Raw genomic sequence first — 57,671 nt, 5'->3', positions numbered from 1 at the left:
TCGCGCGAGATCCTGCAGGAATCGAAGGACATCGAGGCTATTCGGAAGGGGTGTACAGGAAAGGTTTTGGGTCTGCTGGCCGATCTGGCCGAGAACGACAAGGAGAAGTACATCAAGTTCTGGGGCGAGTTCGGCCATGTGCTGAAAGAAGGCGTCGGCGAAGACTTCGCCAACAAGGACAAGATTGCCGGACTGTTGCGTTTTGCCTCGACCCAGGCCGATACCACGGATGAGACGGTGTCGCTGAAGGACTACGTCAGTCGCATGAAGGACGGTCAGGAAAAGATCTATTACGTCACCGCCGACAGCTTCAATGCCGCCAAGAACAGCCCGCACCTCGAAGTGTTCCGCAAGAAGGGTATCGAAGTGCTGCTGCTGTCCGCCCGCGTGGACGAATGGGTGGTGAGCAACCTGCCCGAATTCGAAGGCAAGCAACTGGTATCCGTCGCCAAGGGAGGCCTCGACCTGGGCGCGCTGGAAGACGCAGCCGAGAAGCAGGAGCAGGAAAAACAGGCCGACGAGTTCAAGGGGCTGACCGACAAGATCAAGACCAGCCTCGCGGATAAAGTGAAGGAAGTGCGCGTCACTCACCGTCTGACCGACAGCCCCGCCTGTCTGGTGGCGGACGAGCACGACATGAGCGGCAACCTGGCGCGTTTGCTGAAGGCATCCGGCCAGAAAGCGCCGATCTCGCAGCCCATCCTTGAGATCAACCCTGCCCATCCGGTGGTATTGCGCCTGAAGGGAGAAGAGAAGCGTTTCGACGATTGGGCTGCTGTGCTGTTCGACCAGGCACTGCTCGCTGAAGGCGGCCAGCTCGACGATCCTGCCGGCTTCGTCAAGCGCGTGAACCAGCTGATGCTGGAGATGGGCGCCTGAAGGCCCATTTGCACTGCACAAGTAACGGGCGCGCAAAGGCGCCCGTTTTTTTCAGCTGCTGCATGGCAGCTGTGATGAAAGCCAACTAAAATGCATGTCCGATGTGCCTTATTACGAGATATTGATCCGATCGCACCATGAAACCCATCGCCATCTTCCGCCATTCCCCTACCGAAGGTGCAGGCTATTTCGCGCTGTTCCTCAACCGGCACGCCATCCCTTGGCAAATGATTCACATCGACCAGGGCGAAGCGGTGCCCGCAGATGCCGCGGTGTTCTCCGGCCTGGTATTCATGGGTGGGCCGATGAGTGTCAACGACGACCTGCCCTGGATGCCGAAGGTGGCGGCGTTGATCCGCGATGCCGTGGCTCGCGACATTCCGCTGCTTGGTCACTGCCTGGGTGGGCAGCTCATGTCCAAGGCGCTGGGCGGTGCGGTGACGAAGAATCCGGTGAAAGAGCTCGGCTGGGGCGAGGTGACCGTGGCCGATAACGTTGCTGCACATGAATGGTTCGGCGACATCAAACGTTTCGATTCATTCCACTGGCACGGCGAGACCTTTTCGCTGCCGCCGGGGGCGGTGCCTCTGCTGTCCAGCCCGTATTGCGCGAATCAGGCGTACGCCATCGGCAAGCACCTCGGCATGCAATGTCATGTCGAGATGACTGAACAGATGATCCACGACTGGTGCGAGAACGGGGCAGATGAGATCGCTGCCAATCTGCACAGTCCGGCAGTACAATCGGCAGAAATAATGCAAGCGCAGATGCACGACAAATTGCCCGGCCTGCATGATGTGGCGGAGCGGCTGTACCGGCATTGGCTGCAAGGTCTGGCGCACTAAGGGAGAAACCGATGGCTTACGTTGTTACCGAGAACTGCATCAAATGCAAGTACACCGACTGTGTGGATGTGTGCCCGGTGGATTGCTTTCACGAAGGCCCCAACTTTTTGGTGATTGACCCTGATGAGTGCATCGACTGTACGCTGTGCGTGGCAGAATGCCCGGCGAATGCGATCTATGCCGAAGATGATGTGCCGAAGGATCAACTCCAGTTCATCGCCCTCAACGCTGAATTGGCAAAACAATGGAAAGTCATCGTCGAGAAAAAAGACGCACCGGCCGATGCGGACGAATGGCTCAATGTGAAAGACAAACTCCAACTGCTGAAGCGGTGAGCAAAGCGCATGATGATCTGCCGCGCGATCTGTTTCCCCTGCAAGGGGCAGAGGCAGGTGGATGCGCGGTATCCGCAAAGCCCCCCCATTCCTGACGATCTTTCGAGGCTACCTTGAGCAGCGCTGAAAGATATTTCGACCTCGTTGCCCGGCGCATCCTGGCTGCGCATCCGGCACCCGACCTGCGCGGCATCACCATTCTGCTGCCCAACTATCATGCTGCGCAGCCGCTGTCACAGGCGCTGATGCGGATTGCGCAGCGGCCGGCCTTGTTGCTGCCGGAAATGGTCACGCTCAACGAATGGGCGCAAAGCGTTCCGCTCGACATGCCTGTCGCGGCAGACAGCCAGCGCAGCGCCTTGCTCTACCAGCAGCTGCGCAAATCGAAATGGTTCGAGCGTGCCGACCTGTGGAGCATGACGCAGGAGCTGCTCAAGTTGTTCGACGAACTGACGCATTCCCTGCATGAGCTGCCGGGCGATGCCGAATCGTTCGCCGCCGTTGTGCAGCAGGCCTATCAGGCAAGGCAGAATGCGACGTTGCAGCTGGAAGCCCGGCTGGTATTCGAACTGTGGCATGCGATGCAAAGTGGCGCCGATCTGGACAGGGCGCGCGCCTACCAGCAGCAACTGGCGAAACTGGCACAACAGGCCGACAGGCCGCTGTATGTGCTGCGCGCATCGCAATGGGAAGCGCTGGAGCAGCGCTTCCTGGACGAATATGAACAGCGTGCAGTAGTGAAGGTGTTTGATCTGCGCGAGATGGAGATTCAGAGCGGTGCGCCGCTGTTCTTCGCGGCCACCAGTCTGGAACAAGAAGCTAGAGCCGCCGCCATGCAAGTGCGCCTGTGGTTGCAGGCGGGCAAGCGCGATATTGCCATCGTGGCCCAGGACCGCGTGGTGGCTCGGCGCATGCGCGCCTTGCTGGAACGGGCCGAGGTCCTCGTGGCGGACGAAACGGGCTGGACCTTCGCGACGCTGTCGGTGAGCACGGCACTGGATCGCTGGCTGACGGCGTTACAAACCGATTTCTACCATCACGATCTGCTCGACCTGCTCAAGTCTCCCTATATCTTTGCCGACATGGCGGCCGGCGAACGCAAGTCGGCGGTATATCAACTCGAACAACTGCTGCGCAAACAGGGCGTCGTTGCCGGACTGGAAAAATTCAGCACACTGGTCGAGCACGAGGCGGCGTTGCATCAACCGATGGCGCGCTTGCGCCAGGCGGCCGCGCTGCTGGAACAGGGAAGGAAGAAACCCCTGGCGGAATGGATCGAGGCGTTGCGCGAGAGCCTGGAAGTGCTGGGTATCAGCAGCGGTCTGCAGCAGGACGATGCCGGTTTGCAGTTGCTCGGTGCGCTGGAGAACTGGCAGCAGGAGCTGGCGGCAGACGAAGGGCGTTACCGCTTCGCCGAATGGCGGCGCTGGCTGGCACAGCAACTGGATACCGAGACTTTCCGCGACAGCAGCATCGACAGCCCGGTGCGCTTCACCCACCTTGCGGCGGCGCGCTGGCGCGCCTTCGATGCGGTGCTGCTGCTCGGTTGCGATGCCGATCATTTGCCGGGTGCTTCGGACGGCGGGCGCTGGTTCAACGATGCGGTGCGCAGCAGTTTGAATTTGCACACGCGCGGCACCCATGCCGTGCGCCAGCACGACGACCTGCGGGCCCTGCTGGCGCTGAACGACAGCGTACTGGTCACCTGGCAGCGGGATCAAAATGGGGAAGCGCGGCTGCTGAGCCCGTTTTTTCAGATGTTGCGCGATGAACACGAGCGGGCGCACGGCAACGATCTTTCCGAGCGCGAGTTGCATGCCTACCTAGCGGCGGAAGAGATACACCACGCGACATTGCCCCGATCCGGGCAGCCCGCGCCAAGCGTGGCAACGGAAGCCGTTCCCGCGGGTGTGTCCATCAGCGGCTATAACTCGCTAGTTGCCTGTCCCTATCAATTCTATGCACGCCACATCCTGCGCCTGAACGAACTGGACGAGGTGCCGGAAGCCATCGAGAAGCGCGACTACGGCGAGCGCGTGCACGAGATATTGCAGCGCTTCCACGAACGCTATCCGCAAGTGAGTGGACACGACACGGCAGAAATGGATACAGCACTGCGAATGATCAGCCAGGAAGTATTTGCCGATCTGCTGGCACAGGATTTTGCCGCACGCGCCTGGCTGGCGCGCTGGTACAAGTCGTTGCCCGGGTACCTGGACTGGCAGGCAGAGAACGAAGCCAAAGGCTGGCGCTATGCCGAGGCGGAGAGCAAATTCGATTGGCAGCTGGAAGGCGTGCGTCTGCGCGGACGGATAGACAGGCTGGATGTCAGGGCGGATGAAAAGCTCGTACTGGATTACAAGACGCAAAGCGAACAGCTGTTGCGCAACAAACTGAAGGAGCCGGGCGAAGACGTGCAGCTCGCGTGTTATGCCTACGCCCATGAGGCGGCGGATGCAGCGTTCGTCAGTATCGAGAACGGGAAAGTGAGACTGGTGGAACCCAAGGATGACGTGCCGTTGCTGGCGCAGCTCAATGCCGAGCGCCTGGTGAATGTGATGGCGCGTGTACACGGTGGCGCCGGGTTGCCTGCGAACGGCATCGACCAAGCCTGCATGCACTGTGAGATCAGAGGCGTGTGCAGAAAAGGGGAATGGATTTCAGGATACGGGATTCAGGATGCGGGATTCAGCTCCCCTCTCACGCTTGAGGGAGAGGGCAGATGACTAACCACATTGCGCTCGACCCCAAACGCAGCGTCGTCGTCGAAGCCTGCGCCGGCAGCGGCAAGACCTGGCTGCTGGTGTCGCGCATCGTGCGCTTGCTGCTGGACGGCGCGCAGCCTTCACAGATTCTCGCCATCACCTTTACGCGCAAAGCGGCACAGGAGATGCAGGCACGTTTGCAGCTGTGGCTGCGCGACCTGGCGATGGGTGACGAGGATTCAGTGCGCAAATTCTTCGCCGAACGCGGCATCCCGGAATTAAGCGATGAGCAACTGCAACGCGCCCGCAGTCTGTTCAAAGAAGTGCTGCTGGCCCAGCCCGGTATCACCATCAGCACCTTCCATGGCTGGTTTATGCAAGTCATGCAGCGCGCACCGCTGAACTCCGATGTGATGCAGGGCATGAGCCTGCTGGAGCGCGCGGGGGCGGAGCAGGAAGAAGCCTGGGAAGAATTGCTGGAGAATATGCGCAAGCAGCCGGATGGGACAAATGCGCAGCACATGCAGTGGCTGTTTGAGAATTGTGGATTGTCCAATACCCGCACGCTTCTGTTCAACTTCCTCGGCAAGCGTGCCGAGTGGTGGGCTTATACACAGGGACAGGAAGATGCGCTGACGTTTGCGCTGGATAACCTGCACACTGATCTTGCCGTGGATATGGAATTCGACCCAGTCGCAGACTGGGGTATGTGCGGCAACAGCGAAGAGGTACTGTTCGCGTTTGTTCGACAACTTGCAAACAACGGCACCGATATCCAGAAGGCCAAGGCGAGCGAAATCGAGTGCGCTTGGACCGATATCGAAGAAGGCAAGCGATTCGGAGCGATGTGGCCACTGCTGTTTACTCACAAGAATGAACCCAGAACAGGAAGGCCGATTGCGCCCAATAAGAAACAGGATGAGATCGCTTTCCTGGAAACACTGAATACCCTGCAAGCCAGTCTGCAAGACGTGCGCGATACGCTCGCCGAGCAACAGGCCTATCGCCTGAACGAGGCCGTACTGCATTGCGGTGTTGCTTTCCTCGAACGCTATCAGGCGCTCAAGGCGCAAAAGCAGCAGATGGATTTCTCCGATCTGGAATGGCAGCTGTGCCGATTGCTGCAACAGAGCGAACACGCCGAGACCATGCAGTACAAACTCGACAGCCGCTACCGTCATGTGCTGCTGGATGAGTTTCAGGATACCAATCCGCTGCAATGGCAGATCCTGCGCGCATGGTTCGATGCCTCTGTGGCGGTGGATTCGCAACCCACCGTGTTCGTCGTCGGCGACCCGAAACAATCCATCTACCGCTTCCGCCGTGCCGATGCGCGCCTGTTCGGTGTGGCACGCGAATACCTGAAAGAACATTTCGCCGCGCACGAGCTGCACAACAACCATACCCGCCGCAACGCACCCGCCGTGCTGGCTGCGGTGAACGCCGTATTCGCCGACCACCCCGAGGGTTTTGTGGATTTCGAACCGCACACGGCCGAGCACACCGGCTTGCCCGGTTACGTGATGGCATTGCCGCTGGCAGTTGCCGAGCAGCAGGGCAGGGAAGAAACCGCAGACGATGCGCCGCTGGTTTTGCGCGATCCGCTGACGACTCCGCGAGGCGAAGCCGAAGAAGGCGGACGCCAGAAAGAAGCCGTGCAATTCGCAGACACGTTGAAAACCATCGCCAACGATTGGTCTGTCAACGACGAAGGCGATACGCGCCGCGCCACCTATGGCGACATCATGGTGCTGGTGCGTAGCCGTACCCACCTGCAAGTATATGAAGAAGCCCTGCGCGCAAAACATATCACATTCATCAGTTCCCGCCGCGGCGGCCTGCTCGACACGCTGGAAGCGGAAGATGTGCAGGCGTTGCTGATGTTCCTCATCACCCCCTTCGCCGATCTGGCGCTGGCACAGGTGCTGCGCACGCCTATCTTTGCGTGCAGCGATGCGGACCTGTTGCAGTTATCGGGATACGGGATACAGGATACAGGGAGGGCAGAGGGGTCCCCTGAATCCCGTATCCCGTATCCCGCATCCTCATCTTGGTGGCAACGCCTGCAGCACTTGGCCGAACCATCGCCCACCCTGCAACGTGCCTTTGAGTTATTGCAGCGCTGGCTCGCCCTCGCCGACAAACTCCCTGTACACGACTTGCTCGACCGTATCTATTTCGAAGGTGATGTGCTGGCCCGTTACTCTGCCGTGCTGCCTGTCGAGATGCGCGCCAAGGTCACCGCCAATCTGCATGCATTCATGAAAATGGCGCTCGATATCGATGCCGGACGCTACCCAAGTCTGCCCAGATTCCTGCAGGACCTGCGTGAATTGCGCGACAGCAGCGACGATGCGCCTGACGAAGGCAAGCTCGGCACGGCGGGCGATGCGGTGCGCATCTACACCGTGCACGAATCGAAAGGGCTGGAAGCACCCATTGTCTGGCTGCTGGATGCGAATTCGGAAAAGAAGAATAAAGATGGCAACGATGTGTTGCTGGATTGGCCCACACATGAAGAACGCCCTTTGCATTTTTCCCTCTATGCCGACCAGGCGTCGCGCGGCAAGAAACGCGCGCCGCTGTTCGAGCAAGACGCTGCCCAGCAGGCCCGCGAAGAAATGAACCTGCTCTACGTCGCCATGACCAGGGCGCAACAGGTGCTGATTGTGAGCGGCAACAGCAAGGGCGAAGACAAGGAAGAAAGGAAGCAAGCGCCATCGTGGTACGACCGCATCGCGGCAGTGGCGGGGAATCAGCAGAATCCGTTCGGGCTGAACCTGTCGGAGCCAACACAAAGCCAGCCGGGAGCGACTGATTACCCTTCGAGAGCAGGTACGCCGGTGGGTGCCCCGCCGCTACGCGGTGTCCCTGTCGCGGGCTCGGGGCGAACGGAAGTTGTATTGCCTTCAATTCTCCCCACCGGCAAACGCATCCCCCGCAACACCGCACAGCAACAGCGCGGCATCTGGCTGCACGGATTGTTGCAACACCTCACAACTCCCTCCCTCTCCCACCGGGGGAGGGCTGGGGTGGGGGAACAAGCGGCGAACAAAGCTGAACTCCAACAGCGCCTCGCCATTCCCTCCACAGAAATTGAAACTCTCTACCAACAAGCCCAGCAACTGCTTGCCTTGCCACAGCTCGCCCGCTTCTTCGATGCGAAGCAATACTGCTCCGCCAGCAACGAGATGCCCTATATCAACGCCAAGGGCGAACTGAAACGCATCGACCGTCTGGTGGAGTTCGACGATGAAGTGTGGGTGCTGGATTACAAGCTGGGCGATAGCGAGGATGCCGCACGTTACCGTGTGCAGATGCAGGAATACCTCGCGGCGATGCAAACGGTGTATGCGGGCAAGGCAGTGCGTTGTGCACTGGTATTTGCAGATGGCGCATTGAACGAAGTGTAGGGGGCCGAGCTAAAGGGTAATGGTGTAGCCGTTGGGGGCGTCGACATCCATCCTGCGGAGACCACCACTCAACCGATGACTATGCAGTTGCAGCGCTTTCTCCCCCCAGCACCTCAACCACATCGGCAAGCAATCTCTGCAATTCTCCGGTCATGAGGGCGAAGTCGGTGTCGAAAATGTCCTCCTGATCGCTGCCGTCTGCCTGATCCTTGAGGATGTCCAGTGCCGCAATTCGTTTGAGTTGCAGGTTTTCGTGCAACACGAAGGAGACTTTGTCGCCCCAGGTCATCGCCAGCCGGGTGACTTCCTTGCCCGCAGTGATGTGCTTGGCGATCTCTTCGGCTTCAAGGGTATGGCGCACGTAACGGACGGTTGATCGCTCTTCTCCTGCTGCCCTGAGTTCGCAATCGCGGTCCACGGTGAATACTGAAGCCAAATCATCTCCTGCCAGCCAGGATGTCATGGTAGAGGTAGGCGAGATATTGGTCTTGAGCGGCACGAGCGCTATCCCATCCACAGTCTTGATCAGCATTTCGATCAGCTCATCGGCCTTCGCCAGATTCGCGGCATCCACCACCATGATCCCGGCTGTGGGATTGATCCAGGCAAAGGTATGGCGGCGCAGGACGAAGGCTCGCGGCAGCAGCTCGTCCGTGACTGCCTCCTTGATCTGTTTCATCTGCTTGCGCCCCGGTTTGTATCCCTGCTGTTCTTCGATGTCGGCTGCGCGGGATTTTGCGAATTTGTTGATCACCGTCGTGGGCAGGAGTTTCTTCTCGACCCCAAGGCAGATCAGCATCTGCGACCCGAGTGTATGCACAAATGGGAGCCCCTCTTCCTTGGGGGAAACCCAACCCAGCCTTTGCATCTCCATCGCGGAGCATGCCTGAATGGCGTTGCGGGACAATTGTTCTTCGAGGATGGCGGGAGTGACATCCCACTTGTTGAGGCGATAAACCAGCAGATTTTTGAACCACATGACTTGATAGGCGTGTTATCGAAAAACGGGGGCGGATTCTAACGCAGGTAGCGACAAATCCCTGGATGAATGCGACAAAAAATGAACGAGTGGAGGGTGCGAAGATGTGGGTGGGTTGGCGCGGCCTAATCCGCCGGACGGCACAAGCATTAGGCGCATTACACCTTGCGGTTACCAGAATTCAATAGCTTTCTTTCTCGACGACTTTGCGCGGTCTTGTTTGGAGTTCTATGACAAGCTGTTAGGTCTACGCTGATGCTATTACTCTCCAAAGCGTCACTCGGAATATCGATCAGTTACAAATCAGGGCTATATGTCACTAACCTACTATGGTTATAGACGCCCGGTGAATGATTGCGCCTAATGCCAGATCTTTCTTTTCACATTGTTTCGGCTTTATCGATTCATGTATTGAAAACGTGGCCCTGCATGGAATGATGTTGCGAAGAAGAATGAAGACGATGCAAATGCAGCTAGCAAGATAGCAGCGAACATAACCAAGGGCGGCGAATTTGGCTGGTAGATGAGCAAAATGCCACCAAAGGGCATGGACTCCACTGACACTGAAATCAAAAGCATCTCGGAGTTTGTTGTTGGACTGAAACTAAGCCAATTTTTTTATAAATAATGCATTGAGATGTATCTCAATATCGGGGAGTGGAAAGCATGAGCATCAAGAAAGTTGTAGCGTCGTTGTTTTCTTTGGGCGTGATAGTTTCGTCTTTGGCACATGCAACAAATGGCGATGAAATGATGGCAGTGGGTTCGCAAAGTACTGCATTGGGCGGTACAGGTGTTGCGAACTTCATCGGCGCTGAAAGCTTGTGGGCAAATCCCGCGATGCTGGGCAAGGCCAAGGGCTCTGAAGTGACGGGCGGCGTTAATCTGTTTTTGCCGGAGGTTGCAAATACTGGTATGGCGAATAATGGCTCTGGTAGCAGCTCAGCGGATACGAGCTACATTCCCGATTTGTCCTATGCCAGCAGAATAAGCGACAGCTTGACCTATGGTGTGGCTATGGCCGGCATTGCCGGTATGGGCGTTGACTATACCGGCGCTAGCCCAACGTTGGGTTTAATTAGGGCGAAATCTTCTCTGAGCATTCTCCGAGTGGAGGCGGACGTTGCTTACAACACGAATGATTACGGCATTGGCTTTGCCCCCATATTCCAGTCCGGCTCGTTAATGCTTAGTTATTTCAATGGCCAATGGAATAACCAGGCCCAGAGCAAGGATTCAAGCACAGGCTTCGGCTATGCTATAGGCGGGTATTACAACGCAACAACTGCAGTGACATTGGCGGCCGCATATCAGTCCAAAATTGCCGCAAAGTACGGGACTCAAATTTCTGATGGTGGTGCAAGTTTTGGTCTGACAGGAGCATCTGCTTTTGGCGATAACCTGGATCAGCCTGCGCAAATTAAATTAGGCATTGCTTATGCTGCGCTCGAAAACATCACATTGACTGCTGATTACAAAGTGATCCAATGGGGCAGCGCGGCGGGTTACAAGGACTTTAACTGGAAAGATCAGAATGTCATTGCCATCGGCGCCAAATATACCGCCAGCGGCTATTGGCTCGGTCTTGGCTACAACCACGGTAACGATCCGATTGCTGCAACCGCGAATGACACTTATCGCAATGCCGCCATCAATATCTTCAACAACTTGTTTTTTCCTGCCATCGTGACAAATTCTTATACCTTTGGTGGCGGTTATGATCTCTCCAAGTCGCTTGCTGTTGAGGGCGCAGCCGTGATTACTCCGGAAGTCGCGAAGACTGTTGCAATAAGCCAAATTCCTGGGGCCACGACAAATACTACAACGCATTCCCAGCAAGCTCTCGAAGTTTCTTTGCGCTACAAGTTCTGATTCGAGGATTTGGTGGTTGATTGATTAAATAGTAGTTCCTGAACACCGCAACATTAATTTGCATATTGGGGTGTTCAGGTTAAGTCGATTTTTTTGGGTATCCGTAATTTGCGGTTGATTTCATCTAAAGCTCTCCCGCCTCGATCAACCTCGCCAGTGTTGATATGTCCGATCCGAAGTTCTTCGACACTTCGTACTCTTGTGTTGATGGCGAGTACAAGGCATAGCTTGCAAGGAATCGTTCGGCGGACTTCCGCTCAAACTTCGGTCTAGGTTTGACGATCTGGTGAGCACCCTCGGCAAACAGAATCTTTGCCCGCAAAGCCTCAAAGCTGTAACCCCGTCCCAGCCGGTTCATCACCCGGATCAGGTTGTTCAGACTCTCGGTATAGGCATTGGTCACTGGATGGTCGAAGTAGCCCAGTATCCAAGGCGTCCAGTTGTCCCAAGCGCGCACCAGGTCGAAAAAGGCCGGTGCCAGTTCAGCTGGGATGCTTCGTTTCCATTCTATATATAATGCTTGAGCCTCATCCGGTGCTTTGGCGTCGTAGATGTGGAAGAACTCTTCCTTGAGACGGTGTGCAATTCCAAGTTCGGCGTAGTTCCTGACCCAGCCCGAAAGCAGCAACGCTTCCTGATTGGTCAGTTCGCTCTCGCGCTTCAACAATACCCAGCGGTCATGCATCAGGTCTGCTTGAGCGCCAGACTATCTCGCAAACCCTTTCTGACACGCTCCATAGCTTCGTTTGCCATCTTGACCACATGGACTTATCGATGACGATCTGGGCTTGCGGAATGACAGTTTTGCAGGCGTCCCGGTACGGTGCCCACATGTCCATTGCCACATACTCAATCTGTTCCTTGCCATCCAGTCGGTACAGATAGTTCGTTACCGTGTCCTTGTTGCGGTTCGGCAGCAGCTCGACGACGGTGTTGTTCTAAATGTTGGTGATAACGCCTCGCGGCTTGATGAGGTGGATTTCGTCGATACCCATCCATTTCGGCGTCTCGAAGCGAATGACCTTCTCAACATCTGAGACGTAATCCTTGAATACCAGCCAGATCGTGCCCTCGGTCACGCCGACCTCTTCGGCGATGGATGAGAAAGTGCGTCTGAACGCCTGCTTGCCGATCCATGTCACCAGGCGCTGCGTCATGAAGCGGCGCTCATCCACCTCAGGCAGGCATTCGCTGAATGTCTTATTGCACTCGTTGTACTTCATGCGCCTGGTGTTCAGGTAGATGCCGACGCGCATGCCATGAATAGGCAGATCCTTCACAAGCTGCTCACGCCGACCGAAGCCAACCACGCCGCTTGAATGACATTCATAGCAGCGTTTCGGTGCCCCTTTGACCTCAGCTTTATGTGGTAGTCATGCTCGGTGTTTTCGACGCCGGTGATTGCGTAGGACGCCAGATTCAGGATGTTCGCGGGCATGTAGGTTTTCGATTGTGCAGGGAACTGGATAATCTGACAGGAGGGCATAAAACGCAATCTCCAGTTGCTAGCACACCAACACGACAAACAGGTTACGTCAAAAACTAGTCTGCCATGGTCCGATATATAGGCCGAATGGCATATAGGAAGTTAGAAATTTGCGTGTAACGATTCGCCGTCTTTAAAAATGCGGTTTTCAGGATTGCAAAAACAAACTTGAATCAATCTAATTCTTGTCAGAGTTGCATTCTCGGGAAGCAAAAAGGGAAATTTAGATGCGAATGCTCATTGCGAGGAAACGTGTGTTGAAAAGCCTTTTGTCGTGGACTGCAATGATTTGTTTTTGCGCGCTGGCCATGGAAATTCACACGGTTTATGCTGCTGGAAATATTGCAGCAATAGGTAATTACACCTATCCACCGTCTGCCGGTTACGTTGCTGGCACCGAGCCAGATCACTCTCAGGCTTCCTGTATTAATGTTTGGGAGCATTTTGGTTTTCCAATTAATAATGATCCCAATCATTGGTATAAGGTTGTTGTTGGTAACGCTAATTTTCCCGGCGTTATTGGTTACAACAATGTTATTGGTACTTACAACTGCTATCTTTACATTACTCAAGCTGGATATGTAGGCATGGGAAATGGGTTATACGGTTGGGTTCCGCTTTGGCCCCCATATGTCCCTCTTGACGGGGCGGTTTGTCCAACCAACTCTAGTCCAAACCCTAGTAATCCATATACCTGTAATAGTAATGTCGGCTATAAGGCCAATGGCCCGGCGACTGCAGCTGTTTTACTTACCTCATCCGATCCAGAAAAAAACGTAGGTTTTTGTTCCCTGTGCCAACAGGAGGCACATTCTGACCCGATCAATAGCGGGTCAGGGAACCATTATCAAATCGAGCCAGATTATACCGGTACAGGCGTTTTCCCGATTAATTCAGTTCGGATATATAACAACGGCGGAAACACACCTACTTCAATTGCACTCAGTTCATGGGGCAGTCAATGGCGCGGTTTTTATGATCGAAGCATCATGTTCAATGTAAATGCTGTTGGTCCTATTTCCAGTTTGATGAAAGCAGACGGCAAGGAATATTACTTCCACCTTGTGAACGGAGTGTGGACGGCAGATGCAGACGTCGTAGGCAGCCTTGTCGAAATAGGAGTTGATGCTTCCGGAAATCCGACCAGTTGGGCCTACACCAACGAGAACGACGAGGTTGAGACGTACGATGCAACGGGCAAGCTGGTAACGATCACCAACCGTATCGGCCTCACCCAGACGCTGACGTACAGCGATGGAACAGCGGGCCCCAACGGCAGTTATGTGCTGATTGCAACAGGTGCTCCCACCACTGCCATCCTGTCTGCCGGATTCCTGATCCGCGTCACCGATCCGACAGGTCGCAGCCTGCAGTATGGTTACGACGGTAGCGGTCGCGTGGTGAAGATGACCGATCCCTCGGGCGGCGTGTACCTCTATGCCTATAGCGGTTCCGCCTTGACCGACAACCTCACCGGCGTTAAGTACCCGGACGGCAAGGTGCGCACGTACCTGTACGGCGAAGTTGCGAACGTCTCCGCCACCCCGGCAGCCGGTGTCAGCTATGCCCACAGTCTGACCGGCATCCTGGACGAGAACGGCACCCGTTTTGCGTCTTGGACGTACGACGCCAACGGCCTTGCAACATCCTCTGAGCACGGCGCATTCGGCAGCGGCATCGATCATGTTGGGCTGAGCTATGGCACACCGGATGCCAACGGCAATTCCACCACCAGCGTGACCGACCCCAGGGGCAATGTGCGCAGCTATGGCTTCAGCACCTTATTGGGTGTGGTCAAGAACACCGGCATCACCGGATCGCCCTGCGATGGCTGCTCCGCATCCTTTACCTATGATGTGAACGGTAACGTCGCCTCGCGTACCGACTTCAACGGCAACAAGACGACCTATGTGTACGACCTGACGCGCAATCTGGAGACCAGCCGCACCGAAGCATCAGGATCAGCGGTAGCCCGAACCATCACCACCCAATGGCACCCCACATTGCGCCTGCCCACCCAGATATCCGAGCCGGGCAGAACCACCGTCTATACCTACGATGCAACCACCCGTAACCTGCTCACCAAGACGGTGACCGATAGCGCCAGCAGCAGGAGCCGCAGTTGGGCTTACACCTACACTACGGCAGCCGATACTACCCTGTCCAATCTGCTCAAGAACATCAAAGGCCCGCGTACCGATGTGGCGAGCATTACGTCCTTCGGCTACTACCCCAACGGCGACCTCAAGACCATCACCGACGCGCTGGGGCACGTCACCACGATCAACAGCGTGGATGGTGCCGGACGACCGCTATCCATCACCGATGCCAACGGCGTTATCACCGTCCTCACCTATTGGCCGCGCGGCTGGCTCAAGACTCGCACCGTCGGTGCCCTGACGACCAACTACACCTATGACGGCGTCGGCCAGCTCACGCGCGTGACCCTGCCGGATGCCAGCCACCTGGATTACACCTACGATGCCGCGCACAGGCTGACCGACATCGCCGATATCAAGCTGGATCATATCCACTACACCCTGGACAACATGGGCAACCGCACCAAAGAGGATGCATACGACGCCACCGGCAAGCTGTCCAAAACCCACAGCCGCGTGTTCGACGCCCTGAACCATCTGGCGCAGGACATCAGCGTCTATAACGCCACCACCAGCTACACTGCAACCTCAAGTTACGATGCCAACGGCAACCTCAAGCAGGTGGTGGATGCGAAGAACCATGCCACCCTCGTCGGCTACGATGCCCTGAACCGCATCAATCAAACTACCGATGCCGCACTCGACATCGGTAATTATGCGTATGACGCCGTGGATCAGCTCAATAACGTGAACGATCCCATGAACCTCAACACCCACTATGCGGTAAACACGCTGGGGGAAGAGACGCAACTGGCGAGCCCCGACAGCGGAACCACGAACCGCAGCTTCGACAGCGCGGGCAACGTTCTAGGTGCCACCGATGCGCGCGGCATCGCTGCCACCTACACGTACGATGCACTGAACCGGCCCTTGAGCGTCAGCTTCCCCACCACGGGTGAAAACGTCACCTACACATGGGATGCCGCCACGGGGTGCACCTATGGCATCGGACGTCTGTGCCAACTCACGGAAAACAACAGAACAACCACCTTCGCCTATGACAATCAGGGCAATCTGACTCAAAGAGTCCGCACCGAGTTCGGTGTGAACATCGTTACCCGTTACGCTTACGATGCCGCCAACCGCCTGATCACCGTCATTTCCCCCGGCGGCGAGACATTGGGTATGACGCGCGATGCTGCCGGATACGTCCAGAAAGTGGACGACACCAGCGCCAGCGGTACTTCTTCGATCACGGCCAACGTGCAGTACGACGGCACCGGTCAGGCCACGTCCGAACTGCTTGGCAACGGGGTGACACAGGCCATGACTTACGACCTGTCCGGACAGGCCAGCATCGAACCTGCGCCCCCGGTTGCCGTTGCCGCAGCCAGTACCGATAACGATGTGCCGACCCTGCCGGAGTGGGGTAGCTATCTGTTGGGCAGCCTGCTGTTACTGCAAGTCATTCGCACACAGCGACAGGTGCAACGCAGAATGGGGGAGACAGCATGAAGCCTTCCATCACCATGCGTTTCGCACTGCGCCTGCTGGCTGTGGCGCTGCTGGCCGGCCTGACTACTTCATCTGTTTTTGCCGACACGGCGTCATTGGTGTACGACCCCGCAGGCAATGTAGCGAGCCGCACCACGGCACAGGGCACCACCACCTACACCTACGATGCAGCCGACCGTCTTATTGCCGAGTCCGGTCCTGCCGGCAACTTCAGCTACAGCTACGATGCCAACAGCGTCCGCCTTTCAGATTCCGGCGGCAGCTATACCTACAGCACGACTTCCAACCGCCTGACGGCCCGCCACGGCAGGGCGGTCATCACCGACGCTGCAGGCAACATCACGTCAGACGGACTGGGTCACACCTATGCCTACAACCAGGCCGGCAGGATGTCCGAGGCCAGGCTGAACGGGGTGCTGCTGGCAAGTTACGACTACGACTATCGGGGGCTGCGTAACCGCAAGGTAACCACTGCTGCGGCGCCCCAGGGCGCGCAGACCATACTCTACGTTTACGACGAGGCCGGACACCTGCTCGAAGAACTCAGCGCCACCGGTGCTGCCATCCGCACCTATGTCTGGCGTGACGACACGCCGCTGGCACAGATCGAGCATATTCCCAGCCGCCGCGTCATCTACTTCGAGGTGGATCACCTGAACACGCCACGGGTGGCGCGGGATCAGTCGGGTGTGGTGGTGTGGACATGGGTGAGTGATGCGTTTGGTGCGATTCAGCCCAACCAGAACCCGTCGGGCGCAGGCGTCGTCACGCTGAACCTCCGGTTCCCCGGACAATACTACGATCAGGAAACGGGCTTGTTCTACAATGGGCAGCGTTACTATGATCCGGGCATGGGGCAGTACATTCAGAGTGATCCGATTGGGCTGTATGATGAAAGTTTCTCAACTTATACCTATGTTGGGGGAAATCCATTAAATTATGCCGATCCACTTGGGCTCTATGAATGTACCTATTCGATTACCAACCATACAATGTCATGCTCTCCAAACAATCCTAATAATCTGCCTTTTAAGAGTGAGTCATACGTTTCTGGGAATAATTTGCCGTCCTCTTGCCCAACTAAAAAATGTCAAAACAACGCGGCGGCTCAAAATGTTTCAAATTCTGGGCCGATTCCAGAGGGTACATACTCTATTGGTCCGCAGGGGACCGCATTATCTCCAAATGCCCGAAGGCTGACCCCAATCAAAGTACCCAATTTAGGTAAACGCGGTAACTTCGATATACATGGTTGCGTTAATCCTGAAAATTGTTCTAACGGATGTATCTCTGCAACCGGAGCTCCAATTGATACGACGCGAGATACTTTAAATAAATTATTGAATCTTGAACCGACTAACACACTAAGGGTTATTCCATGATGCGATATCACAATTTTATTTGCGCAATTATCTTTAGCACGTTGTGTGGCAATGTGATGGCAGGTTCTGTAGAAGATAAATGGGGGGCTCCCCTGAAAGGCCCATTCGGTTTAAAGCGAGTTATCGTTTCTGTACTTAATATGAAGGGGCAGCCTGACTTTGAAGATCAGAAGCTAAAAGTTAACAAACCGACTGCTGAGTTTATGGAAGATATTGACGTTGCAACTCTCTTGTACACTTTTGATTCCTTATCCTCTACAAGGGATATTGAAGATCTCGCGAGTTTGACTCCCTACTATTTGGGCGAGGCGAATGGCGTGCTCTACAGATGTTTAATACTTAGGAAAGGTAAGACAATTTTGCCTGCTTTGAAAAAGCTCGCTGCGACTCCTTCAAACGAATGCACCGACCGATTCGGGGTTCAGGCAAAGATATGCTCGTCAGATAAAGAGTACAGGGATACGTTAAATTATTACGTGGGCACCATTGCTAGGTTAACCAAAACGCATAGCACTGAAGCCGGATGCACTACGGCGGATTGGGCCAAGATGTAACTCTATATATGGGAGCATAAATTCGTACACCTACGTTGGAGGAAACCCTCTGAGGGATGTGGATCCGTTTGGATTATTGACATACAACAAATCCCCTCCAGATACTGTTCCAGTAACTGGTCATACTGCGTTCATGTTGCAGTGTGTTGAAAGTTGTTTGCAACGCAAATCGAACAATTCATCACTCGACTTATTGGTGACCGGTGGGGCCGAAACAAGCGGTCACAGTAAAAACAGCTATCATTACTCGAATCAGGCATGCGATGTTGCTGGTCCCAACTTCAATCCTGTTAATGGTAATGATGTGACGGAATGCGCCACTTCCTGTGGCTTTGGCGCCGGTCAATATGAGACATTCCAAAACCAAAATAGAAATCACTGGCATTTGCAAACTGTGCCTGGTAACGGTGTGCCAGCATTACCCCGCAATCTACCTTCTTCTTAATTGGAAAATGCAATGAAATCAACCTTTTTGAAACATTCAATTCTAATTTTATTTGGCATGATTGTTACGACCTTATATGCAACATGCGCGTGTGCGGATCAATCTGTGGAGCCAAGTGGAGTGCTACAACAACTATCGGTGGAATTTAGAGATACGGTGCAAATCCACTCTAACAAAAACAATACCATCGATTTTTGCCCAGACAATACATGTGAAACATTTGAAGCAAGAAGCACTGTGCCGGTATCTACGGTCGCTGACTTTGCTTATCTATACCTATATTTCTTTTCTGACTATTCGGTCTTGTCTGAATGGCGAAAGAGACCTGAATCGCTCGCGATTACAAAAAAGATACTTGAGAGTGGATCGTATAAGGTTTGTGTGTCTGATCAAGATATTGGAAGGGCAAGATGTGTATTACGGCACTTAAGCCATGACAACAAGATTCATGTATTTTTTGTACGCTTCGATGAGGGCGTGCGCTCTAGGCGTCAAAAGAATATTCAAGAAATAATTGATAATCGAAAATAGTCATCTACACCTATGTTGGGGGGAATCAGCTAAGGCATCTGGATCGACTAGGACGTCAGATTTTTTATCAAATGGGTGAAAATATAATGCTTTCCCCGTCCTTGTTGACGGGTTTTTCATTGCATCTTTGCGAGGGTGTAACGAAAAGAGATAACGGGCTTATATGGCAAAAGATACACAACCTGTTTTCGTTCCTGTTTCCGGCGTGGTGCATTCTGCTGTTAGCCAGCGTCTTAGTGAATTGTTCTATCGGTATCGTCAACTTCATCAGATGTCGTCTGACGAAGTGTTTAACGCGGTGATGTTGAAGGGGATTGAAGCGATGGAAAAGGACTCCAGTACGTTGAAGTTCGAAACCGTCGATATCAATTCGATTAACACGGATCACATAAACGCGCCGGATTGGCAGTTATAAGTCGCCCGCTGTTAAACAAATTATGATGGAGCTTGGTGCTGGTCGGTTGGTTAGTAAGTTTGCTTGTTACTATCAGCCAGATATTACGGTACACACTCAATGTGCTATTCATAGCCGAACTTCAATATCGACCGACAATTACGATTTAATGAAGAATGACAGTCAAAGCGTAACTTACTAAATCAACCACAAATTACGGCCACCTTCCATTGACAGCCCTAAATCCCGTTCGGACTAGATCTAGACTCCATTACTTGGCCAACCCTTTGTTTTTCGATTTAATTTGCTAGAGAGGATGCCTGACGACTTCTTGGATAGGAATTTGCCCAGCGGTCCGCGAGTGAAACAACCAGCAAGGCAGCTGCTATCGCCATGACCAATGGGCCGCCGGTTTGCAGAAAATCATTCCAATATACCAACGTATGCGGTTCCAAATTAGGGACAAGCTCTCGAAAATCCCACATTGCGCCAACAAAAGCTAGTGGTGTGTTGGTGGCAAAGAGAACTGTTGTTACCGGAACTGCAAGAAGTAAGCGTATTAGAAATACTAGGTAGGATTTGGCCTGCCACGACAGCAGAATTGTGAGGAAAACAATGATTGGCTGCAATACACTACCCACTAATACATTTGGCTCGAAGAAGCGACCAGATTTTGGCTGTAATACGTGATCGCCGATGATCATTGGTCGAATCTGCGAGACCTTCAACTGAATCACGTTGTTGTTTTTCTTGCTTACAACATTGATACCGTCAACCCTGAAACTGTCATCAATCGTTTCGATTTCCCAGGCGATAGTCGGCAGGATAGGTTTAACAAGTGACGTTCCAAAGATTTCTCCCAGAGAAAGCAGAACGACCGTAACAACAATGAGCCTGAATGCGAAATTACGTGTTTGCGGGTTCATGTTGTTTTGCTTCAAACTCCGTACTTTGGAACCAGTAGAGCGCATACAAACCGACGATCGCTACGAGCGCAATGGGGCCTAACGTACCATGAATTTGTTTGAATAGTGATGGATCGGAACGATAGGCATAGAACAGCCCCACCAGCCTAACCTGATTAAGGCAGAACACCATCAGAATCCCTATTCCAAGACCTGCTAACCGTCTACGCCAGGGCATGACAACCGCAGAGAAGGCTGCCACGAGCATGAACATGATCTCGGTTCCTTCGCATCCTTTCATCACGTTTATGCCACCGCCCGGCGCACGCAGTTGGTTTCCCATTGCCTTGACGCCAACTTCGGGCGTAATCACTTTGATCAATGTTGCTGCCGGAACAACCGTCAAGTCGCCAATGATAAAATGTTCAAACGATGTGCCGCGACAAGCATCAAAGCTCATCTGCAAAATGAAGAACACCGCCGCAAAAAGCAATGCTGAACCCCAAATGGGCAACGGTTTTGGTGGCCTGTCGATACGGGCGATGAATTGATCGTAAGATTCGTTTTCGACATTCATATTGGAATCCTCGGACAGTTCTTGGTGCAGCCAGATGAAAAGATGATCGAGAGTGGAAGCTGATCTATATATTTTAATATTTTATTATCAGCAGTTGATGTTGCAGTTTCATTGCGCCATTAATCGAACGCAATCTTCTGTCCCAACAGTGGCAGGTTGGTAATGAGAATGGATAAGACAACCCCCACTACCACGAGCGGGATTGGAATCTCCAGAAGATACCCTCGTTGGAGATGAAGTGATGGGTAGTATTTCATGACGCGGCCTTCCTTGAGCTGGCAACCAACAGGCAAGAGAACTTAAGATGCGACACCTGAAACTTGAGTAAATGATACTTTACACACGATTGCAATTTCAAATTGGTAATTTACTTGTACATTGAATGAGCGTCGAATGGCAGCAAACAGATTCTGAAGCAGTCGTTTGGATCGCTGCAGATGAACGAGCTCTAATGCCATACACCATCTTTCACGATCGACAGCTTTCAGACAAGCAATTTGAAAACTTCTAATTCGGTTTCGTGCCACAACCAGCCGCTCGCATTTTTCTCGCTAAGAAGACATTCAACCTCGCCAGTGTTGATATGTCCGATCCGTAGTTCTTCGACACTTCGTAATTTTCTATTGATGGCGAGTACAAGGCATAGCCTACGAACTCCATTTTGTTGGCTCGCCTCTTGAATCGGACGTGGCTTAACGACCTTGTGTGCGCCCTCTACAAACATAATCCTTACCCGTTGCGCCTCGAAGCTGTAATCACATCACGCTGGTTCGTCACCCATATCAGGTTGTTCACCAACACGACAAATTGGTTACATCAAAAGCTAGTCCTGCCTAGTCTGTTATCTAGACCCTACGGCATATAGGAAGTTAGAAATTAGCGTGTAACGATTCGCCGCCATAATGATTTAAATCGAACAAGCAGTATTTTGAGTGAACGAGGAGTAGTCATGCGTATCCTGTCACGAGGTGCTAATGCAAATTGTGCTGTCACAGTGCGAGGTGTTGCTAAGCATTTTTCAATCATCGTGATGATGTGGTTGTTAGTTGGCTTTGTCTGTGAGGCTAAAACGATTGCTCCGATAATTCCCGCGCTGGTTAGTCCAAATAATCCTTGGTTTTCCGAACCTGGCTGCCATATACCTCCCGTCAATTCTCCAACTTCATCCAGTGGAGATATTGCTAAAGCATGCGTTACGATGTGTGCTGAATATGGAGCTTCTTATCCTCAAGCTTCAGCTGGTGGTGGTGGGAATGGTTGGTGTACGACAGTACCTTCAAATCCGGCCTGTGGCGGTCCATATCAATGTTGGGTTGCTCAATACCCACCTCAATGCAATCCAGGTTATTCGCTGACAGCACACCCTACCGCTTGGACAACTTATTACACCTGCGACATACTTGCCAATACACCCGATCCCGTCAAGAATGGCGGTTGCAATGGCTCGACAACAACGGCAGGTACAAACCCCTGCAACGCGGGGACAGGCAACAAGTATCAGCATGAAACGGACTATGTAGGTATTGGGCCATATCCGTTGCAAATCGAGCGGACGTACAACAGCGGCGGTACTACACCTTTGGCAGTTGAAACGACCATATGGGGCAGTCAATGGCGTAGCGCTTACGATAAGTCAATTGTCATCCTTAACTCGGGCGGAATTATAACGGCAGTAGTGAAACGAGCTGATGGCAAGGCGTACTACATGAATCAAGGTAGCGCTGGCTACGTGGCTGATGCCGATGCGATAGGCAATTTGACTCAGTTGACTAATACATCTGGATCCGTGACCGGCTGGACGTACACGAACGAGAACGACGAAGTCGAGACGTACAATGTATTAGGTGAACTGGTCTCGATCACCAATCGTGCCGGCCTGATCCAGACCCTGACCTACAGCGATGGCACGGCAGGCCCCAATGGCGGCTATGTCCTGAGCGCGACAGGTGCGCCGACTACCACTATCTTGCCTGCCATACACCTGATCCGTGTCACCGATCCCGCAGGGCGCAGTCTGCAGTATGGCTATGACGGAACCGGACGCGTGGTAAAGATGACCGATCCTGCCGGTGGCGTATACCTCTATGCCTACAGCGGCACCGCCTTGACCGACAACCTCACCGGCGTGAAGTACCCGGATGGCAAGGTACGCACCTACCTGTACGGCGAAGTCGGCAACGTTTCCGCCACCCCGGCAGCCGGTATCAGCTACGCCCACAGCCTGACCGGCATCCTGGACGAGAACGGCACGCGCTTCGCCAGCTGGACGTACGATGCAAACGGTCGTGCAACGTCAAGTGAGCATGGATCGTTCGGCAGCGGCATCGACCATGTGGGCTTGGTGTATGGCGCGATTGATGCCAACGGCAACTCCACCACCAGCGTGACCGATCCCAACAACATTACGCGCACCTATGGGTTCAGCACCCTGCTGAACGTGGTCAAGAACACCGGCATCACCGGATCGCCCTGCGACGGCTGTTCAGCATCCTTTACCTACGACGCCAACGGCAATGTTGCCTCGCGCACCGACTTCAACGGCAACAAGACCACCTACCTGTACGACCTGACGCGCAATCTGGAGACCAGCCGCACCGAAGCCTCGGGTACTGCGGTCGCACGCACCATCACCACCCAATGGCACCCCACATTGCGCCTGCCCACCCAGATATCCGAGCCGGGCAGAACCACCATCTTTACGTATGACGCGACCACGCGCAACCTGCTGACCAAAACGGTGACCGATAGCGCCAGCAGCAGGAGTCGTACTTGGACTTACACCTACACCACGGCAGCCGATACCACCCTGCCGAACCTGCTGAAGAGCATCAAGGGCCCGCGTACCGATGTCGCGAGCATCACCAGCTTTGGTTATTACCCCAACGGCGACCTCAAGACCGTCACCGATGCGCTGGGGCACGTCACCACCATCAACAGCGTGGACGGTGCCGGACGACCGCTCACCATCACCGATGCCAATGGCGTTATCACTGTCCTCACCTATTGGCCGCGCGGTTGGCTCAAGACTCGCACTGTCGGTGCCCTGACGAGCAACTACACCTATGACGGTGTTGGTCAGCTCACGCGCGTGACCCTGCCGGACACGAGCCACCTGGATTACACCTGGGATGCCGCGCACAGGCTGACCGACATCGCCGATATCAAGCTGGATCATATCCACTACACCCTGGACAACATGGGCAACCGCACCAAAGAGGATGCATACGACGCCACCGGCAAGCTGTCCAAAACCCACAGCCGCGTGTTCGACTCCCTGAATCACCTGGCACAGGACATCAGCGCCTATAACGCGACCACCAGCTACACCACGAACTATACCTACGACGCCAACGGCAACCTCACCAAGGTGCTGGATGCGAAGAACAATGCCACCTTGTACGGCTACGATGCCCTGAACCGCCTCAGCCAGACCACCGATGCGGCACTGGGGGTGACCCAGTACGCGTACGACGCACTGGACCAGTTGAACAACGTGACCGATCCCAAGAGCCTCAACACCCATTATGCGGTGAGCGCACTGGGCGAGCAGACGCAATTGGCCAGCCCCGACAGCGGCACCACGAACCGCAGCTACGACAGCGCGGGCAACGTTCTAGGTGCCACCGATGCGCGCGGCATCGCTGCCACCTACACGTATGATGCGTTGAACCGGCCGATTTCCGTGGGCTTCCCCGTGAGCAGCGAGAACATCAACTATGTCTGGGATGCCGCTGCGGGCTGCAGCTTCGGCATCGGCCGCCTCTGCCAAGTGACGGATGCCGACGGGACGACAACCTTCGCCTATGACAACCAGGGCAACCGGGTGCAGAAGACCCGCACCGAATCGGGCGTGAACTTCGTCACGCATTACGTCTATGACGCGGCCAACCGCCTCGTCACCGTCATGACGCCCACCGGCGAGACGCTGAGCCTGACGCGGGATGCGGCCGGCTACGTCCAGCAGGTGAGCGATACCAATGCCGGCGGCACGACCACGCTGGCGGCCAACATCCAGTATGACGGCACCGGCCAGGCCACATCCGCCTTGCTCGGCAACGGGGTGACGCAGAACCAGCAATACACCCAGTCAGGACAGACGAGCAATACTGCTGCCGTCAGGTCGCTCAACCCGGCCGACATCGATGCAAGCACGGTCCGCCTGTTCCTGGCCGGTTCCTACCTCAAGCAATCCCTGCTGGAACCCGACCTGGTCGGACTGTTCCAGCCCGGAACCCTGAGCGTGTTTTACGACGGTACGGTCAATGCCGGTGTCGGTGTCGCTTCCGGCCAGAACCACCGCGCCTATTTCGGCATTGCCAATACCAGCGCCCAGAACGCCGCCATTCCGGCCTCGCTGTCCGGACAGAAGGTGTTGATCCTCGACCGTTCGCAGGGCGATTCGATCTATGGCGTCATCCCGCTCGCCCAAGCCAGCGCCATCGGCGCAATGAGCCTGGATGCCGCCTGTGCCCCCACGGGCACGACCGATTCCCTGGGGCAATGGATGTGGGCTTGTCCCAATACCGCCAACCTCATCCCCGATGCGGGCCTGACCGATGTCGAGCCCGGGATGTTCTACGGCATGAATGTACCAGCCGGGATGGGCATACCCCCTGCGCAAATGGCGAACCTGACGGCCACCCCCGTGGTGGGGCAGGCCATGGGCATCATCCTCACCGATAACTTCCTCACGGCCGGGCCGGGCGGCACGGATGCGCTACCCAGCCTGTCCAAGGCGCAGGTCGTCGGCTTGATGGGCGGTATAACCAACGACTGGAACTGGGTCAACGGAACGCAGCCCGGCGGCCCGATCGCAGGCCCGGTCACGGTGTGCCGCTATCAGGCGGGATCGGGCGTGCAGGCCGCGATCGGCAACTTCATGGCCGGTTCCGGCTGCCTGATCTCTCAGCAGACGCTTGCGATAGCTCAGACAACAGGATCGGGCAACAATAATTACACCGTGATCGAGAACGACTCCCCGAACACCCTGGCCAGGTGCATGGGCTATGTGCAGAACGGTACGCCGACAGGGCAGACCCTGAACATCACTTCCGGCCAACTTGGCACAGCGGCGGCCGATACCACCCACATCGTGCTGCCTGTCGGCGGGCGCGCCATCGGCCTGATGAGCTTGAACCGTCCGTCGCAAAACGTCACGACGGAACCGTACCACTTCATCCAGATCGCCACGGCCGCACCCACGATGGAGAACGCGATCATCGGCCAGTACGACCTGGTCGTGGAAAGCGTGATGGAACGCCGCAATACGACGGTCGCGGGCGTGCCTCCCCTGGCCGGCAGCCAGCTCGATCTCTACACCACGCTGGCCTCCACCATTGGCAGGCCGGGAATGCTGGGGGCGGCCAAGGTGCCGTCCATCCCCGGCGTGGCGGCACTGGCCAACCCGGTGACGCTCAACTACGACCCGACCACGACGCTGTTTATCGGCCAGAGCATCCTGCTCAATCCGGTGCTGCGGGTAAGTCGTTCCGGCAATACCTGCCGATCACTGATGCAAGTGCAATGACGGAGACGACATCATGACCCATACCGCCTCCCTGTCCTTTGCCGCCACTGTCCACAAGACGCAGCACCTTGCCTGTAGCCTGCTGCTGAGCGGATTGCTGTTGAGCGGACTGACGACCTCATGCGCCTACGCCGACACCTCCGCGCTGACCTACGACCCCGCCGGCAATATCTTGAGCCGTACCTCACCCGTGGGCACCACGACCTACACCTACGACGCGTTGAACCGCCTCGTGTCGGAAACCGGTCCGGCCGGGACACAGGGTTATGCCTACGATGCGAACGGCAACCGTCTCTCCGACGGGCTGGGCAGCTATACCTACGCGCCGGGCAGCAACCGTATCGCCACCCGCCGCGGACTGGCGGTGAGCGTGGATGCCGCAGGCCATGTGACCTCCGATGGGTTGGGACATGTCTTCGTTTACAACCAGACAGGCAGGCTGGCGCAGGTGCTGCAGGGCACGACGTTGCTGGCCAGCTATTCCTACAACTACCGTGGCGAGCGCACGCGCAAGGTCACCACCGCTGCCGCACCGCAGGGGGCGGCGACGGTGATCTATCATTACGACGAAGGCGGCCACCTGCTCGGCGAATCCGCGGGTAACGGTGCGCCGCTACGCACCTACATCTGGCGCGACGATACGCCCGTCGCCCAGATCGACTATGTGCCTGCTCGCCGCGTCCTCTACTTCGACGTGGATCAGCTCAACGCCCCGCGGGCGGCACGGGATCAGACGGGTGTGGTGGTGTGGCGCTGGGAGGGCGATGCCTTCGGCTCAACGCTGCCCAACCAGAACCCCGGAGGCAAGGGTATCGTTACGGTGAACCTGCGCTTCCCCGGACAGTATTACGACCAGGAGTCGGGGCTGTACTACAACGGCAACCGGGACTACGATGCGGGTAGCGGACGGTATGTGGAGAGTGATCCGGTTGGGCTGGATGGTGGGAGTTTCTCGACTTATGTCTACGTAGAGAACAACCCGCTTAGCTACAGTGATCCAGAAGGGTTGTATCATTTTGTCGGTGATGCCCACGGGCCGATTGATGAAACAACCACAAAATTGATGATATGTATGGACACGTGTACTGGTCGTGACCTTGGCATTACATCAGCAAATGATGGAACTCACAGCGGTCCCAAGGATCCCCATTTCTCAGGTCAAGCAGTTGATCTTGGCAAAATCTCCAATAGTGGGTTGACACGCGCCACTGTACAAGCCTGCTTTAATAAATGTACTACTAATACCGAAACTTCGTGTCTCGCTAAGCCGAGGGCGTATGGACAAGAAGAAAGCAATCATTTCCATATACAAACTCGCCCCGGGCGTCACAAATCAGTTGGTTTTGCTCCAGGAGTACGATGAAATGAATTTATTAATGAAACCATTTGCACCACTTATTTCAGGCTTAACTGTATGCGCAATGACAAGGATATTGAGGCGTCAATTTAAATTATTTTCTTACTCAATAGTAGCTCTGCTTTTTTCGGTTACATTTTCTAGTGGCGCTATGGCTGCGCAACCAAAAGAGTGTGCTGAGATACTTAGTCCAGATTTAGTGAAATTACTAGCAGAGAAATTTCCAGATTATCGAGTTCCTCAACTGGTAGATTTAGAACAACAGTATATTGATTTTGAATTAAGTGAAGGTCGGAATGGATGCTATGCCGTTGCCCAAGGTGACTTTAATGGTGACCATCGACAAGATTTTGCAATATGGCTTACGGCAGCTAAAGGGAAATCCTTACGTCTGGTTGTGGCTCTTCAACAAGAGAAATCGTGGACTGTAGATGAACTTCCATCCTTTTGTGAAAATGTAAAGTATTGCTACGTTAAGCCGGAAAAACCGGGTACTTATGTTCGTACTAATGCCCTCGATTCGCCTCCAACGCGGCGAGACGAACGTGTCAAACTCAGGAGCAAAACAACAAGTGTAATGGCCGGTAAATGGGAATCGACGGGAATTGTCTACGTTTATTCAGAAGGTCACTGGAATTATGTTTGGGTTTCTGACTAAACACCTGGACACGTCAAGGCAGATTACCGACACCGCAGGAAATGTGGTGTGGCAATGGGATTTAAGTGACCCATTTGGCGCGAATATGCCAAATGAAAATCCGAATGGACAGGGGCAGTCTGTATTTGATTTGCGTCATTCAGGGCAGACCAACGACAAAGAAACCAACACGTTTTATAATTTTTGCCGCGACCATTATTTCCCTGATCAGGGCCGCTACGGACAAAGTGATCCGATAGGACTTGAAGGCGGTATTACTATACCTACGCGCCGGGCAGTAACCGTATCGCCACCCGCCGCGGACTGGCGGTGAGCGTGGATGCCGCAGGCCATGTGACCTCCGATGGGTTGGGACATGTCTTCGTTTACAACCAGACAGGCAGGCTGGCGCAGGTGCTGCAGGGCACGACGTTGCTGGCCAGCTATTCCTACAACTACCGTGGCGAGCGCACGCGCAAGGTCACCACCGCTGCCGCACCGCAGGGGGCGGCGACGGTGATCTATCATTACGACGAAGGCGGCCACCTGCTCGGCGAATCCGCGGGTAACGGTGCGCCGCTACGCACCTACATCTGGCGCGACGATACGCCCGTCGCCCAGATCGACTATGTGCCTGCTCGCCGCGTCCTCTACTTCGACGTGGATCAGCTCAACGCCCCGCGGGCGGCACGGGATCAGACGGGTGTGGTGGTGTGGCGCTGGGAGGGCGATGCCTTCGGCTCAACGCTGCCCAACCAGAACCCCGGAGGCAAGGGTATCGTTACGGTGAACCTGCGCTTCCCCGGACAGTATTACGACCAGGAGTCGGGGCTGTACTACAACGGCAACCGGGATTACGATGCGGGCAGCGGACGGTATGTGGAGAGTGATCCGATTGGGCTGGCGGGAGGAATCAACACCTACGGATACGCGTTACAAAATCCATTGAGCAACACCGATCCGCAAGGATTGTTCGTTCCGTTAGTAATCCCTGGAATCTGTGCGGCGGGTGGTTGTGAGGCTGCCGGTGCGGCATTGGCTGCGGCTGCAGCTTGGTGGGCGGCTCACAACAGTAGCAGTTCGTCATCAGCGTCAAGTGGAAGTAGTTCATCCTCTTCACACGAGGCTGAATGTGAAGCGCAGTATGACCTGGACATGAAAGAATGCCGCGCGTACTCTGCAATGACTGGTGATAAATATACATTCGTTGCATGCAAGAAGAAGGCCGAGAGTCGCCTTTCGGAGTGCATGTCTAAATGTGGGAGGAACTGAAAATGAGTCGTGACATCATCATTCACTATGACGAAGCCGATGGGAAAATCGTGTGTTCGACTGTTGAGCACACCCTGACTGCGCCATTGCTTGAAAAAGCGCTTCCGCTGGAAACTTCTATAGATGCTTTGAAAGCCAAAAGTGCAGATGAAGCTGAAAGGTCTCTGGGTGCTGGGATATTGGCTTTGCTTGAATTATCTAGTCATACGAAGATAGGCATTCGTGATTACAGCACGGCTACTGCTGAGTGGGAGGCCAAATATACCGATGAGCTTGAACAGAAATCAGCATCTGGCGACGTGGCGGCACAATATGAACTGGCGATGCAACTCATTGCTGAAGGCTTGAACACAAAATCAAGAAAGAAAATGAACGAAGCTGATGTGTTACTGCGGCAGGCCGTAGCATCGGGCCATGTTGAAGCCGCAGAATATTTAGCCGACCTCTGGCCTGTGTTGAAGGATCGTGCTGACCGTAGTTTTAAATAACCCGTATAAGCGCGGTAGTTGTTCTCTCATCTCTTCTTCTTCAATAAACGATTTAGAGGGTCAGCATCAAAATAGTTTTTGAAACCAAGCAACCCATGCGCCCCTCGTTGCCAATTAACGTACCTTGCACCGCCGACAATATCAGCAGCCGCGCCCATCGGCACCACGACCTACACCTACGATGCGAACGGCAACCGTCTCTCCGACGGGCTGGGCAGCTATACCTACGCGCCGGGCAGCAAACTGAGCTTGTTTCCGATTTCAAAATCCCCGCTGGTCTCCAAGAGTTTCCATAAATCGACTGTGTGCTGTGTTTCTGCCTATGTTCCGGCTCGCAGTCTCGTAAACCCCTATCTTATAGGAAAAACTCGCGGAAACAAATGCGGGGTTTGTTGCGGAAAAACTCGGGAAAAATAAGGCACTGCGTGCGCGTTGCGCTCCTTCTATTTGCGCCTCGCTGCTGCGGCTTGGCTGGTGACCCATCGCCAAGTTCGCGCACCGATGCCCTCGTTCCTGACTGCGCTGTGTAGTGACGTGATGGCGGAGTGCGAAGGTGGGTAGCACGTCACAATCAACCAGATATTACGATTTACACTCAATGTGTTTTTCATAGCCGAACTTCAATATCAACCGGAAATTACGATTTAACGCGGAATGACAATCTAAGCGTAAGTTACAAAATCAACCACAGATTACGGATACCCGATTTTTCAAGACTTCAGTACGTCGCGTGCGGAATTCTTGCAATAAGAAACCACGATACTTTTTGAGAAGGAATCGTCAACGGGTATTGTCCGCCCACTAAAGTTCTAAAACACGTTACCAGCTATGGCGGTTCTCAGTGTTCAACGAACAGTCCAAACTTGTCACATTCGCAAGTTTGCGGCCAATTTCGGCAGTGCGGCATTACAATTGGACAACACTATCGAACGTCTCATTTTGGCGCCAATAGCAGCCATTTCGTAAAATGTATCAGAGTCAAATGGTCTTATGGCCGTTTCTTCAGCGAAAGCGTCAACTTGAATCTGGCCACTGGCTCTTCACTCAATGACGGCACAGTGGCAACAACCTCGAACTGCCTTTCGACTCGATCAACCGATGCGGCAGCCTGCGTGACCAGCTCGGCGATCTCTTTGCCCTGATCACAGCAAAAATGCACATCGCCTTCTGCACGCTTGAGGAACTGCGCTTCGAAATCTTTGAAGACCAGCGAAATGTTTTCCGGTTGCCGCCTGATCAGATACATGGCGAAGGCACCAGCCGCGCAGTCGGCTCCGGCGCAGAGCACGCCGAAATACATTGAGCCAAGGTGGTTTTTTGTTCGGCGCCGCAAAGGTATCTTGACCACCATCCGCTCTGGTGAAATTTCCGCGACCGAGACGCCGACATAAAATAGCAGGGGAATCTTGGTGAGTCCGATCCAGCGCAGAGAGAAGGTCTCGCGCGTGGTTTCTTTAAATAGTCTATAGAGCCAATTCATGGGTGGAAGGGAGCGGGCTCGTATATGAAAAGGCCTGACTTTGGGACGAGATCAATCATGCGCTCACTCTAAACACTCCCTGAAGTGCGCGCAACCGTCACGACAACGGCAAGGCGAATGCCTAGCGGATATCCGGTTTTAGACGATTGACCCTGATGCGCAATTCCTGCTGGGTAGCCGGACGCGGTTACCCGCGCCCAGCCCCCTCAGAACCGTGCATGGGTCTTTCGATCCACACGGCTCAAGCCTCTGCAAAGGCATTTTTTCAATACCCGGTTTCACAACTATATTTTTCGGCATACTAATGACTCCTACGGCAATTGAGATGGTGTATTCGAAGATTGCTCGATGCGTCCGAACCGCCTTCGGATTTTTTCACAATGTAGCGAACATCCCACGGGATGCCCTTTGTGATTTCATCATGACAGGTAGGACATATGCCATCTTGCCTGAGCCAGACCCAGTAAAGCTTCCGCCGACCTCTTGTTGAGCGCAGCATTTTCTTGCCCCATCGGGATTCGAAATACGGCTCCCATTGTGGATCATGCGGATTGGCATCGGCTTTGATTTTGACATGCCGTTGTATTGGCGTGTCCGATTCTCGCAGCAAGATGAATTCTCTTCGCGTTCCATCTTCTATTTTTTCTGTTGCGGCAAATACCCAGTTTCGACTACCTCTGGATTTAAAGTATTTATCTTTAACCCATCGGGCTTCTTTATTTGGATGTCTTCTTACCGCCCATCGCCATAACATTGACCAGACATGACTATCAACCCAAGCAAAGGTTTTCTTGGCGACTACATGGCTATGGTAATTCGCCCATCCCCGTAAAACAGGATTGAGCAGCCTTATCAGATTGGCCTGTTTAGCCGACTTGTTGCCATTGATGATTTCTCGAATTTTATCAAGGTGCGCTTTGATGTTCGCTTTAGACGGCTTTATCAGCAACGTGCCGTTATATTTGCGAATGTTCCATCCGAGGAAATCAAACCCATCACTGATGTGCGTTATTTTGGTTTTTTCCGGCGACAGGACTAATCCACGTTCCGCTAGAAATTCAACCACTGCGGGCTTGACCTCATGCTCCAGCCACTCTTTCGAGTGGCCGGTAATAATAAAGTCGTCCGCGTAACGCACCATGTTCATTTTCAGTCCTCGCTGTCTCGCTCTCGGGAATTTTTCCGCTAGCATCGCTTCGAGGCCGTCAAGCGTCATGTTTGCCAGAACCGGACTGATGATGCCCCCTTGCGGGGTGCCGGCGTCTGTGGGGAAGAGTTCGTTTTGATAAACGTATCCCGCCTTGAGCCATTTCTTTAGAATCGCCTTGTCCATAGGAATGTTGGCGATCATCCAGTCATGACTGATGTTGTCGAAACAGCCTTTGATGTCGGCCTCCAGCACCCATTCCGCACTTACCTTTTGCGCGAGGGAGTTGAAGCATTTCCCTCCTGCATCGGCAGTTGAGCGCTCCGGCCTGAACCCATATGAGTGCAGGTCAGCGGTGGTTTCCGCAACGGGTTCCAACGCCAGCAGATATAGCGCTTGCATGGCGCGGCACCTCATTACGGGAATGCCAAGCGGCCTTGTTTTGCCATTCTTCTTCGGAATTAATACCCTCCGAAGCGGAAGCGGCGAATATCCCCGTCGCTTCATCGACGCGATCGCGTTGATCTTTGCCGCCGGTGTTTTCCATGTGATCTTGTCCACACCGGGGGTGTTCCTGCCTTTATTTTCAGTCACGCGTCTGACGGCTAATGCTTTGCCGCTGAACGAGTGGGTCAACATCCATTGCAAGGCTTTCACCTTGTTGTATCTGCCGACCTGTGTTGCCTTCACAATACGCGCTTGCAGCCGCCTTACCTGACGCTGGACGTCGATCCAACTGATGTCGTCCCACGTCATGCCGGAAGATGCACACGCCAATGTTGCAGCGTTCATTTGCTTTCCCCCCGTTTGGATGGTTCTGCCAACTCTCTTGTGAGGAGAGACCATAAGGAAGTCTGCCCGCTTTCGCGTGGGGTGATGTTTCAACCCCTATCCATCCCGTTACAGAACGGCATTCGCTTTTTCCTCGTTCCTGTGCCCGCATCACCATGGGCGGACTTTACAGTCCGCTGTCCCCGAAGGGAGCGATACGGGGTTTCCACGTTCCACGTACAGAAGTACGTCGGGTTAGGTGCCTGCTATCGACCGGGAGGTGTATGGGTCACGAAAGCGTACCGGCAAGACGCTGTTCCCACCTCCATTACCGTTTTGGTTCAAGCGTATTAGCCACTTCCGCTTGCTTTCAGTTACGATCTTTATCGCAGATTCAAATGTTTTCACCATACCGACTATCTAGCACTTCACCGACGCATGGCTGTCAGAAGGGTATGCCTCTCGCGATTGATACCCCGTGCCCTGCGGCACTTCGTTACAGTGTCAGGGCCGCTCTTTATTCAGACCCCTAGATTCATCCGGTGACACGGATGGTTTCTTCATTTGAAGCAGAAACAACTTCTGTACGCGACTTCGTGTCGCAATGCCGGCTTTGAAGTGCGGCACGTCCTTGGCGGGCACTTCGACAATGAGGCCCGTTTTTGGGTTGCGCCCATTGCGTGGCAGGCGATGCAGGATTCCGAAGGTCCCGAATCCCCGGATCTCAACTCTTTCCTTCTTCTCCAGAACGCAGGAAATCTGATCCAGAATCAGGCGGACGCTCATCTCAATATCCCGCTGGGTAAGTTCCGGATGTCTGGAAGCAAGCTGTTCAATCAGTTCTGATCTCGTCATGATGATGTGTATTTATAGTTGGAAGAGTGTCTGGAGAGAGTGAGGACGTTGATCTCATTCGGTTTCGAGCCATGCGCCATCCGTGCGGACAGTATTCTCTGCCCGTGCATTCATCACGATGATGCTGATGCGTCGGTTATGCGGGCTGAACGGATCGGCTGAATCGAACGGTGCAGAAGAAGACAAACCGACGACGCGGATGATCTTGTCGTCTGACATGCCCCCGCCGATCAGTGCACGCCGTGCAGCGTTGGCGCGATCCAGCGACAGCTCCCAGTTGCTGTAATTTCTTGCTGTGCCTTGATAAGGCGTTGCATCGGTGTGACCGGTAATGCCTATCCTGTTTGGTACGTCGTTTAATACGTTGCCGAATTTATGCAGGATATCAACCGTGTATGGCTGGAGGCTTGCGCTGCCCAGATCGAACATCGGGCGATTTTGTTTGTCGATAATCTGGATACGCAAACCGTCCGTGGTGATGTCGATCTGGAATTGATCCTTGAAGTTGCGCAGCTCCGGATTCGCATCAATCTCTTGCTCCAGGCGGAGCTTCAGTTCCTGCAGGTGCGCCATTTCTTTGTGCTGCGCTTCTCGTCGCCCATCGGTCAAATCGAATCGATGAGACTCCGGCACGTCGCCTTTTTTCAATTGCGCATTACCTTCAATGAGACCGTTGCTCCCATTGTTTATGATGTTACCAAGATCGGACATATCCTTCCCGCCGGCAAAGGAAACCATCAATGGTGTTTGAAAGTATTTTGCAATACCCCGCAGCCGGGCTTCCGAATTGTTTCCAATCATCCACAGCAGCAAAAAAAACGCCATCATGGCAGTTACGAAATCGGCGTAAGCGATTTTCCACGTGCCGCTGGAATGCGGCTTGCGGATGTGTTTTATCCTTTTAATAACCATCGTACGGATTTTTTTCTTGTCCGATTTGTTATTGCCAGATTTACTGATTTCAGGATTTACTACTGCCATATAACCCTCGTATTGGTTATACGCAAAGACCCGAACCAGCGGAACGCCAAAAGAAATTGAGAAAATGCTCAGATTGCCTGGCGGCCCCGCTGGCACTCGACGAGTAGTCGAATAGGAACATGTCCTTTAGCCCGGTAGCTTTGCGTCCCCGTCTTTCGGCGGGTTTGCCCTTGCAGGTGCCGATGTATAAATCGACGATTGCATTTGGATTCTATGGTTAAGCCGAGGATGCTGTCAAACTTGCTGACCTCATGGCCTACACGTCGACTTATCAAGTTGTGAAACTGCGAGCCACACATGCCCGGTTTGACATGGCCTCCCCGTGCGCCCTATAGTTGAGGAATACAGAACGATCGTTCTGTTGCAACAAGACCTCGGGCCAGGAAAGATCAAGTGAAGCACGAAGTAGTAAAAGGACGTGGCGCAACGTTGCAGATCGAAGGACGCTTCGAGAGTGTGGCACGCGAACGTGTCGATGATGGATGGGGCACAACGGATGAAGAGCTGCCTCCGTTCAGGACGACTGTGACGGTAGAGAAAACGAAGAGCGTGATCCAGCGCCACGATTCGCCGGACTTGCCGTTCGATTATTCGCTGAATGCCTATCGCGGTTGCGAACACGGCTGTATCTATTGCTATGCGCGGCCTTCGCATGGCTACCTGAACCTCTCACCGGGGCTGGATTTCGAGACCAAACTGTTTGCCAAGCCGGAGGCGGCAAAGCTGTTGCGCGCTGAACTGGCGAAGCCTTCCTACCGATGCTCACCCATTGCACTCGGTTCCAATACCGACCCCTATCAACCCATAGAACGCGAGTGGAAGATCACGCGGCAGATACTGGAGGTGCTGGCGGAATGCAGGCATCCGCTGTCCATCGTGACCAAGTCGGCATTGGTCGAGCGCGATATCGACCTGCTTGCGCAACTGGCGCGGGAAAAACTGGTGCAGGTATTCATCTCGGTCACCACGCTGGATGCTGAACTGGCACGCAAACTGGAGCCGCGCGCCGCATCTCCGCGGCGCAGGTTGCAAGCCGTACGAGCTTTGAACGATGCTGGCGTGCCCTGCGGGGTGATGGTTGCGCCGGTGATTCCTTTTCTCACCGATGCGGAACTGGAGAATGTACTGCAAGCTGCGCATGAGCACGGGGCGCGAACAACCGCTTACACCTTGCTGCGCCTGCCTTACGAGTTGAAAGACTTGTTCAAGGATTGGCTCGGCACGCACTATCCGCTGAAGGCGGAGCATGTGATGAGCCGCTTGCGGGAGATGCGCGGCGGGCGGGAGAACGATCCGGAATTCGGTTCGCGCTTTAGCGGTCAAGGCTTGTTCGCGCAGTTGTTGTCCGCGCGTTTTCGGCTTGCGTGCGAACGTCTGGGGTTCAATCGCGAAGAGAATACACTGGATACGACGCTCTTCATCAAACCGGACAAGTATGGGCAACAAAGTTTGTTTTAGTAGATGTTTTCCGAATTAACACGCCAACAAACAAGCGAGATGTTATCGCTGCTAGTTTGGCGGATTGATTGAGTCGGCCAGTGCGATAGCCGTTATCAAAGGCATTGTGCTTTCAACTATCCTGCAAAAAGCTTTAGCCAATCTGGAATATGCCGTTTTCATTTTTCATCCTGAATGGGCAATTCCCTTAATGTTTTCCCCGGTTTAAAGCGCGGGTGGTATTTGGCAGTTACCGTAATTTTTTCGCCGGTCTTCGGATTGCGACCACTTCGTGGTTTTCGATAATTCAAACCAAAGCTGCCGAAACCGCGAATCTCCACCCGGCTTCCATTCGAGATGGTCGATGCCAATTTTTCCAGGATGATTTTTACGCCAAGCTCGACATCTTTCGCTTGCAGGTTTGGTGTCAACTCAGCCAATTTGGAGATCAGGTCGCTGCGATTCATATACGTGTCTTTCATCCGGAGAAAAAGTGGGCATCCAGAAGGATGCCCAAGTAGGGAGGAGAAACATGAAAGCAGCAGTAAGCAGACCTGCATCACTTTCAGTTTAATAGAATGCAAGCAACGTGCCAGACTATGCGGCGATATTTATCAACGGGTTAGCATTACAGGGCGGAGAAAATACGCACCAGGATGCACTCAATGCACTGCGTTGGTGAGTTTTTAGTGCTGCTGATGATTGAAAATCGGGTTCTGATCTGCTGTCGGTCACTGCTCACGCAGGTGCTTCTTGTCCAAGTGCCGTTGCAAGCCATGCACCAGGTTCTGCGTAAGTTGCGCTTGCAGTTCTTCCCATGGCACCGGGATGCCGACTTCGATGGCCTGGGTGACGCGCAGTCCTTCGTAGCCGCAGGGGTTGATGTTGTCGAACGGCGACAGGTCCATATCGACGTTGAACGACAGGCCGTGATAACTGCAGCTTTTCTTGATCTTGAGTCCCAAGGCGGCAATCTTGGCGTCTCCGACATACACGCCGGGTGCTTCTTCGCGGCCTTGCGCTGCAACGCCATATTCCGCGAGCAGGTCGATCACGGCTTGTTCCATCAGGCGTACTAGTTCGCGCACGTTGATCTTCCAGCGGCGTAAATCCAGCAGCAGGTAGGCGACGATCTGCCCGGGGCCGTGGTAGGTGATCTGCCCCCCGCGATCAATCTTGACCACGGGGATGGCGGTCGGATTGAGCAGGTGTTCCGGTTTGCCAGCCTGGCCTTGCGTGTAGGTGGGCGGGTGCTGCACCAGCCATATTTCGTCCAGCGTATCGGCAGTGCGTTCGTCGGTGAAGCGCTGCATGGCACGCCAGGTCGGTTCGTAATCGACCATACCCAATGCTTTGATGTGCAGAGATGGATATTGCATAGCGTATTTCCCTCTTTCCTCTTCTCTAGCCCTCCCCGCGCTGCGGGAGATGGGATGAAAGATAAGGTAACGTTCAATTCCGCCAAGAGAGGCTGAATTGTTTACAGCACCATTTTAACCATGGGGTGCGAAGTCAGGTCGCGATACAAATTGTCGAGCTGTTCGCGCGAGGTGGCGCGGATGGTGCAGGTGAGGCTGAGGTATTTCGCGTTGCTGCTGCTGCGTGTCTCGATGCATGCACTGTCGAAATCCGGCGCATGCACCAGCACGACCTTTGCAATAGCCTGTGCGAAGCCCGGTTTAGCCTCGCCGAAGACTTTAATCGGGAAGTCGCAGGGATACTCGATCAGAGAATCTTCCGGTTTGATCATTTGCGCATCACGTCCTGTTTGAATGTTTGATACAGCTGATGCAACCTGGCGAACACCGGGCCGGGCTTCCCGTTGCCAACGGGCTTGCCATCGAGAGAGGTGATCGCAAGCACTTCCTTGGTGCTGGAAGTCAGCAGTAATTCATCGGCACCGGATAATTCCGTTTTCATCACTTTGCGCACTTCAAAGGGTATGAGGTTCGCCGCAGCGAGTTCAAGAATGACGTCGTAAGTGATGCCGGGCAGCATGAGATTGTCCTTAGGCGGGGTTAGCAGCGTGCCGTTCTTAACCGCGAAGATATTGCTTGCAGCGCCTTCTGTGAGGAAGGTGTCGTCCCGGATCAGAATGGCCTCGGCACACTCGGCTTCGACCGCGGCCTGGCGCAGCAAGACATTGGGAAGCAGCGCGATGGCCTTGATGTCGCAGCGCAACCAGCGGTTGTCCGCGACGGTGATGCATTTGATCCCGTTCTGCAGCTGATCGGCGGGCGGTGTCGTGAGCGGATTGCTTAATACGAACACAGTCGGCGCTACCGGCGGAACGGGAAAGGCATGGTCGCGCTTGGCGACGCCGCGCGTGATATGCAGATAGAGGTATTGGTCTTCGGGTGAGTTGCGTTTGATGATTTCGTTGAGAATGAGACCCCATTCGTTTTCGCTGTGCGGATTCTTCAACTTGATACCGTCCAGACTGTGCTGCAGGCGCTTCAGATGTTCCGTCAGGCGGAATGCGCGGCGCGAGTACACCGGGATGACTTCATAGACTCCGTCGCCGAAGATGAAGCCGCGATCCAGTACAGGAACCCTTGCTTCCTCTATCGGCATGTAGTCGCCGTTCAGGTAGATTGTCATTTTTACGCCCTATTGGAAAAGCAGCCGGATGTTGTCCACTCCGCGCGAAAATACGTTGGCCAATGGTATGTCATCCAGCGCGACCACGGGAAGGTCGAGATAAGGTTTGTCGTTCAGTTTCAGATGAAGGGTGCCGACCTGCTGTCCGCGGTTGAACGGGGCGAGCATTGGTTGCCGCGTTTCCAGTGTGGCTTTGAGTGCGCCGTGCTGACCTTTTGGGATAGTGACATAACGGTCGGCCAGAAAGCCGATGTTCAAGTGATGTGACGTGCCTTTCCAGATGTCCTTGTCGCTGACGGATTGATCTTTGGCGTAGAGTTTGATTGTCTCAAAGTTCTGGAAACCGTAGTTCAACAGACGCTGGCTTTCGTTGTTGCGCAACTTCTCCGTTGCTGCACCAATCATCACGGAAATGAGGCGGTGCTCGTCGCGTTTGGCGGAAGCGACCAGGTCGAACTCTTCGGACTCGTTAAGGCTTGCCGCCAGACCGTCGACGAACGGATCCAGCCACAGCAGACGGTTCCGGTTGAACTGGTTGATGCCGTTGTATTCAAATTCACGCTGCGCATAGATGTAGTAAAACTGGGGGAAATCCCTCACGAGTGCAGCCGCGATCAATGCCAGATCGTGCGCGCTGCTGTAGTTCTGCGCATCGGGCAGGCCGGTAGCATTGACAAAATGCGTGTCTTTCAAACCGAGGCGTTGCGCCTCGCTGTTCATCGTATCGGCCAATGCCATTTCGTGATTGGCTATCGCTTCGGCCAGTACCCGCGCCGCATCGTTGGCAGATTGCACGATCAATCCGCGTAGCAATTCTTCCACGGTCACTTCATTGCCCGCATTCAAAAACATGTGAGGTTCATCAGCCTGCATGCGCGTGGCATAAGCTGAAGGGATGATGCGCTGGGTAAGGGAGAGCTTGCCCTGCTTGATCGCGCCGAATACGACATACGCCGTCATCAGCTTGGTCAGTTGAGCGGGTGCAATGTGTGTGCTGGCGTTTTGTTCCATTAAAAATTGCCCGCCGGTGTAGTCGTACAACACGTAGGAACTGGCAGCAAGGATGGGGGCTGAAGGAGATTGCTCTTCTGAGAGTGCAAGCGCAGGGAAAATTGTGAGCAGGAATAGCAGTGCGAATTTCATGGAGGGGTTAAAGGATTAATAATGTGTTGATTATAGCAAGCACGGGGTTCGGAAGCCGAAGGACTGGCGAAGGTATAGGCTGATTTGGGGTGGGTATAGGTACGGTCTAGTACTTACGGCATATTGTCTTCGAAACTTGCGGAGGATACAAAGGCCAACCTCAAAAGAGCGGACAGGGAGATTGTGATGCAACTCATCAGCACGAAAGTCGGACAGGAAATCGGAAGATTGCCAAATCGGATCGATCAAACGCAAGATCCCGCGGCGATCGGAATCGATTTCGTGGAAGTTGCGGAATCGCATGTATTGTTCTTCGGGCGGGTCAAGGATTTTGTACATGGCGAATTGCCGGAGTCCAAAGCAGACATTGCCGAGTTCGGGCAATGCTGCAAACTGGAAGACTGGCTGAGGGGCGGTGGCGCGACACGTTTCGGGGAGTTGTGTTCCTTTAATCGATTACGGGATGCGCACGCCGAATTTCATCGCCATGCTGCAGACGTGCTGGCGATGATACATGCGGGGAGTTGGATCGCTGCCGAACAGATACGCAAGAGCGAATTGTCCCAGGCGTTGCGCCGTCTGCTGATTGCGCTCACTGAACTGAACGAGTCGATCAAAAAAAACTGCGCAATTTCAGCTGAATGAACTGGCGAACTGCGCCGCCTGATTGGCTTGTTCAACAACCTGCTCCGCAATTTCATCGGCTTGATCCGAGTCTATATCCAGAGCAGCCCATTCTTCCGGAGCGATATAGTTACCAACGTATTCATGCAATCCGAGCTGGGGCAGCAATTTCTCGGTGATGTTGACGATACGCGCCAGCGGTTGTCCCTCGGTTGCTTCCGCCAATTCCGGTGTGTGGTGATAACGCAGAACTGCGACGATATCGTCGGGCAGATTCCAGTGCTTGGCCAATTCCGCACCCAATACATCGTGTGTCACTTCCAGGAGTTCCCGTTCAACTTCGATGGCAAGCCTGTCCGGCTCGATGACGAAACGGGTATGCAGATCGTCGCTGCGTTGGGTGTCCAGATGCGCAAGCGCCAGATAGCCGATGTCATGCAATATGCCGGCGAGGAATATCTGGTCGTCCTGCGGGCGTTTTCTGGCAGGCATGGCCCGTACTACCGGCAGCATGGCAAAGGCGACCGCCATGTTGTGCAGCCATAATTCCTGCGGATCGAAACGTCCGATGGGCTTGTTCACCAGTGACATGACGGCGATGCCCGTGGCGACCGATTTTACCCTGTTCAGCCCAAGCAGCATGGCGGCATCCTTGACGGCAGAGATATGGCGTGAAGCGCCAAGCAGGGGTGAGTTTGCCAGACCTATGATTTTCGCCGAGATCATCGGATCTTGCGAGATCAGCAGCATCATCTGCTTTTCACCCTCTTCGCTATCCAGTTTGAGTGCCATCAGCTTCTGTGCGATGACAGGCAATGCGGGCAGTGAATTTAGGTTGCGAATAGCTTGGCGGAGATCGATGGGTGCATTCATAAGGCAGTACCGGGTCGGGCTTGAATTATAACGTGCTGGCAACCTGTTTTGCATGTTCCGCCTGTTCACGGACGGATACGGCCAGTTCTTCTGCACGTGCCGGATCAATACCCAGAATTGACCAATCATGCCCGCTGATATCGGGAGAGACGTGTTCGGAAATGCCGAATGCCGGCAGCAGTTTTTCCGCCAGATTGAGCAATGAGATAAAGGGTTGTCCCGCATTGGCCCCGGCATGGGCAGGGGTATGGTGATAGCGCAGCACAGCAATAATCGTATCCGGCAGGTCCCAATGTCGCGCCAATTCCGCACCCAATTCGCCGTGCCCGATCCCGATCACTTCGGCCTCTACTTCCTGAACAGGGCGATCTGGTGTCGCGGCCAATCTGGATTGCAGCAGGTCGCTGCGTACCGGATCGATATAGTTGAGGACCATGAAACCGATGTCGTGCAACAAACCGGCGAAGAATACCTCGTCATCCGGCGGACGGGAGCGGGTGGGCATGGCACGTGCCAGAGAACACATCGCCAGCGCGATACCCAGGCTATGCAGCCAGAGATGCTGCACATTCATATGTCCTGCCGGGTGACGTGTGAGCGTTGACATCACGGCAATGCCAACCGAAACGGATTTGACCCGGTTCATACCGAGCATCATGGCTGAATCGGGGATCGAAGTTATTTTATTGGCAGCACCAAACAGCGGGGAATTGGCAAGGCCGATGATGCGGGCAGATACCAAAGGGTCTTGTTCGATCAGTCTTAACAGCTGATTCTCGCCTTCAAGCGTATCCAACGGCAGCCTCAATATCTTTTGAGCCACCAGCGGCATGGCCGGCAGGCTGTCCAGATTTCGGATGGACGCTCTCAGATCGACGCGCTTATCGTTCATTCACTTCTTCCGGATTGTTTTGGGCGGCTTTGTTATGGATCATTCTAACCCGAACGCCGAATATCAAGGCGACTGGAGGCGCTAGAGACCTGCAGGACGTTTTGACAGTTTTCGCTGCAGAGTGCGGCGGTGCATGTTGAGGGTGCGTGCGGTGGCGGAGATATTGTCGCCGTTTTCGTGCAGTACGCGCTGGATATGCTCCCACTCCAGGCGTTCGACGGTTGCAGGATGCGCTTCCAGCGGGATGTCGGTGCGCGCGTTGTGACCGAAGGCGGCGACGATTTCGTCGGCATTGGCGGGTTTGGAAAGATATTGAGTCGCCCCCAGTTTGATCGCTTCCACAGCGGTTGCGATGCTGGCGTAACCGGTCAGCATCACGATGCGCGTGGCTGGGTCGAGCTCGTGCAGCTTCTGCACCAGAACCAGTCCAGAAGCGCCATCCATCTTCAAATCCAGCACGGCGTATTCCGGCGGATTGGCCGTTGCCAAAGGCAGCGCTTTCTCGACACTGTCTGCTGTGGTCACCGCAAAACCGCGTTTATCCAGTGCGCGTGACAACACCGTACGAAATGTCGCATCGTCGTCCACCAGCAACAATGAAGGTCTCTCGGTCTGGCTCATATCGAAATCCTGTGCAGCGGCAAGATCACCTCGGTGGTCGCACCGCCTCCTTCGCGGTTGGACAGGCGCACTTTGCCGCCCAGTCTCTCCAGCGTGGCGTTGGCAAGGAACAGGCCGAGGCCGCGGCCTTCCTGCTTGGTGGTGAAGAAAGCCGATCCGGCACGCGCAGCCGTTTCCGGAGTCAGGCCGGGGCCCTGGTCGCGTATTTCCAGCTTGATATTTGCGTCATCCCAAAACAGCAGAATATCCATTTCCTCCGAAGAAGCGTCGGCGGCGTTGTTCAACAGGTTAAGCAGGGCGGATCGCAATGCAAGATCGGCTCGCAGTCGTGGCGATGGCTGGGGGCTTTTTACGTGGAAGCGGTAATGCACGGTCGGACGCAGCAACTGCCATTCGTTGAGTACGTTACGAATAAATTCCTCCAGCGACAATTCGCTGCTGGTCTCCTGCGCGTGGGAGAGCAGTGAATCGAGAATGCGTTTGCAACTGCGCACCTGCTCATCAAGGATGACCAGGTTTTCCTGCTGTTCCTGCCCGGTACATTCCCGGCGCATTTCGCCGATGACGACAGACATGGTGGAAAGCGGCGTCCCCAGTTCGTGCGCTGCTCCGGCGGCCTGTGTTCCGAGTGCAACGATGCGTTCATTGCGCAACGTCTCTTCTCGAACGCGGGTGAGTTGGGCATCGCGGCTGCGTACCGCACGCGCCATTTCCACGACGAAATACGCAACCACCACGGAGCTGATGACGAATTCCAGCCACATCCCGAGTACATGCGTGTTGAAGGCGTCTCCCAGCGGAGAAGAGGCGGAACCTGTGGACGATGCCGTATCCATTTGGTGGTGCATATGATCCATCCCTTGCATCGTCACGGGCTCGGGTTGCGCATGCCCCATGGGCAATGGCACATGCCACACCATCAGCAGGCTGTAGCACGCCAGCGTCAGCGCGGCCATGCCCCAAGTGTGTCGCCGCGGCAGCGTGGCGGCGGCGATCACCAGCGGCAACAGATAGAGTGAAACAAAAGGATTGGTCGAGCCGCCGCTGTAATAGAGCAGCACCGTCAATACCAGCACGTCGACGCTCAATTGCAGAAACAGCTCCAGATTGCCTACCGGAAAATCAAGCGAGAGGCGCCACCAGGTCAGCGCGCTCACCAAAGCCAGGAGTGACACTGCACCCAACATCGGAGCCCAGGAGAAATCCGTACTCAGAAAGCGATGCGCCAGGATCAATGTTGCCAATTGGGCAAGGATGGCGCCGCAGCGCAACAGGATCAACCTGCGCAGATGCGAATGACCGGTCTGGGAGGCGAGCAGTGAGGAATTCATGAGACCGGATTCTACCGGAGTCGCTCTGCGCAAGGGGTGCGGCAATATGCCGCAGGGGATCGCAAAAACTTTTCCATACAATCCGCCCGGCATTACCCACAGTCAATTTATGGAGAATTTGCAATGATCTTGAAGCTGAAAATGAGCGCGGCTGCCGTTGCATTGGCATTCACTCCCGGAGCTTTTGCGGCTGAAACGGAGACGATGCCGGAAGTCGAAGTCAAAGCTGAAAAACTGCAATCTTTGCCTGCATTAACCAATTCTTCGCTTGACCAGAGCAGCCTGTTGCTGCAACGCGCCAATACCAGCGATACGGCAAGATTACTCGACGGACAGCCGGGAGTCAGCTTCTATGGTGCAGGCGGGGTATCGAGTTTGCCGGTCATACACGGCATGGCAGACGACCGCGTACGCGTCAAAGTGGATGGCATGGATCTGATTTCGGCCTGTGCGAACCACATGAATCCGCCGCTTTCGTATATCGATCCGTCCAGCGTCGGCAACATCAAAGTGTATGCCGGTATCGCTCCGGTCAGCGTGGGCGGGGACAGCATAGGCGGCACGATACAGGTGAATTCGCAAGCACCGGAATTCGCGCGGGAAGGGCAGGGCACTTTGATCAAGGGCCAGGCCGGTGTTTTATATCGCAGCAACGGCAATGCGCGGGGAGCCAATCTCACGACCATGATCGCCAGTGAGAGTTTGAGCATGATGTACAGCGGCTCAACGGTCAAATCCGACAATTACACGGCGGCTCAGAATTTCAAAGCCGCCGGTCCGGCTGCAACGGGCAGAGGCTGGTTGGCGGGTAATGAAGTGGGCTCTTCGTTCTACCGGTCTGACAATCAGGCAATCGGTATTGCGATGCGCCGTGATAATCATTTGCTCGAATTGAAACTGGGCTTGCAGGAAATCCCCTACCAGGGCTTTCCGAATCAGCGCATGGACATGACAGGAAATAACAGCAAGCAGGCCAACCTTCACTACACCGGGCAGTATCTATGGGGAGCTTTGGAGGGCCGTGTCTATAACGAGGATACGCACCACAGGATGAATTTTCTTGAAGACAAGCAGTTCATTTACGGCACCGCCCCGGGTATGCCAATGGAGACCAAGGGAAAGAATACAGGTGCCCTGGTCAAGGCAGACGTGGATCTTTCCGAACGCGATATTCTCAGGCTGGGGAGTGAATATCAGCGCTATCGATTGAGTGACTGGTGGTCGGCGTCCGGTACGGGCGGGATGTCTCCGAACACATTCTGGAACATCAACAACGGCCAGCGGGATCGTTTCGATGTTTTTGCAGAATGGGAGGCGCGCTGGAACCCGCAATTGACAAGTCAGTTCGGTGTTCGCAGCGAAACGGTTAAGATGAATACGGGAGCAGTTCAGGGCTATAACACCACGGCAACCTATCTGGCTACTTCGACTGCTTTTAACGCGCTGGATCGCCAGCGCACTGACAACAATATCGATGTGACGGCATTGGCCCGTTACACGCCCGACACCAGCCAAACTTTCGAGGCGGACTATGCTGCTAAAACACGTTCGCCGAATCTGTATGAGCGCTACACATGGTCGACCAAAAGCACCATGGTGTTGAACATGAACAACTGGTTCGGCGATGGCAACGGCTATGTCGGGAATCCGGATCTGAAACCTGAAATCGCTCATACGCTGAGCGTGGCGGGTAGCTGGCACGACGACATGCAGCAGGCTTGGGAAATGAAAATTTCACCTTATTACACCCGCGTGGAGAATTACATCGATGCGGTCGCATGCCCGACTTGCGCAGTCCGTACCGATGGGTTTGTCAATCTCAGCCTGGCCAACCAGACCGCCCGACTCTACGGTGCGGATGTCTCGGGACGCAAATTGTTGGCAAGAAATAGTGAATACGGCAGTTTCAGCGCGATGGGCGTATTGAACTATGTAAACGGCAAGAATCTGACGACCGGCGACAATCTTTACAACATCATGCCATTGAACCTGAAACTGGCCGTGGAACAACATATTGGAAATTGGACCAATAGCATCGAGACGCAACTGGTGTCAGCCAAGACTAAAGTCGAAGCTGTCAGGAAAGAAATGAGAACCGGCGGTTACGGCTTGCTCAACTTGTACAGCAGCTACGAATGGAAGCAGGCACGCTTGGATATCGGGCTGGAAAATGCGCTGAACAAGTTCTATGCATATCCGTTGGGAGGTGCCTATGTCGGTCAGGGGGCCACCATGGGAACCGGGGTGGCTTATGGAGCGGTTGTTCCGGGTATGGGGCGCTCTTTCAATACGAGCTTGACGGTAAAGTTTTAACTGTCGTTTGCATGTCGAAGCAGACATTGTGTTGTCGGCGGAATTCAATCTGCATGATGAAGAAAACTTTAATTCGAAATCGTATAAACAGGCTAGAATAACCCGCTTTTTTGGAATGGTATGCCTCGACTTTTATCCAGGAGTAAAGTATGAAAAAGATTCTGTGTGCGTGTGTTTTGGCGATGCTCGCTGTATCGCAAGCTTATGCTGGCGAAGTGAAAGTGACCAAGGCGTGGACGCGCGCTACCGCCCCGGGGCAGGACAGTGCATCAGTGCAGTTGACCATCACCAGCAAAAAGGATGCGACCCTGATTGGCGTGGAGAGCGGGTCGGCGCAAAGCGGAGAGATACACAGCATGGTCATGGAAGGCAACATGATGAGGATGCGCGCGCTGGAATCCTTGCCTTTGCCGGCAAAGACACCCGTGACGTTGGGGGCGGATGGTAACCACTTGATGCTGATCGGGCTGAAGAATCCTCTCAGGGCCGGTCACCAACTGCCATTCGCGCTGACGGTTAAATTCGCAGACGGACATACGTCAGTTATCAGGGTTCTGGCCGTGATCAAGCCGCTGGAAACCACCAGTGACGAAGGGCATGAACATCACCATTAGGAGATAGCCATGTGGCGAAAACTATTCTGTGCGACCGGCCTGCTGCTCGCAAGTAACACCTGGGCCGGGACGAACGACGTGATAGTGGATAAGGTCTGGATGCGGGAAAGTGTGCCGGGACAAACTTCCGCCACCGTGCAGATGAACCTCACTGTCACCAAGGCGGCACGTCTGCTGTCGGTCAGCAGTCCGGTCGCCCGATCGGGAGAGCTGCAAGGAGTGGTGATGCGCCATGGCCAGTTGCAGACCGAAACGGTCAGCAGCATGAGGTTGAATGCTCACAGCATTACGCTCTTCGGGACGCGTGGCACATATTTGTCTCTGGTCGGATTGAAACAAGCCTTGAATGCCGGTGATCACGTTCCGTTGACGTTAGTGCTTGATGTCGGCGGTAAAACAGTTACCGTCAGCACCGAAGCCGAAGTAAGGGCGCTGGAATTGAGCTATCAGCATTACAACGATCCGACCGTAAAAGACCACCGGTAAGGGAGCGTTAACTTCTACGGTAACGGGCGGCTACATGCCGCCCGTTTCGTTTTTGTATGCGGTAGAATGCGCGCAGAATTTTGAAGGAACGAATATGCCATTGACTGTTGCCACTGCCGCACAAAAAGCCCATACCCTGTCCGAGGCGCTACCTTATATCCAGCGTTTTTTCGACAAGACCATCGTCATCAAATACGGCGGCAATGCCATGACCGACCCCAAGCTGCAGGAAGGTTTTGCGCGCGACGTCGTTTTGCTCAAGCTTGTGGGGATGAATCCGGTAGTGGTTCATGGCGGCGGTCCGCAGATCAACGACCTGCTGCAGAAGGTCGGCAAGAAAGGCGAATTCATCCAGGGTATGCGCGTCACTGACGAAGAGACCATGGATGTGGTCGAGATGGTGCTGGGCAAGGTTAACAAGGACATCGTCAATCTGATCAATCGATTTGGCGGTAAGGCAGTGGGATTGACCGGACAGGATGGAAGCTTTATCCGAGCCGAAAAGCTGATGCTGGAAAGCATGGATGAGCCAGGCAAGATGCTGGACATCGGACTGGTCGGCGATATCAACAAGATCGACCCATCCATCATCACGTTTCTGGACTCGGGCGATTTCATCCCTGTCATTGCGCCCATTGGCGTGTCGCCGGAAGGCGAGACATTGAACATCAACGCCGACGTGGTGGCGGGCAAGCTGGCGGAAGTGCTGCATGCCGAAAAACTGGTGCTGCTGACCAATACCCCGGGCGTTCTGGACAAGAACGGCAAGCTGCTTACCGGACTGACTCCCAAACAGATCGACGACCTGGTGACGGACGGCACACTGTCCGGCGGCATGCTGCCCAAGATCGGCTCGGCGCTGGATGCGGCGCGTGGCGGCGTGCGCTCGGTGCACATCATCGACGGACGTGTGGAACATGCCCTTTTGCTTGAGATTCTGACGGACGAAGGGGTGGGTACGCTCATCAAAAGCAAGTGATAACCGAGCCGGTCTGGATATTCGATCTGGATAACACGTTGCATGATGCGACGCCTCATATCTTTCCGCATATCAACCGCAGCATGACGGCATACCTGCAAGAACATTTGAATCTGGGCGAAGACGCAGCGAACGCATTGCGCATGGATTATTGGCAGCGTTACGGTGCAACGCTCAGCGGGTTGATGAAGCATCACGGTACCGACCCCGATCATTTTTTGCGGAATACTCACCGGTTTCCTGAATTGTCGAAGATGGTGCTGCGCGAGCCGCGCCTGCGTTCTGTGTTGAAACAGTTGCCGGGCAAAAAGCTGGTATTTTCCAATGCGCCGTTGCAATACGCGCAGGCAGTGTTGAAATTGTTGCTGGTGGATGACCTGTTCGACGATATTTTCGCCATTGAGCATTCACATTATCGTCCCAAGCCGCAGAGCGCAGGGTTCCGCGGCTTGTTGCGCAAGCATCGCGTGCATGCGGCGCAGTGTGTGATGGTGGAAGACAGCGCGGAGAACTTGCTTACCGCCAAGCGCCTTGGGATGCGCACCGTGTGGGTGAGCGACGCGCTGCGTGCGCCGAGTTATGTGGATGTGAAAATACGCAATGTGCTGGAACTGCCGCGCGCAGTGGGCAAACTTTAGGGGAGAAAACCATGGCAACCAAACAACCGGGCGAAAGAAAGCTACAAATATTGCAAACCGTAGCCGAAATGCTGGAACAGCCCAAGGGCGAGAAGATCACCACGGCCGCGTTGGCTGCGCGGCTCGGTTTGTCCGAGGCGGCGCTGTATCGACACTTTGCCAGCAAGGCGCAGATGTTCGAGGGGCTGATCGAATTCATCGAGCAGACCGTGTTCGGACTGGTAAACAAGATCGCCACCGAAGAACAGGACGGGCTGAAGCAGGTGGAAGGAATTCTCGGTCTGCTGCTGGGCTTTGCCCAGAAGAATCGCGGCATGACGCGGGTGCTGATCGGCGATGCCCTGGTGAACGAGGATGAGCGCCTGCAACAACGCATCAACCAGTTCCTCGATCGTATCGAGACTACCCTCAAGCAATCGCTGCGCATGGCAAGCACTCAAGGCAAACTGGCTGTCGACGACGACATCAGTGCTCATGCCAACCTGCTGCTATGCTATGTCGTCGGACGCTGGAACCAGTTTGGCAAGAGCGGTTACACGCGCGATCCGATGGCACAATGGCCGCAGCAATGGGGCATATTTCGGTCTCAGTTCAAATAGCCTCTTGGGTTGCGTCCCCAAATAAAAGCCGCTATATTCCTGCACATGCACATCTCTTGCCACATATCGCATTCCACCTTCAGCCTGCTGGCGGCGCTGAAGCTGCGCCCGTAACACGGCGGGGCGTAGCCCTTCGTTGCGGGCGCAGGCGTGTCGCGCATTAATCCTACCTACCCCATTAAGTATCAAAGCAGGCGGCTCGGTTGGTGTGAACCGAGGATGAACAATTGCGATGGAGCAAAAAATGACTGACAAATTAATCATATTCGACACAACTTTGCGCGACGGCGAGCAGAGCCCCGGCGCATCCATGACCAAGGAAGAGAAGTTGCGCATCGCGCGTCAGCTCGAAAAACTGGGCGTGGATGTGATCGAAGCTGGCTTTGCGGCCGCCAGCCCCGGCGATGCCGATGCGATCCACAGCATCGCCAAGGTCATCGAGCATTCCACCGTGTGTTCGCTGGCAAGAGCCAACGAGCGCGATGTGCGTGCGGCGGGCGAGGCGATCAAGCCGGCCAAACGCGGGCGCATCCACACATTTATCGCAACTTCACCCATCCATATGGAAAAGAAGCTGCGCATGACACCGGACCAGGTGGTGGAGCATGCGGTCACAGCAGTGAAGCTGGCACTGGAATACACCGACGATGTCGAATTCTCTGCCGAGGATGCGGTGCGTTCGGAAATGGATTTTCTGGTGCGGATATTCGACGAAGTCATCAAGGCCGGGGCGACGACCCTGAACGTGCCGGATACCGTGGGCTACAGCATTCCCGTGTTGTGGGGCGAGCGCTTCAAGCAGCTGATCGCTCGCGTGCCGAACAGCGGCAAGGTCATCTGGTCCACGCATTGCCACAATGATCTGGGCATGGCTTCTGCCAATTCCTTGGCTGCAGTAATGAATGGCGCAGGCCAGCTGGAATGCACCATCAACGGTCTGGGCGAACGTGCGGGTAATGCTTCGCTGGAAGAAGTGGTGATGGCGGTTAAGACGCGCCGCGACATCTTTACTTGCGACACGCGCATCGATACCACCCAGATCGTGCCGACTTCCAAGCTGGTTTCCAGCATCACCGGTTATCCGGTGCAACCCAACAAGGCCATCGTCGGTGCCAATGCGTTTGCGCATGAGTCGGGCATCCACCAGGATGGCGTACTCAAGCACCGCGAGACCTATGAAATCATGCGTGCCGAGGACGTGGGCTGGGGCGCGAACAAGATGGTGATGGGAAAACACTCGGGCCGATCCGCATTCCGTTCGCGCTTGCAGGAATTGGGTATTGTGCTGGAGGGTGAAGATGCTTTGAACGCAGCCTTCGCACGCTTCAAGGAACTGGCCGACAAGAAACACGACATCTTCGATGAGGACTTGCAAGCGTTGGTAAGCGACGAGGAAGCCTTGCAAGTAAGCGAGCATTACCGTTTGGTGGCGATGGGCGCGCATTCCGAAACCGGGGTATTGCCGGTGGCACGGGTGGTCATGAGCGTGGGCGGTAAAGAGCATCAGGCCGATGCCCAAGGCGGCGGACCGGTGGATGCGACATTCAAGGCCATCGAACAGATCGTGCACAGCGGAACCGAACTGCAGCTGTACTCGGTGAACAACATTACCAGCGGTACCGACGCGCAGGGCGAAGTCACGGTGCGCTTGTCCAAGGGCGGTCGTGTGGTCAACGGGCAGGGGGCGGACACCGATATCGTGGTGGCTTCTGCCAAGGCCTATCTGAATGCATTGAACAAGCTGGACACCGGATTGGAACGGGCGCATCCTCAAATATAGAGGCCCCGTTGCAGGAGAATTGAAATGAAACACAAGGTTGGTTTGGCAATACTGGGTGTGATGCTGTGCGGTAATACGCATGCGGCTGAGCCAAACGTGACTGCCGATCCATCGCCGGGCAAGGAGGCGGTCACTCTTGCCGTGCCGTCGGCGGACAAGAACGCCAAGCCTGGGCGGGGCAAGAAAGCAAAACCCAAGACTATGGTCCCGTCGGGTAATGCCGACCCCAAAGCAAATGTGAAGCAAGATGCTGTAACCGAGACACCGCCCGGCTCAATTCAACAATCCATTCAGCTCAAGGGTGTACGGGGGTAATTTGGCCGTCAGAACGCTTTCGTGCAGGGCATTGCTTCGATGCCCTTTTTAACGAACATTCTGCAGAAAAGCCATTGCCTGGTCGATGCCTAGCGCCAGTGCGGGGAAGTCGTGGCGCTCAGTACGTTCGTTCAGGCGCAGGTCGAAGCCGTCGCAGTCTATACCGATTACCAACCCTTGCACGGCTGACCGTTTGGCGTTGATCTTACCGAGCAACTCGTCTTCTTCTGCGGCGAGCGTGTTGGGCGGTATTTGGTATTTTTCGGCTTTTATCCAGTGGATGTCGCCGAAACCTCCGATATACCGCAGTGCGAGCGGCACGATGCGGTAGAACGAAAAATCGTGCATGGCGAAATAGGTCTGCGCCTCGGGGAAGTAACGCAAATAGCGTTTGCCCGCCTGCTCACGTTCCGCTATCGGGCAAGCAGTACCGACCACGGTGATGCGTCCCTGCGTCTGGATATGCGGGTCTTCCTGATTGTGCGTGATGAGGCTGACGCGCGGGTCATTCCGGATGTTTTTGGTATGTTCCGCCAGCGTGCTGATGAGAATGAGCAGGCTGCCGTCGTGATCCACCAGATAAGGCGTGATGGAGCCGAATGGATATCCGTCGAATTTTTTTGACAATGTGCCGAGAGCGCCATAGCGATGGGCACGCAGCAGCTGACGTGCGGCGCGTGCAGTATCTTGCGGGGAAGTTTTGTCGGGTATCATGTCGGCCATTGTATTTCAGTATTCCGGGTATATGAAACTTCCGAATTTCAAACTTCCAAATTTGGGTGTTGTCGATTCTGTTCGCTTTTTACGCTATGTCACGGTGCGCTTCCAGGAAGATCGCTGCACCCAAATGGCAGCCAGTCTGACCTTTACCACGCTGCTGTCGGTCGTTCCACTTATTACCATCGCGCTGACCTTGTTTTCGGCATTCCCGGTGTTCAGCGAGTTCTCTACACCGCTCAAGGAATACATTTTGATGAACATGGTGCCCGAGACCGGCGGACGGATCATCACGGGTTATATGGAGCAGTTTGCCGAAAGTGCATCGCGCCTGACTGCGGTGGGTATCGTTTTCCTTGCTGTTACCGCCATGCTGTTGATGCTGACCATCGACAACGCATTCAACATGATCTGGCGCGTATCCCGTCCGCGCAGTCTGTTGCAACGGGTATTGGTGTATTGGGCGGTATTGACGCTGGCGCCGCTGCTGGTTGGCGGCAGTTTGTCGCTCACTTCATGGCTGGTCGGATTCTCGGCAGAGTATGCACAGCGGATTCCCACGCTGAGCATGGATGCGATCAAGCTCGTTCCGCTCATGCTGACGACTGCAGCCTTCACTTTGCTGTTCCGTGTCGTGCCCAATCGTTATGTACCGATGCGCCACGCCGTCATCGGCGGACTGATCGGGGCGGTGGCGTTCGAGTCGATGAACCGCGCTTTCGCCTTCTATATCTCGCACTTTCCCACTTACAAACTGGTGTACGGCGCGTTCGCCAGCGTTCCGATTTTCCTGATGTGGGTGTATTTTTCCTGGCTCACAGTATTGTTCGGCGCGATCATCACCGCCTCTTTTTCGCACTGGCGCAGTACCCATTCGCTGCGGCTGGATCAGGCCGCGAAGCTCTATTACGCGGTGGGTATACTTAAACTGATGCATAAAGGATTGAACAAGGGCGAAGTGCAAACCCTGCCCGGATTGTCGCGGCATTTGCATATCGGTTACGAGGACGTCGAGCGCATTCTGGATAAGCTCGTCAAGGCCAGGATCGTGGGCAAGCTCTCGGGGCTGGGTTGGAGTATGGTGCGAGCCCCGGAAGCCGTGGAACTGAACGAATTGCTGAAAATCTTCCTGCTGGATGTGGCAACATTGCCAAGACATGCCGGGGATGGCGACATCAAAGCCTGGTTCACCTCGCTGGAGAAGCGGATGAACGAGCCCAGAGGCATGACCTTGTACGATATATGGAACAAGAGCGCATAGCGTATTGCCGCCCATCCGCTTTTGAGCTTTAATGCGCGCCGCCTGAATTTTGTTTGGCAAGTCACATTGGGAATTGACATGAAATTTATTGAAAACCTGCTCGAAGGTTCGTTGTGGAACAGCCGCTTCGTGATTTTCCTGGCGGTACTGGGCAGCCTGTTTGCAAGTTTTGCCATTTTCTACATGGCCACCGTGGATGTGGTGTTGCTGGTGCAACATACCTTCCACTATGCCGATGCCGGCATGGCTGACGAAGCGCGCAAGGCATTGCACGACAGCACGGTTTCACACATTGTTGAAGTGGTCGACGGTTATCTGCTGGCGGTGGTGCTGTTGATCTTTTCTCTGGGTTTGTATGAACTGTTTATCAGCGATATCGACCAGGCACACGGTAGCAAGGCATCCAGCAAGATATTGGTCATCAATAGTCTGGACGATCTCAAGTCGCGTCTGGCGAAGGTCATCCTGATGATCATGATCGTGACCCTGTTCGAGGAAGCGATCAATATGCATGTCTCGCAACCGATCGACCTGGTCTACATGGGGGCCAGCATCGCCCTGATCGCATTGGCTTTGTACTGGTCGCATGCGGCGGAAGGCAAGCACAGCGGGGATGACAGCGAAACGGCGGACAGCGAGCACGAAGAAAGGGCAGAACACTGATGAATTCCTTCCATCGCATGTTGTGGGTTGCTACTTTCCTGATGCTGTCAGGGGTGGCGTCGGCCGATTCCTTTGTGTTCAAGGATATGCAGGGGCAGCAACAGCGTTTGCAGGATTATCGCGGCAAGTGGGTGCTGGTCAATTTTTGGGCAACCTGGTGTCCACCCTGTCTGGAAGAGATTCCCGACCTGATTGCACTATATGATGCTCATAGAAATAAGGATCTGGTGGTTATTGGCGTCGCGCTGGACTCCACCAAAGATTCGGTAGTCGAGTTCGTCGCAAAGAAGAAAATCAGTTACCCCGTGGTTTTTGGCGATTACGACCTTGCGTCGCAAGTCGGCGACGTAGAGGCGCTGCCGACTACTTATCTGTACGATCCGACGGGCAAGTTGGTGAGTTATCAGCAGGGGATGGTGACGCGGACCAGCGTAGAGTCATATATCAAAAACAAGACGCTCAGGAAGTAACAGGGTCAACCGGTGTGGCGACTGCTGTTTTGCTGCGGTCTGCTCCAGTGGTTGTGCCAGGCTGCTTTTACCATGTTGGGATATTCCGGTTTTCCCAGGCTGCCGTTGTAGCGTCCCAAGGCACGAAACAGATCGCCCTTTTCCATGTCCAGGTAGTAGCGCAGGATGGTGCAGCCGTAGCGCAGGTTGGTGCGCAGATGAAACAGATCCTGGTCACCCGTGCCTATCGTTTTTGTCCAGAACGGCATCACCTGCATGTAGCCGCGTGCGCCTGACTTTGAAATTGCATATTTTCTGAACCCGCTCTCCACTTCGATCAGGCCCAAGACCAAATGCGGATCCAGGCCGGCACGGGTCGCTTCGTAATGCACCGTACTCAATAAATCGAACCGGTATGCCGCATCCGGAATGCGCGTGGCAAGGCGTTGCGACATGTCGTCCAGCCACAGCTGTGCTTCCTGCTGCGAGGCGAAGGCCAGCTTGGGTGCGGCCTGATCCGATACGGCATGTTGCAGCATGCTGCGCACGCTGGCAGAAAGCACTTCTTCCTTTTGGGCGCCGGCCTGTGCACTGACGGCAAAACATAAACCTGCAACCAGAAGCAGGATTGAGAATGCTCGATCCAGGATTGAGCGAAAAGCAGAGCAGCGGAGCTGATTCGATTGCGCCGCTCCACTTCTGAATCCTGTATCCCGAATCCTGTATCCTGATCTCATAGTTTGGATTGTACGAGCTTGGCAACTTCTTGCAAGGGCACGGCCTGCGCCGCTTCATCCTTCCGCCCCTGGTATTCGACCTTGCCTTCTTTCAATCCGCGATCGCCGATCACGATGCGATGCGGGATGCCGATCAGTTCCAGGTCGGCGAACATCACACCGGGGCGCTCGTCGCGGTCATCCAGCAACACTTCAACACCTGTGGCGACCAATTCGGTATAGAGCTGTTCAGCGGCGTTGCGCACGGCTTCGCTCTTCTTGATGCCGATAGGAGCGATGGCAACCTGGAACGGAGCCATGCTCGCAGGTAGCGCAATACCGCGTTCGTCGAAATTCTGTTCGATGGCGGCGGCCACGATGCGTGACACGCCGATGCCGTAGCAGCCCATCTCCATGACCTGAGCCTTGCCATTCTCGTCCAGGAACGTGGCTTGCAGTGCCTCGGAGTATTTGGTGCGCAACTGGAAGATGTGGCCGACCTCGATGCCGCGGCACAAGTCGAGCGTGCCCTTACCATCCGGGCTGGGGTCTCCGGCGACGACGTTGCGCAGGTCGTGGATATTGGCCGAGTCCAGAGGCACATCGCGTCCGAAGTTCGCGCCGCTGAAGTGGAATCCGTCGTCGTTCGCCCCGCAGATAAAATCACTTAGTACGGCCGCGGCACGATCTGCCAGCACGTGCACTGTGGCGTTTACCGGGCCAATGTAGCCAGTGCGGCAGTGCATATGACGGTGTACTTCCTCTTCGCTGGCGAAACGGAACTCGCCCAGCACTTTGCTTGCCTTGATCTCATTGAGCTGGTGGTCGCCACGCAAAAGCAGGAGGACGAACTCGTTTTCATGGGTCATCACTGCGATGGCTTTCAACACATTCCGGGCGGAGGTGTCAAAAAATGCGGCAACCTCCTCGATGGTTTTCTGTCCCGGAGTAATGACCTTCTGCATTTCCTGTGTGGCCTCGCCTCTTGGTGTGGCGGGCGCGACGGCCTCGGCCAGTTCGACGTTGGCGGCATAATCCGAGTTCGGGCAGAACGCCAGTGCATCTTCGCCTGAATCCGCCAGCACATGGAATTCATGCGAGCCGCTGCCGCCGATGGCACCGGTGTCGGCCGCTACGGCACGGAACTGCAGGCCGAGGCGGGTGAAGATGCGGGAGTATGTTTCGTAC

General features: G+C 54.7%; 53 protein-coding genes, 2 pseudogenes and 1 riboswitch (2 of these 56 running past the window's edge). Of the genes and pseudogenes, 32 read left to right on the top strand and 23 right to left on the bottom strand.

The annotated features are described in order from the left end of the window. The 5 genes from htpG to QOY30_RS13770 all read left to right on the top strand — a co-directional run. Positions 1-879, top strand: the 3' portion of a protein-coding gene (htpG, locus tag QOY30_RS13790) for a molecular chaperone HtpG (RefSeq protein WP_283745191.1). 1,023 nt of this gene lie to the left of the window's left edge; 879 of the gene's 1,902 nt are visible here — the last part of the coding sequence; the start codon falls outside the window, past its left edge; it ends in the stop codon at positions 877-879. A gap of 137 nt (positions 880-1,016) precedes the next feature. Further along, positions 1,017-1,724, top strand: coding sequence for a type 1 glutamine amidotransferase (locus QOY30_RS13785; protein ID WP_283745190.1), 708 nt, complete (start codon positions 1,017-1,019; stop codon positions 1,722-1,724). An 11-nt stretch (positions 1,725-1,735) separates the two neighbouring features. Beyond that, positions 1,736-2,059 carry a ferredoxin FdxA gene (gene fdxA, locus QOY30_RS13780; RefSeq protein WP_283745189.1) on the top strand — a complete coding sequence of 108 codons (324 nt, stop codon included), beginning with the start codon at positions 1,736-1,738 and terminating at the stop codon, positions 2,057-2,059. 113 nt (positions 2,060-2,172) lie between these two features. Next, entirely contained in the window at positions 2,173-4,785 is a 2,613-nt protein-coding gene (locus QOY30_RS13775) for a PD-(D/E)XK nuclease family protein (RefSeq protein WP_283745188.1), read from the top strand. After that, complete coding sequence (locus QOY30_RS13770) at positions 4,782-8,177, top strand: UvrD-helicase domain-containing protein (protein WP_283745187.1); 3,396 nt, start codon at positions 4,782-4,784, stop codon at positions 8,175-8,177. The genes QOY30_RS13775 and QOY30_RS13770 overlap by 4 nt, the downstream gene beginning before the upstream one ends. Before the next feature lie 79 nt (positions 8,178-8,256). Here the strand turns inward: QOY30_RS13770 and QOY30_RS13765 are convergent, their stop codons facing one another. Beyond that, a complete protein-coding gene (locus QOY30_RS13765) occupies positions 8,257-9,156 on the bottom strand; it encodes a recombination-associated protein RdgC (RefSeq protein ID WP_283745186.1) in 900 nt (299 codons plus the stop codon). A gap of 666 nt (positions 9,157-9,822) precedes the next feature. On the opposite strand from QOY30_RS13765, the gene QOY30_RS13760 reads away from it, so the two are divergent. Next, positions 9,823-11,028: an OmpP1/FadL family transporter gene (locus QOY30_RS13760; RefSeq protein WP_283745185.1), complete on the top strand. Its 1,206-nt coding sequence runs from the start codon at positions 9,823-9,825 to the stop codon at positions 11,026-11,028. Between the two features lie 124 nt (positions 11,029-11,152). On the opposite strand, the gene QOY30_RS13755 is transcribed toward QOY30_RS13760, so the two are convergent. The 4 genes and pseudogenes from QOY30_RS13755 to QOY30_RS13745 all read right to left on the bottom strand — a co-directional run. Next, positions 11,153-11,713, bottom strand: a complete 561-nt coding sequence (locus QOY30_RS13755) for a transposase (protein ID WP_283745184.1) — start codon at positions 11,711-11,713, stop codon at positions 11,153-11,155. Further along, positions 11,706-11,948 (bottom strand): transposase, encoded by a 243-nt coding sequence (locus QOY30_RS18145; RefSeq protein ID WP_502958714.1) that lies wholly within the window; start codon positions 11,946-11,948, stop codon positions 11,706-11,708. The genes QOY30_RS13755 and QOY30_RS18145 overlap by 8 nt, the downstream gene beginning before the upstream one ends. 18 nt (positions 11,949-11,966) lie before the next feature. Next, entirely contained in the window at positions 11,967-12,266 is a 300-nt protein-coding gene (locus tag QOY30_RS13750) for a helix-turn-helix domain-containing protein (RefSeq protein ID WP_349496713.1), read from the bottom strand. After that, positions 12,246-12,359: pseudogene (locus QOY30_RS13745) on the bottom strand (transposase family protein); the annotation flags it as partial. The gene QOY30_RS13750 and the pseudogene QOY30_RS13745, both read right to left, overlap by 21 nt. 1,144 nt (positions 12,360-13,503) lie before the next feature. Here QOY30_RS13745 and QOY30_RS13740 point away from each other — a divergent pair. From QOY30_RS13740 to QOY30_RS13715, 6 genes are all read left to right on the top strand, one after another. Next, entirely contained in the window at positions 13,504-16,128 is a 2,625-nt protein-coding gene (locus tag QOY30_RS13740) for an RHS repeat domain-containing protein (RefSeq protein ID WP_283745183.1), read from the top strand. Next, positions 16,125-17,510 carry an RHS repeat-associated core domain-containing protein gene (locus tag QOY30_RS13735; protein ID WP_283745182.1) on the top strand — a complete coding sequence of 462 codons (1,386 nt, stop codon included), beginning with the start codon at positions 16,125-16,127 and terminating at the stop codon, positions 17,508-17,510. The genes QOY30_RS13740 and QOY30_RS13735 overlap by 4 nt, the downstream gene beginning before the upstream one ends. Then, positions 17,507-18,064, top strand: coding sequence for a hypothetical protein (locus QOY30_RS13730; RefSeq protein ID WP_283745181.1), 558 nt, complete (start codon positions 17,507-17,509; stop codon positions 18,062-18,064). The genes QOY30_RS13735 and QOY30_RS13730 overlap by 4 nt, the downstream gene beginning before the upstream one ends. Before the next feature lie 58 nt (positions 18,065-18,122). Then, positions 18,123-18,509: a hypothetical protein gene (locus QOY30_RS13725; protein WP_283745180.1), complete on the top strand. Its 387-nt coding sequence runs from the start codon at positions 18,123-18,125 to the stop codon at positions 18,507-18,509. 12 nt (positions 18,510-18,521) lie between these two features. Next, positions 18,522-19,040, top strand: coding sequence for a hypothetical protein (locus QOY30_RS13720; protein ID WP_283745179.1), 519 nt, complete (start codon positions 18,522-18,524; stop codon positions 19,038-19,040). Between the two features lie 163 nt (positions 19,041-19,203). Continuing rightward, entirely contained in the window at positions 19,204-19,455 is a 252-nt protein-coding gene (locus tag QOY30_RS13715) for a hypothetical protein (protein WP_283745178.1), read from the top strand. 278 nt (positions 19,456-19,733) lie between these two features. Here QOY30_RS13715 and QOY30_RS13710 read toward each other — a convergent pair whose 3' ends face one another. Together QOY30_RS13710 and QOY30_RS13705 are read right to left on the bottom strand one after the other, a co-directional pair. Next, entirely contained in the window at positions 19,734-20,360 is a 627-nt protein-coding gene (locus QOY30_RS13710; protein WP_283745177.1) for a hypothetical protein, read from the bottom strand. Next, complete coding sequence (locus tag QOY30_RS13705) at positions 20,341-20,916, bottom strand: archaeosortase/exosortase family protein (protein ID WP_283745176.1); 576 nt, start codon at positions 20,914-20,916, stop codon at positions 20,341-20,343. Before QOY30_RS13705 ends, QOY30_RS13710 begins: the two co-directional genes overlap by 20 nt. 949 nt (positions 20,917-21,865) lie before the next feature. Here QOY30_RS13705 and QOY30_RS18140 point away from each other — a divergent pair. From QOY30_RS18140 to QOY30_RS13675, 7 genes and pseudogenes are all read left to right on the top strand, one after another. Next, positions 21,866-22,606 (top strand): annotated as a pseudogene (locus tag QOY30_RS18140) (DUF6531 domain-containing protein); the annotation flags it as partial. A gap of 15 nt (positions 22,607-22,621) precedes the next feature. Further along, a complete protein-coding gene (locus QOY30_RS13700) occupies positions 22,622-26,443 on the top strand; it encodes an RHS repeat protein (protein WP_283745175.1) in 3,822 nt (1,273 codons plus the stop codon). A 13-nt stretch (positions 26,444-26,456) separates the two neighbouring features. Next, positions 26,457-27,806: an RHS repeat-associated core domain-containing protein gene (locus QOY30_RS13695; protein WP_283745174.1), complete on the top strand. Its 1,350-nt coding sequence runs from the start codon at positions 26,457-26,459 to the stop codon at positions 27,804-27,806. Beyond that, positions 27,721-28,458, top strand: coding sequence for a hypothetical protein (locus QOY30_RS13690; RefSeq protein ID WP_283746089.1), 738 nt, complete (start codon positions 27,721-27,723; stop codon positions 28,456-28,458). The genes QOY30_RS13695 and QOY30_RS13690 overlap by 86 nt, the downstream gene beginning before the upstream one ends. After that, the gene (locus QOY30_RS13685; protein ID WP_283745173.1) at positions 28,439-28,771 is read left to right on the top strand and encodes a hypothetical protein; all 333 of its coding nucleotides are present in this window, start codon (positions 28,439-28,441) and stop codon (positions 28,769-28,771) included. The genes QOY30_RS13690 and QOY30_RS13685 overlap by 20 nt, the downstream gene beginning before the upstream one ends. Continuing rightward, positions 28,768-29,709 carry an RHS repeat-associated core domain-containing protein gene (locus QOY30_RS13680; protein ID WP_283745172.1) on the top strand — a complete coding sequence of 314 codons (942 nt, stop codon included), beginning with the start codon at positions 28,768-28,770 and terminating at the stop codon, positions 29,707-29,709. Before QOY30_RS13685 ends, QOY30_RS13680 begins: the two co-directional genes overlap by 4 nt. A 2-nt stretch (positions 29,710-29,711) precedes the next feature. Continuing rightward, positions 29,712-30,197: a hypothetical protein gene (locus tag QOY30_RS13675; RefSeq protein ID WP_283745171.1), complete on the top strand. Its 486-nt coding sequence runs from the start codon at positions 29,712-29,714 to the stop codon at positions 30,195-30,197. A 988-nt stretch (positions 30,198-31,185) separates the two neighbouring features. Here the strand turns inward: QOY30_RS13675 and QOY30_RS13670 are convergent. The 4 genes from QOY30_RS13670 to motB all read right to left on the bottom strand — a co-directional run bounded on the left by QOY30_RS13670 (position 31,186) and on the right by motB (position 35,431). Beyond that, positions 31,186-31,677 (bottom strand): DUF4442 domain-containing protein, encoded by a 492-nt coding sequence (locus tag QOY30_RS13670; RefSeq protein ID WP_283745170.1) that lies wholly within the window; start codon positions 31,675-31,677, stop codon positions 31,186-31,188. 301 nt (positions 31,678-31,978) lie between these two features. Further along, complete coding sequence (ltrA, locus tag QOY30_RS13665) at positions 31,979-33,616, bottom strand: group II intron reverse transcriptase/maturase (RefSeq protein WP_283744861.1); 1,638 nt, start codon at positions 33,614-33,616, stop codon at positions 31,979-31,981. A gap of 483 nt (positions 33,617-34,099) precedes the next feature. Further along, positions 34,100-34,450 (bottom strand): integration host factor subunit beta, encoded by a 351-nt coding sequence (locus QOY30_RS13660; RefSeq protein WP_283745169.1) that lies wholly within the window; start codon positions 34,448-34,450, stop codon positions 34,100-34,102. Positions 34,451-34,504: 54 nt separating this feature from the next. Then, positions 34,505-35,431 (bottom strand): flagellar motor protein MotB, encoded by a 927-nt coding sequence (motB, locus tag QOY30_RS13655; RefSeq protein ID WP_283745168.1) that lies wholly within the window; start codon positions 35,429-35,431, stop codon positions 34,505-34,507. A gap of 76 nt (positions 35,432-35,507) precedes the next feature. Next, positions 35,508-35,610: riboswitch (cyclic di-GMP riboswitch) on the bottom strand. A gap of 214 nt (positions 35,611-35,824) precedes the next feature. On the opposite strand from motB, the gene QOY30_RS13650 reads away from it, so the two are divergent. After that, the gene (locus tag QOY30_RS13650; RefSeq protein WP_283745167.1) at positions 35,825-36,889 is read left to right on the top strand and encodes a PA0069 family radical SAM protein; all 1,065 of its coding nucleotides are present in this window, start codon (positions 35,825-35,827) and stop codon (positions 36,887-36,889) included. A gap of 158 nt (positions 36,890-37,047) precedes the next feature. Here QOY30_RS13650 and QOY30_RS13645 read toward each other — a convergent pair whose 3' ends face one another. The 5 genes from QOY30_RS13645 to QOY30_RS13625 all read right to left on the bottom strand — a co-directional run bounded on the left by QOY30_RS13645 (position 37,048) and on the right by QOY30_RS13625 (position 40,612). After that, on the bottom strand, positions 37,048-37,335 hold the full coding sequence (locus QOY30_RS13645) for an integration host factor subunit beta (protein WP_283745166.1): 288 nt from the start codon (positions 37,333-37,335) through the stop codon (positions 37,048-37,050). Between the two features lie 264 nt (positions 37,336-37,599). Continuing rightward, positions 37,600-38,247, bottom strand: coding sequence for a lipoyl(octanoyl) transferase LipB (lipB, locus tag QOY30_RS13640; protein WP_283745165.1), 648 nt, complete (start codon positions 38,245-38,247; stop codon positions 37,600-37,602). Positions 38,248-38,348: 101 nt separating this feature from the next. Further along, positions 38,349-38,618, bottom strand: coding sequence for an HP0495 family protein (locus QOY30_RS13635; RefSeq protein WP_283745164.1), 270 nt, complete (start codon positions 38,616-38,618; stop codon positions 38,349-38,351). Next, positions 38,615-39,469: a D-amino acid aminotransferase gene (locus QOY30_RS13630; protein ID WP_283745163.1), complete on the bottom strand. Its 855-nt coding sequence runs from the start codon at positions 39,467-39,469 to the stop codon at positions 38,615-38,617. The genes QOY30_RS13635 and QOY30_RS13630 overlap by 4 nt, the downstream gene beginning before the upstream one ends. 9 nt (positions 39,470-39,478) lie before the next feature. Further along, a complete protein-coding gene (locus QOY30_RS13625; protein WP_283745162.1) occupies positions 39,479-40,612 on the bottom strand; it encodes a D-alanyl-D-alanine carboxypeptidase family protein in 1,134 nt (377 codons plus the stop codon). Between the two features lie 186 nt (positions 40,613-40,798). Between QOY30_RS13625 and QOY30_RS13620 the strand changes: the two genes are divergently transcribed. Beyond that, complete coding sequence (locus QOY30_RS13620) at positions 40,799-41,257, top strand: CZB domain-containing protein (protein ID WP_283745161.1); 459 nt, start codon at positions 40,799-40,801, stop codon at positions 41,255-41,257. On the opposite strand, the gene QOY30_RS13615 is transcribed toward QOY30_RS13620, so the two are convergent. The 4 genes from QOY30_RS13615 to QOY30_RS13600 all read right to left on the bottom strand — a co-directional run bounded on the left by QOY30_RS13615 (position 41,246) and on the right by QOY30_RS13600 (position 44,953). Further along, positions 41,246-42,109 (bottom strand): HDOD domain-containing protein, encoded by an 864-nt coding sequence (locus QOY30_RS13615; protein WP_283745160.1) that lies wholly within the window; start codon positions 42,107-42,109, stop codon positions 41,246-41,248. The two genes, QOY30_RS13620 and QOY30_RS13615, sit on opposite strands and share 12 nt — an antisense overlap. A gap of 25 nt (positions 42,110-42,134) precedes the next feature. Continuing rightward, a complete protein-coding gene (locus QOY30_RS13610; RefSeq protein WP_283745159.1) occupies positions 42,135-43,001 on the bottom strand; it encodes an HDOD domain-containing protein in 867 nt (288 codons plus the stop codon). A gap of 81 nt (positions 43,002-43,082) precedes the next feature. Continuing rightward, a complete protein-coding gene (locus tag QOY30_RS13605) occupies positions 43,083-43,622 on the bottom strand; it encodes a response regulator transcription factor (RefSeq protein ID WP_283745158.1) in 540 nt (179 codons plus the stop codon). Continuing rightward, positions 43,619-44,953: an ATP-binding protein gene (locus QOY30_RS13600; protein ID WP_283745157.1), complete on the bottom strand. Its 1,335-nt coding sequence runs from the start codon at positions 44,951-44,953 to the stop codon at positions 43,619-43,621. The genes QOY30_RS13605 and QOY30_RS13600 overlap by 4 nt, the downstream gene beginning before the upstream one ends. Before the next feature lie 123 nt (positions 44,954-45,076). On the opposite strand from QOY30_RS13600, the gene QOY30_RS13595 reads away from it, so the two are divergent. From QOY30_RS13595 to QOY30_RS13560, 8 genes are all read left to right on the top strand, one after another. Further along, positions 45,077-47,266: a TonB-dependent receptor gene (locus QOY30_RS13595; protein ID WP_283745156.1), complete on the top strand. Its 2,190-nt coding sequence runs from the start codon at positions 45,077-45,079 to the stop codon at positions 47,264-47,266. Between the two features lie 149 nt (positions 47,267-47,415). Then, entirely contained in the window at positions 47,416-47,880 is a 465-nt protein-coding gene (locus QOY30_RS13590) for a copper chaperone PCu(A)C (RefSeq protein WP_283745155.1), read from the top strand. A 9-nt stretch (positions 47,881-47,889) separates the two neighbouring features. Further along, positions 47,890-48,366 carry a copper chaperone PCu(A)C gene (locus tag QOY30_RS13585; protein ID WP_283745154.1) on the top strand — a complete coding sequence of 159 codons (477 nt, stop codon included), beginning with the start codon at positions 47,890-47,892 and terminating at the stop codon, positions 48,364-48,366. A gap of 94 nt (positions 48,367-48,460) precedes the next feature. Beyond that, positions 48,461-49,345 (top strand): acetylglutamate kinase, encoded by an 885-nt coding sequence (gene argB, locus QOY30_RS13580; RefSeq protein WP_283745153.1) that lies wholly within the window; start codon positions 48,461-48,463, stop codon positions 49,343-49,345. After that, entirely contained in the window at positions 49,342-49,983 is a 642-nt protein-coding gene (locus tag QOY30_RS13575; protein WP_349496691.1) for a pyrimidine 5'-nucleotidase, read from the top strand. The genes argB and QOY30_RS13575 overlap by 4 nt, the downstream gene beginning before the upstream one ends. Before the next feature lie 11 nt (positions 49,984-49,994). After that, positions 49,995-50,582: a nucleoid occlusion factor SlmA gene (gene slmA, locus QOY30_RS13570; RefSeq protein ID WP_283745152.1), complete on the top strand. Its 588-nt coding sequence runs from the start codon at positions 49,995-49,997 to the stop codon at positions 50,580-50,582. A 244-nt stretch (positions 50,583-50,826) separates the two neighbouring features. Next, positions 50,827-52,362: a 2-isopropylmalate synthase gene (locus QOY30_RS13565; RefSeq protein ID WP_283745151.1), complete on the top strand. Its 1,536-nt coding sequence runs from the start codon at positions 50,827-50,829 to the stop codon at positions 52,360-52,362. 24 nt (positions 52,363-52,386) lie between these two features. After that, entirely contained in the window at positions 52,387-52,677 is a 291-nt protein-coding gene (locus QOY30_RS13560) for a hypothetical protein (RefSeq protein WP_283745150.1), read from the top strand. A 48-nt stretch (positions 52,678-52,725) separates the two neighbouring features. Here the strand turns inward: QOY30_RS13560 and QOY30_RS13555 are convergent, their stop codons facing one another. Next, complete coding sequence (locus QOY30_RS13555; RefSeq protein WP_283745149.1) at positions 52,726-53,400, bottom strand: HugZ family pyridoxamine 5'-phosphate oxidase; 675 nt, start codon at positions 53,398-53,400, stop codon at positions 52,726-52,728. Between the two features lie 22 nt (positions 53,401-53,422). Between QOY30_RS13555 and QOY30_RS13550 the strand changes: the two genes are divergently transcribed. From QOY30_RS13550 to QOY30_RS13540, 3 genes are all read left to right on the top strand, one after another. Beyond that, positions 53,423-54,655: a YihY family inner membrane protein gene (locus QOY30_RS13550; RefSeq protein ID WP_283745148.1), complete on the top strand. Its 1,233-nt coding sequence runs from the start codon at positions 53,423-53,425 to the stop codon at positions 54,653-54,655. A 78-nt stretch (positions 54,656-54,733) separates the two neighbouring features. Beyond that, the gene (locus QOY30_RS13545) at positions 54,734-55,318 is read left to right on the top strand and encodes a YqhA family protein (RefSeq protein WP_283745147.1); all 585 of its coding nucleotides are present in this window, start codon (positions 54,734-54,736) and stop codon (positions 55,316-55,318) included. After that, positions 55,318-55,788: a TlpA family protein disulfide reductase gene (locus QOY30_RS13540; protein ID WP_283745146.1), complete on the top strand. Its 471-nt coding sequence runs from the start codon at positions 55,318-55,320 to the stop codon at positions 55,786-55,788. Before QOY30_RS13545 ends, QOY30_RS13540 begins: the two co-directional genes overlap by 1 nt. Before the next feature lie 5 nt (positions 55,789-55,793). On the opposite strand, the gene QOY30_RS13535 is transcribed toward QOY30_RS13540, so the two are convergent. Further along, positions 55,794-56,414, bottom strand: coding sequence for a lytic transglycosylase domain-containing protein (locus QOY30_RS13535; RefSeq protein ID WP_502958713.1), 621 nt, complete (start codon positions 56,412-56,414; stop codon positions 55,794-55,796). 86 nt (positions 56,415-56,500) lie between these two features. Then, positions 56,501-57,671, bottom strand: the 3' portion of a protein-coding gene (locus QOY30_RS13530) for a proline--tRNA ligase (protein ID WP_283745144.1). Its footprint extends 530 nt past the window's final position; only the last 1,171 of its 1,701 coding nucleotides appear in the window; its start codon lies beyond the right edge, outside the window; the stop codon is at positions 56,501-56,503.

The organism is Sideroxydans sp. CL21 (assembly GCF_902459525.1).
In the GTDB taxonomy this organism is placed as follows: Bacteria; Pseudomonadota; Gammaproteobacteria; order Burkholderiales; family Gallionellaceae; genus Sideroxyarcus.
Note: the sequence above shows the minus strand (reverse complement) of the source record. Positions and strands in the feature narration are given on the sequence as shown.

What these genes read in the sequence shown, in the direction of transcription:
- QOY30_RS13785 (WP_283745190.1), top strand. Translation starts at nt 1,017, where the DNA reads ATGAAACCCATCGCCATCTTCCGCCATTCCCCTACCGAAGGTGCAGGC.
- fdxA (WP_283745189.1), top strand. Translation starts at nt 1,736, where the DNA reads ATGGCTTACGTTGTTACCGAGAACTGCATCAAATGCAAGTACACCGAC.
- QOY30_RS13770 (WP_283745187.1), top strand. Translation starts at nt 4,782, where the DNA reads ATGACTAACCACATTGCGCTCGACCCCAAACGCAGCGTCGTCGTCGAA.
- QOY30_RS13765 (WP_283745186.1), bottom strand. Translation starts at nt 9,156, where the DNA reads ATGTGGTTCAAAAATCTGCTGGTTTATCGCCTCAACAAGTGGGATGTC.
- QOY30_RS13760 (WP_283745185.1), top strand. Translation starts at nt 9,823, where the DNA reads ATGAGCATCAAGAAAGTTGTAGCGTCGTTGTTTTCTTTGGGCGTGATA.
- QOY30_RS13755 (WP_283745184.1), bottom strand. Translation starts at nt 11,713, where the DNA reads ATGCATGACCGCTGGGTATTGTTGAAGCGCGAGAGCGAACTGACCAAT.
- QOY30_RS13740 (WP_283745183.1), top strand. Translation starts at nt 13,504, where the DNA reads ATGTTCAATGTAAATGCTGTTGGTCCTATTTCCAGTTTGATGAAAGCA.
- QOY30_RS13735 (WP_283745182.1), top strand. Translation starts at nt 16,125, where the DNA reads ATGAAGCCTTCCATCACCATGCGTTTCGCACTGCGCCTGCTGGCTGTG.
- QOY30_RS13730 (WP_283745181.1), top strand. Translation starts at nt 17,507, where the DNA reads ATGATGCGATATCACAATTTTATTTGCGCAATTATCTTTAGCACGTTG.
- QOY30_RS13720 (WP_283745179.1), top strand. Translation starts at nt 18,522, where the DNA reads ATGAAATCAACCTTTTTGAAACATTCAATTCTAATTTTATTTGGCATG.
- QOY30_RS13715 (WP_283745178.1), top strand. Translation starts at nt 19,204, where the DNA reads ATGGCAAAAGATACACAACCTGTTTTCGTTCCTGTTTCCGGCGTGGTG.
- QOY30_RS13710 (WP_283745177.1), bottom strand. Translation starts at nt 20,360, where the DNA reads ATGAACCCGCAAACACGTAATTTCGCATTCAGGCTCATTGTTGTTACG.
- QOY30_RS13705 (WP_283745176.1), bottom strand. Translation starts at nt 20,916, where the DNA reads ATGAATGTCGAAAACGAATCTTACGATCAATTCATCGCCCGTATCGAC.
- QOY30_RS13700 (WP_283745175.1), top strand. Translation starts at nt 22,622, where the DNA reads ATGAATCAAGGTAGCGCTGGCTACGTGGCTGATGCCGATGCGATAGGC.
- QOY30_RS13695 (WP_283745174.1), top strand. Translation starts at nt 26,457, where the DNA reads ATGACCCATACCGCCTCCCTGTCCTTTGCCGCCACTGTCCACAAGACG.
- QOY30_RS13690 (WP_283746089.1), top strand. Translation starts at nt 27,721, where the DNA reads ATGGACAAGAAGAAAGCAATCATTTCCATATACAAACTCGCCCCGGGC.
- QOY30_RS13685 (WP_283745173.1), top strand. Translation starts at nt 28,439, where the DNA reads ATGTTTGGGTTTCTGACTAAACACCTGGACACGTCAAGGCAGATTACC.
- QOY30_RS13675 (WP_283745171.1), top strand. Translation starts at nt 29,712, where the DNA reads ATGAGTCGTGACATCATCATTCACTATGACGAAGCCGATGGGAAAATC.
- QOY30_RS13670 (WP_283745170.1), bottom strand. Translation starts at nt 31,677, where the DNA reads ATGAATTGGCTCTATAGACTATTTAAAGAAACCACGCGCGAGACCTTC.
- ltrA (WP_283744861.1), bottom strand. Translation starts at nt 33,616, where the DNA reads ATGAACGCTGCAACATTGGCGTGTGCATCTTCCGGCATGACGTGGGAC.
- QOY30_RS13660 (WP_283745169.1), bottom strand. Translation starts at nt 34,450, where the DNA reads ATGACGAGATCAGAACTGATTGAACAGCTTGCTTCCAGACATCCGGAA.
- motB (WP_283745168.1), bottom strand. Translation starts at nt 35,431, where the DNA reads ATGGCAGTAGTAAATCCTGAAATCAGTAAATCTGGCAATAACAAATCG.
- QOY30_RS13645 (WP_283745166.1), bottom strand. Translation starts at nt 37,335, where the DNA reads ATGAATCGCAGCGACCTGATCTCCAAATTGGCTGAGTTGACACCAAAC.
- lipB (WP_283745165.1), bottom strand. Translation starts at nt 38,247, where the DNA reads ATGCAATATCCATCTCTGCACATCAAAGCATTGGGTATGGTCGATTAC.
- QOY30_RS13635 (WP_283745164.1), bottom strand. Translation starts at nt 38,618, where the DNA reads ATGATCAAACCGGAAGATTCTCTGATCGAGTATCCCTGCGACTTCCCG.
- QOY30_RS13630 (WP_283745163.1), bottom strand. Translation starts at nt 39,469, where the DNA reads ATGACAATCTACCTGAACGGCGACTACATGCCGATAGAGGAAGCAAGG.
- QOY30_RS13625 (WP_283745162.1), bottom strand. Translation starts at nt 40,612, where the DNA reads ATGAAATTCGCACTGCTATTCCTGCTCACAATTTTCCCTGCGCTTGCA.
- QOY30_RS13620 (WP_283745161.1), top strand. Translation starts at nt 40,799, where the DNA reads ATGCAACTCATCAGCACGAAAGTCGGACAGGAAATCGGAAGATTGCCA.
- QOY30_RS13615 (WP_283745160.1), bottom strand. Translation starts at nt 42,109, where the DNA reads ATGAATGCACCCATCGATCTCCGCCAAGCTATTCGCAACCTAAATTCA.
- QOY30_RS13610 (WP_283745159.1), bottom strand. Translation starts at nt 43,001, where the DNA reads ATGAACGATAAGCGCGTCGATCTGAGAGCGTCCATCCGAAATCTGGAC.
- QOY30_RS13605 (WP_283745158.1), bottom strand. Translation starts at nt 43,622, where the DNA reads ATGAGCCAGACCGAGAGACCTTCATTGTTGCTGGTGGACGACGATGCG.
- QOY30_RS13600 (WP_283745157.1), bottom strand. Translation starts at nt 44,953, where the DNA reads ATGAATTCCTCACTGCTCGCCTCCCAGACCGGTCATTCGCATCTGCGC.
- QOY30_RS13595 (WP_283745156.1), top strand. Translation starts at nt 45,077, where the DNA reads ATGATCTTGAAGCTGAAAATGAGCGCGGCTGCCGTTGCATTGGCATTC.
- QOY30_RS13590 (WP_283745155.1), top strand. Translation starts at nt 47,416, where the DNA reads ATGAAAAAGATTCTGTGTGCGTGTGTTTTGGCGATGCTCGCTGTATCG.
- QOY30_RS13585 (WP_283745154.1), top strand. Translation starts at nt 47,890, where the DNA reads ATGTGGCGAAAACTATTCTGTGCGACCGGCCTGCTGCTCGCAAGTAAC.
- argB (WP_283745153.1), top strand. Translation starts at nt 48,461, where the DNA reads ATGCCATTGACTGTTGCCACTGCCGCACAAAAAGCCCATACCCTGTCC.
- slmA (WP_283745152.1), top strand. Translation starts at nt 49,995, where the DNA reads ATGGCAACCAAACAACCGGGCGAAAGAAAGCTACAAATATTGCAAACC.
- QOY30_RS13565 (WP_283745151.1), top strand. Translation starts at nt 50,827, where the DNA reads ATGACTGACAAATTAATCATATTCGACACAACTTTGCGCGACGGCGAG.
- QOY30_RS13560 (WP_283745150.1), top strand. Translation starts at nt 52,387, where the DNA reads ATGAAACACAAGGTTGGTTTGGCAATACTGGGTGTGATGCTGTGCGGT.
- QOY30_RS13555 (WP_283745149.1), bottom strand. Translation starts at nt 53,400, where the DNA reads ATGGCCGACATGATACCCGACAAAACTTCCCCGCAAGATACTGCACGC.
- QOY30_RS13550 (WP_283745148.1), top strand. Translation starts at nt 53,423, where the DNA reads ATGAAACTTCCGAATTTCAAACTTCCAAATTTGGGTGTTGTCGATTCT.
- QOY30_RS13545 (WP_283745147.1), top strand. Translation starts at nt 54,734, where the DNA reads ATGAAATTTATTGAAAACCTGCTCGAAGGTTCGTTGTGGAACAGCCGC.
- QOY30_RS13540 (WP_283745146.1), top strand. Translation starts at nt 55,318, where the DNA reads ATGAATTCCTTCCATCGCATGTTGTGGGTTGCTACTTTCCTGATGCTG.